General features: G+C 39.1%; 38 protein-coding genes. 6 read left to right on the top strand and 32 right to left on the bottom strand.

Going from position 1 to position 47,365, the window contains the following annotated elements; genetic code table 11:
* Window positions 1–8 precede the first annotated feature (8 nt).
* The 3 genes from HQK88_12870 to HQK88_12860 form a co-directional block, all read right to left on the bottom strand.
* Window positions 9–878 (bottom strand): polysaccharide deacetylase family protein, encoded by an 870-nt coding sequence (locus HQK88_12870; protein MBF0617694.1) that lies wholly within the window; start codon window positions 876–878, stop codon window positions 9–11.
* Between the two features lie 117 nt (window positions 879–995).
* Window positions 996–2,477 (bottom strand): B12-binding domain-containing radical SAM protein, encoded by a 1,482-nt coding sequence (locus HQK88_12865; protein ID MBF0617693.1) that lies wholly within the window; start codon window positions 2,475–2,477, stop codon window positions 996–998.
* A gap of 175 nt (window positions 2,478–2,652) precedes the next feature.
* Window positions 2,653–4,299 carry a radical SAM protein gene (locus HQK88_12860; protein MBF0617692.1) on the bottom strand — a complete coding sequence of 549 codons (1,647 nt, stop codon included), beginning with the start codon at window positions 4,297–4,299 and terminating at the stop codon, window positions 2,653–2,655.
* Window positions 4,300–4,715: 416 nt separating this feature from the next.
* Between HQK88_12860 and HQK88_12855 the strand changes: the two genes are divergently transcribed.
* Both HQK88_12855 and HQK88_12850 read left to right on the top strand, forming a co-directional pair.
* Window positions 4,716–6,938 carry a hypothetical protein gene (locus HQK88_12855; GenBank protein MBF0617691.1) on the top strand — a complete coding sequence of 741 codons (2,223 nt, stop codon included), beginning with the start codon at window positions 4,716–4,718 and terminating at the stop codon, window positions 6,936–6,938.
* Between the two features lie 137 nt (window positions 6,939–7,075).
* Window positions 7,076–8,152, top strand: a complete 1,077-nt coding sequence (locus HQK88_12850) for a hypothetical protein (protein ID MBF0617690.1) — start codon at window positions 7,076–7,078, stop codon at window positions 8,150–8,152.
* 23 nt (window positions 8,153–8,175) lie between these two features.
* On the opposite strand, the gene HQK88_12845 is transcribed toward HQK88_12850, so the two are convergent.
* The 23 genes from HQK88_12845 to HQK88_12735 all read right to left on the bottom strand — a co-directional run bounded on the left by HQK88_12845 (window position 8,176) and on the right by HQK88_12735 (window position 34,615).
* The gene (locus HQK88_12845; protein MBF0617689.1) at window positions 8,176–9,915 is read right to left on the bottom strand and encodes an ABC transporter ATP-binding protein; all 1,740 of its coding nucleotides are present in this window, start codon (window positions 9,913–9,915) and stop codon (window positions 8,176–8,178) included.
* 82 nt (window positions 9,916–9,997) lie between these two features.
* On the bottom strand, window positions 9,998–10,903 hold the full coding sequence (locus HQK88_12840; protein ID MBF0617688.1) for a sulfotransferase domain-containing protein: 906 nt from the start codon (window positions 10,901–10,903) through the stop codon (window positions 9,998–10,000).
* Between the two features lie 135 nt (window positions 10,904–11,038).
* A complete protein-coding gene (locus tag HQK88_12835; protein ID MBF0617687.1) occupies window positions 11,039–12,148 on the bottom strand; it encodes an SPASM domain-containing protein in 1,110 nt (369 codons plus the stop codon).
* A 24-nt stretch (window positions 12,149–12,172) separates the two neighbouring features.
* A complete protein-coding gene (locus tag HQK88_12830; GenBank protein MBF0617686.1) occupies window positions 12,173–13,291 on the bottom strand; it encodes a hypothetical protein in 1,119 nt (372 codons plus the stop codon).
* Window positions 13,291–13,530 (bottom strand): acyl carrier protein, encoded by a 240-nt coding sequence (locus tag HQK88_12825; GenBank protein ID MBF0617685.1) that lies wholly within the window; start codon window positions 13,528–13,530, stop codon window positions 13,291–13,293. The genes HQK88_12830 and HQK88_12825 overlap by 1 nt, the downstream gene beginning before the upstream one ends.
* Window positions 13,514–15,265 (bottom strand): HAD-IIIC family phosphatase, encoded by a 1,752-nt coding sequence (locus HQK88_12820; protein ID MBF0617684.1) that lies wholly within the window; start codon window positions 15,263–15,265, stop codon window positions 13,514–13,516. The genes HQK88_12825 and HQK88_12820 overlap by 17 nt, the downstream gene beginning before the upstream one ends.
* Window positions 15,262–16,446 carry an SDR family oxidoreductase gene (locus HQK88_12815; protein MBF0617683.1) on the bottom strand — a complete coding sequence of 395 codons (1,185 nt, stop codon included), beginning with the start codon at window positions 16,444–16,446 and terminating at the stop codon, window positions 15,262–15,264. Before HQK88_12815 ends, HQK88_12820 begins: the two co-directional genes overlap by 4 nt.
* A gap of 124 nt (window positions 16,447–16,570) precedes the next feature.
* The gene (locus tag HQK88_12810) at window positions 16,571–17,839 is read right to left on the bottom strand and encodes a TIGR04372 family glycosyltransferase (protein MBF0617682.1); all 1,269 of its coding nucleotides are present in this window, start codon (window positions 17,837–17,839) and stop codon (window positions 16,571–16,573) included.
* A gap of 104 nt (window positions 17,840–17,943) precedes the next feature.
* Entirely contained in the window at window positions 17,944–19,050 is a 1,107-nt protein-coding gene (locus HQK88_12805) for an NAD(P)-binding protein (protein MBF0617681.1), read from the bottom strand.
* A complete protein-coding gene (locus HQK88_12800) occupies window positions 19,047–20,126 on the bottom strand; it encodes a radical SAM protein (protein MBF0617680.1) in 1,080 nt (359 codons plus the stop codon). Before HQK88_12800 ends, HQK88_12805 begins: the two co-directional genes overlap by 4 nt.
* A 194-nt stretch (window positions 20,127–20,320) precedes the next feature.
* Window positions 20,321–22,219: an asparagine synthase (glutamine-hydrolyzing) gene (asnB, locus tag HQK88_12795; GenBank protein ID MBF0617679.1), complete on the bottom strand. Its 1,899-nt coding sequence runs from the start codon at window positions 22,217–22,219 to the stop codon at window positions 20,321–20,323.
* Window positions 22,220–22,270: 51 nt separating this feature from the next.
* Window positions 22,271–22,903 (bottom strand): hypothetical protein, encoded by a 633-nt coding sequence (locus HQK88_12790; protein MBF0617678.1) that lies wholly within the window; start codon window positions 22,901–22,903, stop codon window positions 22,271–22,273.
* A 4-nt stretch (window positions 22,904–22,907) separates the two neighbouring features.
* Window positions 22,908–24,371: an AMP-binding protein gene (locus HQK88_12785; protein ID MBF0617677.1), complete on the bottom strand. Its 1,464-nt coding sequence runs from the start codon at window positions 24,369–24,371 to the stop codon at window positions 22,908–22,910.
* Window positions 24,368–24,598 carry an acyl carrier protein gene (locus HQK88_12780; protein MBF0617676.1) on the bottom strand — a complete coding sequence of 77 codons (231 nt, stop codon included), beginning with the start codon at window positions 24,596–24,598 and terminating at the stop codon, window positions 24,368–24,370. The genes HQK88_12785 and HQK88_12780 overlap by 4 nt, the downstream gene beginning before the upstream one ends.
* Before the next feature lie 35 nt (window positions 24,599–24,633).
* The gene (locus HQK88_12775; GenBank protein ID MBF0617675.1) at window positions 24,634–25,374 is read right to left on the bottom strand and encodes a class I SAM-dependent methyltransferase; all 741 of its coding nucleotides are present in this window, start codon (window positions 25,372–25,374) and stop codon (window positions 24,634–24,636) included.
* Between the two features lie 15 nt (window positions 25,375–25,389).
* A complete protein-coding gene (locus HQK88_12770) occupies window positions 25,390–26,142 on the bottom strand; it encodes a hypothetical protein (GenBank protein MBF0617674.1) in 753 nt (250 codons plus the stop codon).
* Window positions 26,143–27,324 (bottom strand): hypothetical protein, encoded by a 1,182-nt coding sequence (locus HQK88_12765; protein ID MBF0617673.1) that lies wholly within the window; start codon window positions 27,322–27,324, stop codon window positions 26,143–26,145.
* Between the two features lie 35 nt (window positions 27,325–27,359).
* Complete coding sequence (locus HQK88_12760; GenBank protein MBF0617672.1) at window positions 27,360–29,189, bottom strand: radical SAM protein; 1,830 nt, start codon at window positions 29,187–29,189, stop codon at window positions 27,360–27,362.
* Window positions 29,190–29,276: 87 nt separating this feature from the next.
* Window positions 29,277–30,293 carry a radical SAM protein gene (locus tag HQK88_12755; protein ID MBF0617671.1) on the bottom strand — a complete coding sequence of 339 codons (1,017 nt, stop codon included), beginning with the start codon at window positions 30,291–30,293 and terminating at the stop codon, window positions 29,277–29,279.
* A gap of 13 nt (window positions 30,294–30,306) precedes the next feature.
* Entirely contained in the window at window positions 30,307–31,215 is a 909-nt protein-coding gene (locus HQK88_12750) for a glycosyltransferase family 2 protein (protein ID MBF0617670.1), read from the bottom strand.
* Window positions 31,216–31,219: 4 nt separating this feature from the next.
* Window positions 31,220–32,344 (bottom strand): DegT/DnrJ/EryC1/StrS aminotransferase family protein, encoded by a 1,125-nt coding sequence (locus HQK88_12745; protein ID MBF0617669.1) that lies wholly within the window; start codon window positions 32,342–32,344, stop codon window positions 31,220–31,222.
* A complete protein-coding gene (locus HQK88_12740; GenBank protein ID MBF0617668.1) occupies window positions 32,341–33,327 on the bottom strand; it encodes an NAD-dependent epimerase/dehydratase family protein in 987 nt (328 codons plus the stop codon). The genes HQK88_12745 and HQK88_12740 overlap by 4 nt, the downstream gene beginning before the upstream one ends.
* Before the next feature lie 184 nt (window positions 33,328–33,511).
* Window positions 33,512–34,615: an NAD(P)/FAD-dependent oxidoreductase gene (locus tag HQK88_12735; protein MBF0617667.1), complete on the bottom strand. Its 1,104-nt coding sequence runs from the start codon at window positions 34,613–34,615 to the stop codon at window positions 33,512–33,514.
* A gap of 194 nt (window positions 34,616–34,809) precedes the next feature.
* On the opposite strand from HQK88_12735, the gene HQK88_12730 reads away from it, so the two are divergent.
* The 3 genes from HQK88_12730 to HQK88_12720 all read left to right on the top strand — a co-directional run bounded on the left by HQK88_12730 (window position 34,810) and on the right by HQK88_12720 (window position 36,851).
* Entirely contained in the window at window positions 34,810–35,727 is a 918-nt protein-coding gene (locus HQK88_12730) for a methionyl-tRNA formyltransferase (protein MBF0617666.1), read from the top strand.
* A gap of 138 nt (window positions 35,728–35,865) precedes the next feature.
* Window positions 35,866–36,510: an AAA family ATPase gene (locus tag HQK88_12725; GenBank protein MBF0617665.1), complete on the top strand. Its 645-nt coding sequence runs from the start codon at window positions 35,866–35,868 to the stop codon at window positions 36,508–36,510.
* A 41-nt stretch (window positions 36,511–36,551) separates the two neighbouring features.
* Window positions 36,552–36,851, top strand: coding sequence for a hypothetical protein (locus HQK88_12720; protein ID MBF0617664.1), 300 nt, complete (start codon window positions 36,552–36,554; stop codon window positions 36,849–36,851).
* 72 nt (window positions 36,852–36,923) lie between these two features.
* On the opposite strand, the gene HQK88_12715 is transcribed toward HQK88_12720, so the two are convergent.
* The gene (locus HQK88_12715; GenBank protein MBF0617663.1) at window positions 36,924–37,868 is read right to left on the bottom strand and encodes an FkbM family methyltransferase; all 945 of its coding nucleotides are present in this window, start codon (window positions 37,866–37,868) and stop codon (window positions 36,924–36,926) included.
* Between the two features lie 228 nt (window positions 37,869–38,096).
* On the opposite strand from HQK88_12715, the gene HQK88_12710 reads away from it, so the two are divergent.
* The gene (locus HQK88_12710; GenBank protein MBF0617662.1) at window positions 38,097–39,593 is read left to right on the top strand and encodes a B12-binding domain-containing radical SAM protein; all 1,497 of its coding nucleotides are present in this window, start codon (window positions 38,097–38,099) and stop codon (window positions 39,591–39,593) included.
* Between the two features lie 150 nt (window positions 39,594–39,743).
* Here the strand turns inward: HQK88_12710 and HQK88_12705 are convergent, their stop codons facing one another.
* The 5 genes from HQK88_12705 to HQK88_12685 form a co-directional block, all read right to left on the bottom strand.
* On the bottom strand, window positions 39,744–40,409 hold the full coding sequence (locus HQK88_12705) for a recombinase family protein (GenBank protein MBF0617661.1): 666 nt from the start codon (window positions 40,407–40,409) through the stop codon (window positions 39,744–39,746).
* A gap of 316 nt (window positions 40,410–40,725) precedes the next feature.
* Window positions 40,726–42,000 carry a replication initiation protein gene (locus HQK88_12700; protein MBF0617660.1) on the bottom strand — a complete coding sequence of 425 codons (1,275 nt, stop codon included), beginning with the start codon at window positions 41,998–42,000 and terminating at the stop codon, window positions 40,726–40,728.
* A gap of 376 nt (window positions 42,001–42,376) precedes the next feature.
* The gene (locus tag HQK88_12695) at window positions 42,377–43,510 is read right to left on the bottom strand and encodes a radical SAM protein (protein ID MBF0617659.1); all 1,134 of its coding nucleotides are present in this window, start codon (window positions 43,508–43,510) and stop codon (window positions 42,377–42,379) included.
* Window positions 43,507–44,778, bottom strand: coding sequence for a DegT/DnrJ/EryC1/StrS aminotransferase family protein (locus tag HQK88_12690; GenBank protein ID MBF0617658.1), 1,272 nt, complete (start codon window positions 44,776–44,778; stop codon window positions 43,507–43,509). The genes HQK88_12695 and HQK88_12690 overlap by 4 nt, the downstream gene beginning before the upstream one ends.
* Before the next feature lie 111 nt (window positions 44,779–44,889).
* Window positions 44,890–46,842, bottom strand: coding sequence for a hypothetical protein (locus HQK88_12685; protein MBF0617657.1), 1,953 nt, complete (start codon window positions 46,840–46,842; stop codon window positions 44,890–44,892).
* Window positions 46,843–47,365 lie beyond the last annotated feature (523 nt).

Below are 47,365 nucleotides of genomic sequence, written 5' to 3'. Positions count from 1 at the left end.
TCAAAGAGTCAAAGGTTTGCTGACAGATGTGTAAAGTAGTTGTTTTTTAAGAATGTTTTTTGGCAGGAAACTTTCCCAATGCCGCCAGGTACCGTGATGGAGTCTATTTCACAGGCAGGTAGGCAGCCGGAGCCTGTTTGCTCAAAAAACTGTTCAAAGGTATAAAAGGTACAGCCTTTTTCCATCAAATGTTTGAGTACGTTTTCAAACATTTCTTTCTCTAAAATCCCCTCGTAGTAACAATGTATTACCCACTGGTTGTAATCGGAGGTAAGGCACTTTTCAAAGATCTTAGGAGTATCCTGTTTTCTGATTCCGGTTTGTATCAGTTCGTGAAGCGCCGGCATGGATATAGGAAACTCCACAGTTTTATAAACTCTGTCTCCGTATTTAGGGGAAAATGGACTGTTTCCACGTGTATTAGATGTATAGCGGGAGCCGTTTTTATCAAGCAGGTGGTAAAGATACTCTGAGGTTCTCCAGTTAGGGGAGCCCCAGAGACGGCAATCCTTTTTAAAAACTTTTCTGTATTCATCTCCTGCCCTTTTTAGCTCCTCTTCAATGTACGTATCTGGCAGATTCGGCCACTGATTAGCCCACTGTGCGTGATTATAGCTGTGAAGTCCAAGCTCGTGTCCTGCACTTATGATTTTTTTTAGTATTTCGGGGTGGCCGCTGCCGACATATTTAAGCGGCAGGAGTTTTCCCCTAAGGAAAAACAATGGGCCAAATCCAGCAAGCATTTTAAGCGGATTCATGGTCATTATTCTTTTTATATACCCTTTTTGGGAAAACTTTTTTGTATGAGATGAAACTGTGTCGGGGCCCATTACAGGGAAAAAGGTTGCCTTAATACCGTATCGCTCGAGCACATCCATGATATAGGGCACTCCCTTTTTCAGGCCGAAAGAAAAGTCAATATCAACACGCAAAAGTACCGGTATCATGGCAGCGTATTATCTGTTTCTGGATTATACAAAGGTATAATTATGTATTTACAGTTGTTCGGGAAGAATTGTGTCTTTATTTGAAACCCCCATATTTTTGAACTCGGACTTAAGCGTTGCTATCATAAAGTGCAGGTAATCTGTCAGGGTGTATCTCATAGGAATAATGTACTTCTTAAATAGATAGTACTTTGTACAATAATGTATGAAAAGAAATATAAAATTATTCGGCATATATATTAAGTATTTTACAAAAAGCTTTTTTAAAAACGGGAGTTTTATCACCAGTGGACCCAAAAAAACAATGTTTTTTTGAATCTTTTTTTCCTTGTCTGTAAATGAACTCAGCATAGAATAGCTTCCTACAGACCTACTGATATCTTCAAAGTTATAATCTTTATCTAAAAGATTGTGTTCGATGCAGTAGTCATGGATTTCTGTGCCTGGGTATGGAAGCAGTATGCTGAATAACCCACATGTAGGTTTACACCGGATGTTCAAATCTAAAGAGTCAAGTTCGTCTTTCAATGTTGCAGTTGGTAATGCCAACATGGAGTTGGAGTAGGTGTGAATGCCTGAGCCGTTGAACAAATCGAAGGATTTTATGATAGTTTCATTGGATAGGTTACGATTTAAAATGAGCCTTCTCAGGTCGGCATTGGCTGCCTCTATACACATACAAACAGAATTGCAGCCAGCGTTTTTTAAAAGAGTTACCATGTCTTTTGTTACAGAGTTGGACCGTACCAGACAATAAAAAGGAATGCCTATTTTACGTTTATATTCTTTTGAAAATTTCTCTAGCCAGTCGTCTGCTGCGTGCGTAAATACATCGTCACTGAAGCGTATATATTGTGTATCATATTTTTTTGTGACAATTTCCAGCTCCTCTATTAAGTTCTCTACCGAGCGTTTTCTGACAACCCGGCCAAGACCTTTGTTAAGTTTATTATAGGCATGGTTAAAACAATATGTGCACCCGTAAGGACAGCCCCTTGATGAGTAAAAAGAACGCATCTTAAATCTTCTGTTAACAGGCGAGGCTTCGTAATAAAGCTCACGGTCAATAAAAGGAAGTTCGTCCAGATTTTCAATTAAAGGACCTCGGGGAGTTTTCTGCGTCTTTGTATGAATATTTGGTATCCCGTCGAAACTTGTTCCAGCTCCGATACGCTTTAATATTTCAGTAAATGCCCTGTCCCCCTCTCCTGTACATATCGCCTCCACGCCGAAGTCTTCAAGAGCTGATGGCGCAAATGTTGGATGAGGTCCACCAACAATTATCGGTATTTTATCGGCATATCTCTTAATCTCTCCAATCAGGGTTTTTATAGATGTGTATTCACCTGATAACATGGAAATTGCTATCGCTGCAGGCTTGTGCTTATTGATTAGCTTTTTATAATCTTGCTTAGAACTACAAAGACATGTATTAAAGCCCTGCATTTTAGCTATGGCGGAAAGCTGCATCACCCCCATAGGTTCACCCTCTATACTGAAACTATCCTTTATAAAAAGTATATGTTCCACTTACCAACCCTCCAGAGTCATTGCACATTTAGCAACGTAAGCGACCAATATCATGTATTGTAACAGAGAAGGGGTGCTTGTCAAGCCAAAGAGCGCACTAGTCTTACACTGTCTAATCATATCAAGGATGCTTCAGCGTCTTAAAATCTGGAACTGGAGCGTCTCTGCATTTGCATTATTCATTTTCAATATCCCGCTGCTCTTCGGCTGGGAGTTTCACTGTTTTTTTTTCTATAAGTTCGAGAACGGATTTTTCATAAGAATCAGGCATAGTATCTTTGGGCAATTTTCGTTCGACATCATGTGGGAGTATTTGGCGGGATCTTATTTTCCGGCCTGAAAAAGACTTTTTTAGATCAAGATGATACCGGATAAAATCCCGTATAATTTTTCGGGTGGTGCTTGGCATTATATCCATTAGCGCTAAACCGGCCCTGAAGCACCACGTCAAAATTGGATTGAGCAGCTTTGGAGCATTTGGGAAAACATATGAAGCCATTGTTGTAGCAACTGCATGATTTCTTAACGCAAAGAGTTTTTTATCCGTAAATTCAGTCAAATTATAAAAAAGCCCCCGCGTATCGTCAATTCTGGAGAGCCTCTCGAAGTAGTTCTCCCAGTCTGTAATATTTTTGGAAAAGCGAAGAAACATTTTAGAATATGGGAAAAGTGTTACAAAAGATGGTGCATATAGAAGCCTGTTTTCCTTGCAAAAAGCAATGGTCTCTTCGATCGTTTCCTTTGTCTCACCAGGATAGCCAATCATAAAATTTAGTATAAAACTAAGCCCAACCTTTCTTGCAGATTGAATCCCTGCAACAACTGCCTCTTTTTTAGCTTTCTTGTCCATCATGTCCATCATCTTCTGAGAACCTGTTTCAACACCAAACAAGATATAATGACAGCCTGACCGCTTCATTGCCGCCAATTTATCATCGGTAGCCCAATCAGCCCGGCCGGAGGTTGACCATGTAATGCCGAGCGACTCAAAAGCGTCACACACCTCCTGCAGTCTTTTCCGGTGCGTTATGAACTCCTCGTCGGTAAAATGAAAATCATTAATTCCGTAAGTGGACTGAATATGTTGTATTTCAGTAATAAGGCTGGGGATGGAACGAAAACGCTGCGCTTTCGAAGGTCCAGCCTTATCGCCGTGTATTTCTCTGGATAAAGCACTGTTATTGAGTATAGAATTAATGCAGAAATCACAACGGAAAGGACACCCGCGCGAGGTCATAAGATGTATAGAACGCCCGTTAGGGATACCGTTATAAGAACGCAGACTGATATAATCTATGTCAAACAAATGGTATGCTGGCCATGGAATCTCATCTAAGTTTTGTGGAATCGGACCTCTGGGTTGATGGATTAACGAATTGTTCACCCTGTAGCTAAAACCTGCTATGTCGTAATAGGGTTTTCCATCAGCGATTGCTTGTAGCAGAGGTGGGAAAGTCAATTCAGCTTCACCGACAGAAACGGCGTCCACTCTGGTATAATTGATGATTATCTCCGGCATAGAGGCAACTCCCACACCTCCGACGATTACCTTACAATTCGGTTGAATTTTCTGGATGATTTGCGTGACAACTTTCATTTCACTCACTTGTAAGGAAAACCCGCCCATTATGCATACTTGATATTCATTATTACGTAATTTGTTTTCCAAAACAGAGTATGGTATTTTTAAATTATGCATGTCCAGCACTTCAACCTCATGCCCATGTTGTTCAGCAACAGCACACATAATGGAAAGCCCTAATGGAATATATACGATAGTTTGATTTGCTCTGTAAATAGGATGTACAGCTAAAATTCTCATACCGTGTTTTTAACTTCCATAGTTAAATGCTCTATCGGAGTCCGTGAATAGAACAATATTAATGAGCCTATCATAGGTTGTTTTACAACAAATATTTGGAGTCTGTCAATGCTTTTTTTGACTAAACTCCTATAGGCAAGGTGCCGTCAGATATTGAGAAAAAGGAGTTTTTCTTGCTATGATATCAAACTGAAGGAGGTGGTTTGTACATTTATAATAAGTTGCACGCATCTTCCGGAAGTGCTGCCTTTACATTGTTGTACCTGCTTTTTATATATTTTTTTAAGACCATTGATGTATGGAACAATTATTACAACACTGAAAGTTACATATATATAATATATAATCTGCTTAGAATATTTTTTTTGTTTTATATCGTTATATTTTTTTTCTATACGGGTAAGTATTTCTGTACAATGGTCGCTAAGAAAACTGAAAAACCAGCTTTGAATATTTTGGATAGTTTTATTATCAACTCTTTTACTGGCGCTGCCCTCATTAATATCATAATGTTTGTTGCAGGGGCCGTCAAGCTTCTTTATCCTTTAACATGTGTACTGATTAGTGCTCCGGTTATTTTTTTCTCATATAACAGCCTGAAAGATGCAGTAAGAGAATATAAAGTGTATCTGCCTTGTTATCTTCAAAAAAGAAATTATAATACATTGGAATATCTTATCGTTTGTATTTTTATGTTTTTTATTGTCTTGTTGTTTTTCACCAGAGGCATTTTGCCTGATATATCAACGCCGGAGGTCTATCAAACTACACTATACTGTGCAGATGTGTTAAATAGCCATGGCATTTTCAGCAATATTTCTGCTAGCAGTTTTACGTTTAGAGGGGCGGGATTAAATAACCTGTATATGTTGCTTACTGATGTACAATCACTGCAAATAGGTTCCTTTTACCTTGTTGTCCTGTCGTCGTTCATTGTTGTTGGTTTCTTAAAGAGACTGACAGACAATCATTCAATAATTCCACTGCTTGGAGGGATTATTTTTGTTTCATCCGATACACTGCTTTTTTTTCTCAGATTTGCACATATACATATGATGATTAGCGCATTTACAATATTTTACTTCTACGTTGCAGTGTTGCTGTATTCCGGACGAAATATGTCTTCTAAGCAAAGCCTGTATTTACTCATAATAAATATGTTGGCAATAGCGGCCTGTTTGATAACAACAGTGTATGTTGGCCCATTGATATTTATGTTTATCACTGCTCAATTACCGTTATTTTTCTATAGAAACAAGATTACAGTATTATTCTCATATTATTTACTTGCAACTGTTATAGTTGCTGTTGTAATTATACTTTTGTTTAACTATTTTGTTTTAGGTATGTTTGATTATCTACCTGCATTTTTATTTAAATACAGAAATGATTATATACTGAAGCACTGGGGAGCAAGTCCCCTGTATTACGGCAATATTTCGTTTGCAGCCTCCGAGTTAGTACTAAGCGGTACTGGACATATACTAAACAACTTAAAAACAATGTTCAGTAAATACGGCAGCTATTTGAATTTCTTTACGTATCCGGCACAATTTGTTTTTCAATTCAGATATTATGCAATTTTTATAGCAATAACATACAGTTACAGTCTGTTGAATATTTTTCTTATCAAAAGTAAAATACAACTCATTGCCGTTGAGTTTATGTTATTCATTGCCGTACTGTTAGTGCATAATATTCTTACATCTGCCTATTGTTCACAAACCGAGTTATTCCCTTTAAGCCATATATTCATAAGGGCTGTTATTTATCTTTATGCTATATATATTTTAACGGATTATATCTCAGGACAACGAGCTGCAGCCCCTTATCTTAAAAATGCAATAACTGTGTTTGTATATTCATTGGTAATGGTTTTAACGTTTATTGCTGTCTATAATTATGACGCTGACGGCATATATTACGATGCAGTTGGTGCCTCCGGAGCATATATGAAGGCTGGTAAGACAATTACCGGCTCTGATAAACCCTTTAACGATAATCTGAAGACTATATCATATTTTTTAATTGGGAAAAATACCTTTGCCTATATTTATAATAAACATTGCAGCAATAGGATTGGACTGGACATACAAAAAGCTGTAGGAAAAAACAGTAAGGTTCTTGTGCTTGGTGCTGAGAGGGTTTTTACAATAATTCCACCAGGGAAGTTCCAGTCCTCTGCCGAGGACAGCGGAATTAGCAGGTATGGAGATTACGAAGCCATAATGTACGGCAGTGAAGAGGAGGCCATAGCCGTATATAAAAAATATGGATTTAATCATTTTCTGATAAATCTAAATTCAAACTTTTGCGTATCTCATTACACACCGTTGTTTACATTGGAAAGTATCATGAGAAAATTCAAGATATTAGCTGTGTATCCACAGAGATACTTTTTACTAACATGGAAAAACAGCAGCATATCTGATGATAGACAACAGCCTGGTTTAAACATATTTGTAGAGCAATATCCCAAAATGCAGCGTTATTACAACGATCTACTTCTGTCAACAAACGGATATGGTTTTTCTGAGATAAATGATTTTGTAAAGGCAATCGTAAATGACGGCGATTTCAGACGGTTGTGCTTGCAGCAACGGTTCCGTCAAATACCGCCTTGCAGTGAGTATAAGTAAAATTATTTGAAATTCCATATTCTTACACTGTCTGCACTCAGCCTCAGGGTATTCTTGACAAAAACTATGGGGTCATATAACATAATATAAGTTTCTGACAGTAAAATATATAGATATTATATAGGGATCAAAGCAAAATGAAGGCAACTGTTTCATCTTACAAGACAGCTCAGAACGAAGCACTAAAACACATCTCAAATATACTTATAGCTGCCTTTAAACCTGTGGTTTTTAATATGGGGAATTTCCCCATAAGTGTGGATGATCATATGGAACTGATAAGATATGTGGATGCAATGCATGTGAGAAAAAATGCACAATATTTTTATCCTCCATATCTGTATACAGAAAATGAAGCAGACATTATGGGCAGGCTTATACAAGATGTTTCACAATTGACAAAACAAGAGTTTAACATATCCAAAAAACCGCTGATGTCTTCTTTGTCAGCAATCAGCCTGTTTAGGGTTATATCGCTTTTGCAGGATTTTTACAAGAAAGATTTTTCCATATTTGAGATAGGTGCAGGATGCGGATACCTGGGCGCATTATTGTTAAAGTCAGGGTTTAATTATGCCTCCATGGACAACACGCAGGCATTTTACTTATGGCAAAGTCTCTTGTATGACTATATTGCCGGTGACCAGTGTGTCGATTTTGCTGCTACAGAATATGACGAAAAATGTTTTACCAGTAGATGCCTACATATTCCATGGTGGGTCTATTGTAATTTCCATAAAATGGATACAATAAAAAGAGACATTATTGTATGTGATCACGCTCTTAGCGAGATTTCCAAAAACGCTTTAAAGTTCATTCTCAACGTATCGAGGAAAATGCTCGATGGTGACGGCATGAAGTTATTTATTTTCGATTCTCCTGGGGCTACTGTAATCAGCAGTCTTTCCGATCTTTTCAACGAATTTTCAAAAGCCGGTTTTGTTCCGATTTTAGTGCCACAGTGCTTCTGTTTTACGCCGAAAGGTTCAGAACTCAGTAAATACGCTTGTGATAATGATTTGATCTTGAAAAATTCACTGCTGCAGAAGGTAAAAAGACGAATAGATAAAAGCAAAGATAATAGTATTTTTGAAATTTTCGATAAAGCCAAATCAATGGGCTCCTTAAATGCCTATGATTTTATGAAATTTACGAAAGAAGAATTACCTCTTGACTATGAGCCACTGTCATTCATTGGATATAAAATTCCGTGATGAATAATTTTAACCCGGAGTTTTTATAATTCAATCATACAGATTGCGTGTTTTATTAAGCTTTTTCTGTGCGATACGGCAAAGATTAGAACGTCTGGAAAATTGTAGCGAATTGCGGTTATAATTTTCTCCTCTGTTTTTTCGTCTATATTGGCGGTCGCCTCATCGAGCAGTAAAATTTTAGGATTTCTCAAAAGTGCACGCGCTATGGAAAGACGCTGTTTTTGGCCTGCCGATATTCCCTCACCGCCTTCATAAAGCATATGGTCTAACTGCTCCGGTAAATGCCTTACAAAATCGCACTCTGCTATATCCATAGCTCTCCAGATTTCCTCCTCACGCAGGGTCATATGGTCAGTGCCAAAGAGAATATTTTCTCTTATCGTTGCATCGAAAAGAAACGGATCAGGCCCTGAGTATGCAAGATACTTACGGAATTTTTTGAAGTCCACATGTTTTATGTCGATTCCGTTTAAGTAAATGGCACCTTCCATGGCCGGTATCAAACCTATTAAAGTCATAAGCAATGTGGTTTTCCCCTTGCCCGAATGCCCTGTTATGTACACAAAACCGCCACGCCCTGAGTTGATATTTATGTCCTTAACTAAAATACTGTCTCTACCTATTGCCAGGTGCTCCACTTTTAATGTCTCCACAGTGCTGACCTCTATGACATCCTCCATCGTTTCATGCGTCTTGTTCACGAGCTGTATTTCCCTGAGAGTTTTCATCAGTTCGGAAAAAAACCTTTTATCGAATTGCATGTTTCCCAGAGCCATTATGAGTTTTCCTGTATTTGCGTTTATTTGTATTAGCAAGTAAATGAACGGTAAAAATATGGAGTTGTCCATAAAATGAAATTTCCGGTTTACTGTAATTATAGATAACACAACAGAGATTACAACTACGCCTGGCAGGTTTGAATTTAACAAAAAGCCAAAATAATATTTAAAACCATAGAGAAACATTGCATAGTTTGCTTCATAGAGTATTTTTTGCTGTTGATACTGCTGGCCTATTATTTTAAGAAAATACAAGTTTTTTAACCCTTTAGTTATCTTTATAGAAAACTCCCTGAATTTCAAAAATCTTTTTGATGAATAATTATTATGTGATTTCCTGGTTATTAACACTGGCAGGCCCAGCAAGACAAGGCTTATAACCGTCACAATGGAAAGCTGCGGGGAAAGGCTAAATAGGCTTATAAGAACAAAAGCACCGAAAAACAAGTACGTTATGATGTTCAACAGGTGATATATAAAATTGGTTGCTTTTCCTATAAGGTTTGTTTGTAAATTGGACAGTTCAGCAACAGATATGCCAGACTCTAAAGCTTCACCACTAAAAATACTATCTACGATTATCCGCCTGACTTTAAAACCGAATCCCTCACTGCTTATGCTGTTTATTAAAAGAGACAGAAAGGACAGTGCTACTCTTAGAATACCGACAATTAAAAAAGCCCATGTAGGAGTTAGGATGTTTTTGATAAAAAACCAATTCGGTAAATTTCCGTACGACATGATATGTAAGCTGCTAAGGAAGTATAAGATTGTAAAACCGAACAAGAGTTCGATGCCTCCGGCGATTATTCCAAGCGGTAATGATATCAAAAATAAAAATAACACTTTACCCATTCCCATGTTTATCATTTCTTTTAGATATAATATCAGCGTGCCGTTGTCTGGTGATAATTGTTCCCGGTAGGGTATGGATTTATCTTTATATCGAAAAAACTCTATTAGTTGATTGACAATATTCATCAGTCTTTTAATCAATTTTCACAGCGACAGGGTTTTCCGGTTTAGCAAAACAGACACTGGTTTTAAAAAACTCTCTACAACCCTACGGTCTGATCAACGTATGCTCATAAATCAAGTCGGGAATCATTTTAGTTGCATACACCCGTTGTTCCGGTGTCATTTCAGTTTCAAAGTTTCTAGCGATTCCTTTATTGAAATGCCTCTTATAAATGGGAGGCATTTTATCCGATTTTATATCATAAAACTCATATATATTCCTGAAGTATGAGTCCGAATCTGCTACAAATTCCTCATACGATGTGAGATGCACTAATTCTTTCATACTGTTACGGGCAGAAATCCAGTCGCTCACCCACTTTACAAATGACTCATAACGATGTTCCAAAATCCAATCAAGAACCCTGTGGTATCCCGACTTAATTATATCCTCGGAAATGGTTACTGGCTGCTGCCCTTCATAAGACATCAGCTCTGTAACAAAGAGCCTGGATTGAATGCCTGCAGAGTTATACTTATTTATGATTAATCGACTTAGTGAAAGGACGGCGTCACGGGGGTCTCTGATGTGGGCTATACATTTTACGTTATAGTACCGGATGGTTTGCAAATTTATATTGCTGGCCGGAAGATGTACATAAATTATAAACCCTCTTCTTGGCCGCTCAACATATGGCCGTACGCTTATTACATTCTGTGTGAAATTGTGCTGAGTGGCTTCAGTTAACTGAACTATTTTTAGAGTATCGGCAAGCGCATAGGCGATGCTTTGGCTTGCAGACCTGGGTAGAGCAAAGAATGATATAGCTGGCACCAAAGAAATGGACGCTGTCAAATTGCGATAGGCTGCTGCTGGAATCCTGGAGAGATCTTTAACGGATAAGTTTTTAATAGTGTAAAAGGACTTAAACAAAATATTATGAGGTTTGTATTTTTGGAAAAAAGACGTATTTTTTATCTTATCCCAGCGTGTTTGCAAATCAGCGCTCATAACTTCATCTCCCCCTTAAATTTATAGACACTTTCCGTATTTAAAACCTAACCATCCCTAGGCGCTAGAGTACAGTAGTCTGCCAGGTTTTGTCAATTTCACCAAATCCACGGAGACACTATAAACTGTTCAATATTACTTTTTGGTAACAGATACATCTTGAAACCTACCAACACCCTGCCTGTCGTGCAAATCTCTGTTCCAGTTATCGAGTCTGTCAAGGACATTATAAAATGTAGTATATGGAGATGGCATCCGGATTAGAAAACCATTTTTAATTTCTTCTTTCATGCTGAAAGTCTCAATCCAGTAGTCACATTGTCTGCAATAGGGGAGCTCATCCCAGCGTCCAGTATTGTGGAGCTTACGAATGTGGTTCATGTGGTCATTGTTCCAAACAGCCTTAACACCACCTTCCTTAAAAATATTGCCTACAATGATACTGGGCTGCTCTGCTGTAATTACACAGGGTGTTACGTCTCCGTTTGCGCGTATCACGATATCTCTGAAAGTCTGTTGACAGGGGATCCGTTTTGGCATATCCTCTCTTTGTATGCCTGGAATCATGGAAACATCCGGAGTTAAATCCTTTATAAACCCGTTAATCCGGATAAAATCAACCCGTTTTTTCCAAAATTCTAAAAAGTCAGGAATTTCATGATAATTATAGTCGGTCTCTACAAATGTTATTCCAACTCTGGGGAAAACACTGTTGCCTCTGACACTTAACAAAATATCGACATTGTCTATGAGTTTATCCAAAGAAGATATACCACGAGCTTTTTTTAAAGTTTCAGCAGTGATTGCGTCTATACTGATAGTGACTGAATCAAAGCAAGTATCAACAAGAAGTGTAGATACATCCTTGTTGAGTAAAATGCCGTTTGTGTTGAATGTACCGGCCAGTCCCAGTTTCTTAACCGTTTTTACGGCAAAGTCAAATGTTTGTGCAATTAACGGTTCATTTGCTACGTTTAAAGTTACTGAGGGTTTATATGGTGCCACTTCGTTAAAGATGTCCTCAACCTGCTTCTCTGACATATGGATGGGAGTTCTGTAGTACGGGGAGTAGTTCTCAGAGGCTCGTTTCTCTTTACTATGGTGGCGGCAGTGCGGACAACTCATATTGCAAGTGTTAGAAAGTTCGATGCGAACAATCTCTGGCATCTCCGCACTACACAAACGCATCTGCTGTGATTGCTCTCTTGCAACTGTTTTTAATATATCCCGGCCTTCTATTGTCATTGTTACTCTCCTTTTATGTTTTTCCTAAGTTAATACAATTAATTGCGATGCCACAGAAACGCTGCTTGGGCTATCATCATCAATATCGGATTTTGTAATGTACATCTGGTTTAGTTGTGGAGCATGGTTGTTCACCTTCGATAAATAGGAGACGTTTGTATTGCGGTGCAAGTGCTGTATGGGCATTAATCTTGAGATAAGAATAGCTCTGTCGTGCGGCTCCAGAGCTCCTCCAAATTTCATAAACATTTCGGCATACTCAGCCTGACAACATTTGAACTCTACATATGCACATTCCCGCTGCCTGCAAAACAATAAAGCTGAAGACAACACAGCGCTGGCCTCTGATATGCCTCTATCGTCTGTGGGGTAAAAAAAATCTACAACCTTGCCCACTGTCACACATGCTTTGCCAAACGATTTCTCAATGCGCAGCACACACATGGCTGGAGTGGTTTTTGATCTTGATTTAAAAAAATAATACTTAAATGAAGGATGTTCCATGTAGCGCCATTGTAAGTACTCAAACGACCGTACGGTTGCGTACTGCATTTCAGGATAGTGTGTCCAGTCCGGGCGGTAGTTGTCGTCGGACAGGTGTGATTCTAAGGAATCTTCACTTGTAGGTAAGTCTGCTTTGAGAGTGTAAGAGTTTAATTGTTCTGGGTCTGTGTCTTCATAAAGGAGCGGTTTGCAGTGTGTCTTATCCATTACGATTATATATCGGGGCAGGTTGGGAAAGTATTTCCATCCCATGGCCTGCAAAATTGGCGAGCCGAATTGGCTTGAATTGAGTGTTAAACACAACGCAAACATCTTTTGTATCCGTTTAAGCATTAAAATGCCTAAGCCTTTTGGGGCCTCTGGGCTTACCATCCAGTGAAGCAGCCATACACCCAGCGTTTGCTTTGTAAGTGAGCCCCAGTGAAGCTCTAATGGCAAATAACCCAGAGTGCCCATTAAATGTTTGCCCTCATAGGCACAGATAATGCTTGCGAAATCCTTATTTTTACGTACCTGAAACTGCCACTCAAAAAACGGCTTAAAACACAAGGCATGATCAGCTCTGTAGCGCTGAGTTATAAACGTTTTAATGATTTCCCAGTCTGATATTGGGAAAGATTCCTTAATTTGATAATCCATCACTCAGGTGGACACGATAAATGGCATGAAATTGTATATTCTATTAACTTCACACTCTGCATCTCAAGAGTCTCTTGTTCAGTAAACGATACACTAAAATGTTCCTCCAGCGCAGCAATGATTTTCATATGATTAAGTGAATCCCACTGCTCAAGTGTCTGTGTGGAGGAAAAATCATCCAACTCGTGCATGGGAACATCCAATACTACAGAAAGGATTTCTTTAATTATCTCTTTCATTGGCATACATCACGTTGTTGGTAGCATTCTTAAAACTATAATTATCTATATGCATCACATATCTTTTCTCAGCGTCACTGTACGAATCCAACAGCTGAAATGAACATTTGTCATAGAAGTGTTTTACCGATACGTTTTTTTGTGTTGGAATATAAACAGCCTCTATCTGGTCAATATTCTTGTCTTTTATACGCCAAATGAGATGATCAACAATGGAAAACTCGATATTTCGCCCGATAATGCGACAGCTCATAGTAAAGGAGTCGATTATAGCCGTAAATGACTGGAGATCGTACTGGAGTATTACCATTGCTGTTATGCCATTGTCGCCAAATTTATCTTTGACCCGATAAGCCAAAACATCGTATTTTGCATCTGTAATGAAGTTCTCTATCTGCCGCTCGGTATAACGCCTTGTGGTTAAGTTGAATTGATTTGTTTTTTGCGACAATTGAGATAGTCTTGTTACAATATTCAGATCATTATCATAACAAAATAGCTGTATATCCAACGATGCGAGGTAGTCGTCCAGCGAGTCAAATTCCCTCTTAGACGATTCCCTGCGAAACTGCTGCCGGTACATTGTCTGCTTTGACAAGTCTTCTGTTGTCTGTGCCGCCGTATAAAACATCCCGCTTATCTCCCTTAAAAGCGCCGGGTAATCATATAAATTGTCCGGCACCTTAAATGAATTCACCTCAGGCAGCAGCCCTCTGACATGTTCGACTTCAAAAGCGGAATCGTCTATAAACACCATACTGTCCAAGCCTATGCTGATTGTTTCTGCTATGAGTTTAATGTTTGTTACCTTATCGTCCCAGTTGATCATCTTTATTACAATATCGTTGTTGGATAAGATAATGCCGGGGTGCTGGGTCAGAATTTTATCTATGTCGTCAGAATTATTTTTTGAACATAACGCTATTAGGATACCACAGTGGGCAAGTTCCTTTATCATACTTCTGACTTCACTAAAAATCGCACCGTTTGCTGTGTCGGCGGATAAGTCAATTCCATCGATACCATTTTCATCCACGATACCGTCCCACAGGGTATTATCACAATCAAGGATAAGCATTTTTTTACTTTGGCCATTTGCAGCCCTTATAGCATTGATTATAGTGTCACAGTAGGTTTTATAAAAACAAAGTGTATATAAAGACTTATTTCTGTAATAATTCCTCCAATCCAAACATAAACCTATTCCATCTTTAAGAAATATTCCTGGCAAATCCACAAAGTAAACATTACGGTAATTACAGGAGTCCATATATTTGTTTAAGTCCGCAGCAAGTTTGTCCAATAATCCTAGTACAGGATTTGCCATCGACATTGCCACGTTTGTAAAACGGTTAAATATTATCAGTGGAGTATTTTTTAGTAAGTCCATAAGCAAATCAATCTGATGAACCATATCTGCCTTTACTGCCTCGTAATCGTTTATAAGAGCCGGCCGTAACCTATGTAACCCCTGCATAAAGTTAATCAGCTCCCAGAAAACAATTATTAGCGAGGACTTTTTCTGGAAACGGTCAGCATCTTGAACAATATTATCATATCCGCCTATCTCTACGATTGCATTAATTGCCGACAATCGGAGAGAATACTCAAGAATATCCTTTAAAAAATGGTTTGTAATATTCGTTAATACGCCCACCGTGTAATCTTCAGAGGCTAATTTATTTTTTAGTTCCCTGTTCTTTTTAATAATCTCTACGTAGCTCATTGTGCTCATATCATGACCTGCCCGCCGTTTACTCTTAGTGTCTCTCCAGTTAAATAATCCGACTCCGGAGATAACAGAAAACCGACGACACCAGCTATGTCTTTAGGCTGTGCTATCCGGCCTATCGGTGTTTGAAGCTCTGTGGTAAGGCGTACCTTTTCAGGGATATCAACAATCAACTCCGTGTCAGTCATGCCAGGTGAAATCAGATTTACCCTTATACCCTTAGGAGCCAGACTTAAAGCCAAACACTTTACGAAGCCGTTTAACGCAGACTTTGCAGTTATGTAATGTATCCAGTCGGCATTTGGTTTTTCCACAGCCATTGATGTTAGTGCAACTATCTTCCCATATTTAAACTTTTGCATAGATGGCACGGCATATTTTTGTATATTAAATAAGCCTTTGACATTGACCTCAAAGTGTTTGAGTATCAGGTCCCATTGTATATCTTTAAGTTTTACATTGGGAATTCTGGCGGAGGCACAATACACAATGGCGCTGACGTTAAGACCGTAGCGCTCAATTTTGTCGAACATTTTTGCGACATCAGCCTCATCCTCGACATCAGCCTGAACGAGCAAAGTTTTACTATTTAACGGTTCCATCCGTTTCATTAATTTTTCGGCTGCTGCCTGATTTTTATGATAATGTGCAATAATGTTCCAACCGTTTGTAAGTAACTTTTCACATACAGCAGCGCCGATACCCCCGCTTGCACCAACAACCAGTGCGGTCTTTTCCACATGTTCAGACACTGTTGCCTGATCGTATTTTTTAATAGTTTCTACAACCTTTACCTGCGCCGTACCGCTTATGATTTTTTCATTATGATGATTATAGACATCCGTTTGTAATTCTATGACCCTGGTTTTGTCTGTTTTCTTTATAACCTCGATAATGACCCTTATGCCGTCGCCAACACTCACTGGTTTGAGAAAATCTAAATTTTGCCTGAACAACAACGCTCCATCGCCAGGTAGTTTGGTTCCGACAACTGTTGAAATAAAAGAGGCAGAAAGCATACCATGAGCTACTTTTTTCTTTAACGGGGTGTTGCTGGCATAGTCGTTATCTATATGTAGTAGATTGTCATCACCTGTGAGAGAGACAAATCTCTGAACGTCCTCTTCTGAGATAACATGAGAAATCTCTGCTTTTTGCCCTATTTGTATTGCCTTGAAATCCATTAAGCCTGAAAATACATAGCACTGTGATAATATGATATCTTCCCAAACACTATATAATATAACAGTTTTTATTTTGGAAAATCTATCGGGACTATTTATGCAGATTTAGAGACAGAGAACCACTTTACTCTGCAAACAAATCATACCATACTGTTGGAATTTTCATATTGTAGTATTTTAAAAAGAGATGGTTTCCAAACGATTTTAAATAAGCCGTGTTGGTCTCGCTCACATGGTTGTTTTTCAGGCTATCCAGCATTTCTTTTATAGAGACAAGCAGTGTCTCAGGTGAGTTATGCAGCACCCTCCAGTTATCTTTTAAATTATAATCAAAAAGAAAATCATTGAACATTCTGCTGTAATGGACAAGGTTGCCGGTTTCGTCATACACTGGCTTTAATAAAATCCACGCATCTTTAAGCCCGCTTCCATAAGGATACATGTCTACAACAAGCATTGGAATCTCTCTGAGTACCGGCATCCAGCTGCCGCCCCCAAGATTCCCTATCCATATATCAGACTCCGAATGCGAAAAAAGAGAAAACAACTGCGGGCAGACATCTAAAAACTCCGCAGATATAATCTTTTTATTAAAACATGCTTCATACTCTTTACTAATACTCATGTCACCTGTAACTAAAACCACAAAATCCTCTTTAACCAGATATGTTATGGCTGGCACAAAGGATTCTAACTCAGCTCCAATACGTAACGTCGAAGTGTTATCGTTTGTAGCTTGTCCCTTGGCTCTCAAATAAATACAGCATAATTTAGGCCTTACCGATAAATTGCAGTACTTAAGTATATGTGAAAGAATGTTTTCTCTTACGTTTTTTGGCAACCTAGGATTTTGAAGCGGCACAGATTCCATAAGATTTAACAAATAGAAAGACTTAAAGCCGGTGCTTACAATGTTTTTTCTGTAAAAACTATCAGCCTCAGTGCCAAACGTCAATCTTTTTATACATTCTCTGGAAAAATCTATGTAATTCATCACCCTGGCAGAGCAATAAAAAGTTAATAAAGCTTTTATGATTTTTACTATTAACTTATAATTACCGTATCGTAATTCAATATAAGATTCATGGGAAAGAAATTTCACTCTTATATATGACTTAAAAAAAAATACATCCACATCGTTCCAAAACAATCCTACATATGGATTATGTACAGGCGTTTGGAAAACGATACAAGTGTTTTTCATATTTACATACATGCGCCTCAACATCTCGGGGTCAATTATTGAGTGTCCGAACCCGCCTTCGGACAATAATATATTATCCGATTTTTTCAGTGCATTTTTAATTTTAAAAAACCATACAAGGACAGACAACACCTTATAAATAAAAAATATTTGATTGACAAAAAAGAGAAGAGCCTTTTTCAATTTCATGGTTTAAAGAACGTGCACCTTAATAATGCTTTTACAACTGTCGCCACAGATAAATATAAGGTCGCAAGAGTCCCTCCGGATTTAGTTCCTTAAAGCTGGCCCAATCATAACCTGTCCTGTAATTTCATGCAGTCCTCAACAACGTCACACATACCGTTGTAATGGTACTTTCCAAGTCGGCCTATGGAGTAAACGTCTTGCGGCAGCGAGTTTAAATATCTTTGTGCTTTCTCTATTTCCGATTTTACCGGATAAGGGTAGAGTTTATTTTTCATAGATGGAAACTCAACTAAAATCAAAGTATCGGAGGATTTGTAGCCGGTTAGAAGTTTATACTCAACTACTCTTAAGAAAGGTTCATCCGATGCATAGTGGATAAAATAATATGGCTCCGGTGTAATTTTTTCAACAGGAAGGATGATTTTTAAAAACTCTTTGCCTACAAACTTTAGTGGTCCGTATCGGTATCCAAACAGTAAATCAACAGGGACAGTGGATACCATAATGTCTCCCTCTATCCATGTGTCGTTGACAAATACCCGTTTTCTTTCTATATCGATTTTTTCTACAAATGTTTTAGGAATAATATTACAACCCTCTGTGCATTTATCGAAATAGGAGTTGTATCCGTCAAGTTCGGTAGGATATGCAAGTACCATTGTTTCCGCAAAACATTCCTTTGAGCCTGTTTTCAGAGGCACGCCTTTGGGAGAAAACGCAAACTCGTCAAGGCTTCTATTGTCGTCTGTTATCCACATTTTCTTGTTATAATCCTTTACAAATTTGTTGTATAGTATCTCCCCTACAGAGTTTATCCAGTAGTCCTCAAGATTCTTTGCACTTGCAACATCTCCTCTGTTTTTTAACTCTTCGTTGATATTGTCTTTATCTGGCATGTCTTCTATCTCATCGACATGTATAGGAAAGGTGTAAAAACGGTTGTCTTGTCCGACAAATGTCATTGTATGGTGGTGAATTTGCCTGAGGGTAAGGAACCGGCTGAAATAATCCCACAGAAACATTTTTTCTTTGTTTATGATAAGATGGCGCGGGCCGTAAGTGTATGGATGTCCGTGGTAAAAAAACGTACGGCAACCGCCGCCTAGATATTCCGTGGCTTCTATTATCGTTACTTCAAATCCCTTTTGCTTCAAAAAATAGCTTATAGTACACCCTGCAAAGCCGCCGCCTAAAACCAGAGCTTTTTTCATTTTTCCGTTAATCCATCCTTTTTATAGCAAAATCTGCATTCATGGGGAATATTTCCCTCCTTATGAGCTGCCCTGAAGTTACGGTAGAGCTCTGAAAACCATATTTCGGAGAAGTGCTCCGCCTGCCCAAAATTGACAGCCTTGGTGTTTGTTATTGTGCAGCACGGACAGATATATTTATCACAAGAAATAAATGCCCTCTCAAATGGCCATGGACAAAGATTGTCTTTTGTATATTTTGTCGTAATATACCAAAAGGTTAAATCGATTTCCGCCCTGTCAGCAAGCTCCAAAAGCCTATCGACGTTATCCTGTGTTATCGTCTTTGAAATATCTTTAGGGCGATTTATCTCTTGTAGTGTTTTGTCCCCAACAAAACCAAGATTTATTGTCAGTGTTAATCTTTTAAAACCAAGCTCTTTGGCAAATGGCACAAAGTTATATAGCTCGTGAAAATTTTCCTTTTGAAGCACTGCCCACATCCTTGTTTTATCTATACCTACCTTATTACAGTAATTGTTAATAAGTTTTGCGTTTTTCACAACTCGTTCAAAATTAGAGTTTACCCTGATTTTTTCGTATGTTTCCTTTGTTGTGCCATCTATGGAAAGCAGCATTTCGCCAATTCCAGCATCCACAATCGCCTTATAGTATTCGTTCTGATCAATAATAACGGCATTTGTCGCAGTACGTGTCCAGATATACTTTTCAGAAGCGAATTGAACCATTTTTATAAAATCTTTATGTAAAAATGTCTCTCCGATGCCTTGTATTTTTATTTCATAAACACCGTATTGATCATCTATGAGGCGTTTAAAGTCCTCTAACATGAGATCATCCGCTGCTTGTTGGCTATCAAGCATTGGGATTAAACACATAGTGCACCGTAAGTTACATCTGTTTATGGGCTCTATGTCCATTTTTATCGGCATATAGTCAAGATTTATACTGCGGGGATTCAATAGATACTTCTTATAATTTTCCTCTCTTTGCGGATACTTTTTGAATCCGGCTTGTATCGTTTTATTATATGCCTCCGTGTCCACTTGCGGTAACGGCATTTTTATTTCACCCACAACGGATCTCCTCTATTTGCTTATGTTTTTCATAGTGTTACGGGGGAAGCTATAGGAATTATTAGCTATCAGCATTTCATGGTACACTAATTATTGTAGCATAAGGTAATTTCAAATTGTCAAGCATTGTCGGGATTAATGTTACAACAAGATGGTTGCAAACAGGCAGCTTTCTATAGTGCGCATTCAGTTATCTAAATCAACAAACCATCTATAAAGATTTGATGCCACAGAGAAAAACACAAAAGAGTAAAGAGTTTGTAGCTGTTATTTTGTTTTCTTTCAAGATGGTTTTCCATGAGTTTTTTGATAAATTTCAGGTCAAAATACTCGGCCATCGTATCCGATAACAAATAACCATCAAGATATTTTGTCATACTCTTATTAAATAAAAAGTTCAGGGGCGATACGAGCCCGTGTTTTTTTCTGTCTAACAAATACTGCGGAAGAATGCCTTTGTAGGCTTCTCTTAAACAGTATTTCGTTTTATGGCCTTTTAGTTTCAGACTGTAGGGGATGGCAAAGGCCAGCTCAACAAAGTTCTTAGTTAGAAACGGCGGCCTAGCCTCAAGAGAAAGTGCCATGCTAAGCTGGTCAACCTCCATGTTGGCATTGTCTATTAAGAACATGTGAAAGTCTGCATACAGTGCCTGCTCTTGAAAGGATAATCCTGCAACATCAAAAAGCTTTCCGTATGTATCATCATACGAGTCTGTGTTTAAACCTGAGTCGGCAACAAGGTCTTTTCTCAGAAGTAATTCCTTTTCCTCATCGGAAAATATCGTTCTCCAAAAATAGTGGCTTTTCTTCTTATGGTACAGCGAACCGGCGGCAAATTTCTGCGCAAGGTAATCAAATGAGTATTTTTCGTCGCTTACGGGAATATACCGGGTGGCTGCAGCAATCATCTTTCTTATCGTGTAAGGCAACATACCGAAGTATTTCCTGTAGTTGTCTGCTATGTATGTATTATAACCGGCAAAAAGCTCATCATTTCCAGAACCCATAAGGGTGACTTTATATCTTTGTGATGTTTCCTTAAAATAGAGATATTCGGGTATTATACATGGATTTGCATTAAGGGCATCCAAATAGTATATTATGTGTTGCAGGACCTCTGCTGCCTCTCCATAGGGCATGATAACAGACGTATGCTTAAATCCCATCTCTGTAGCAAACCGGTTAGCTATCTTGCTCTCATCATACGAAGTCTCTTTAAAGCCTACTGTTATTGTCTCTATATCGTCCCTGCCCAGACGTTTAAGCTCTGAGAGCATTATCGAGGAATCAAGCCCTGAGCTCAGTAAAAGGCTTACCGGAACGTCCGCAACCAGGGAGCTGTCCACAGCTTTTGCCGCCGCATCTCTGATAAGTTCATAAATTTGCTCTGGCTGCTTTGGCAAAGTAAGGTTCTTTGCATTTATTATGCTCCAGTAACTAACGGCTATCGCCTCCCGGCCTGGTTCAAACACCATGTACGTTCCGGCTGCCACTTGTTTAACATCTTTTAATATGGTGTTAGGCCCGGGCACATAAAACATGGAGAGATAATTGGAAAGTGACTGGTAATCTCTTTGTTTGCTGATAAGGCCGCTTGCTAAAATACCTTTTAGCTCTGAGGAAAAAACTATGAATTTACTGTTGCAGGATAAAAATAACGGCTTTACCCCACAACAATCCCTGGCCAGTACTAACTTTTTCTGTTTCTTATCCCACAAGGCTAATGCAAAGAATCCATCCAGTTTGCTAAAGACCTCTGTGCCCCAGTATTCATATCCGTTTAAAACAACCTCTGTGTCGGAATTTGATTTAAATCTGTAACCTTTGGCTTCAAGAATAGATCGCAACTGCTTAAAATTATATATCTCACCATTAAAAACTATCCACAGTTTACCGCTTTCACTACACATGGGTTGTCTGCCAGCATCAGATAAATCCAAAATTGAAAGCCTTCTGTGGCCAAGGCCTGCGTAATCGTCTGTGTATGTGCCCCGGCCATCAGGGCCCCGGTGTGAAAGGATATCCGTCATTTGATCCAGAGTCTCATTGCGGCAAGCCCTGTCAAAAGAAACCACTCCGCATATCCCGCACATGATTGTTATACCTCCAGCCGCCGGACATTGTGCAAGCTGCGGCTATTCTCGTTAAGAGTTTTCAGAAATCTCTTTTATCTGCTTAAAGCTGCGCTCTATACTCCAGTTGTAAAGTGTCCACATATGGCCATACAGGGAGATCTCTTCAACAGGTTGAAAGCTCTCTACCCTTCTAAACACTTCTATCACCGGATTTGTATTAAGCACTCTGCCATGGTAAACCTTGATACCCCTGTCCAGGAAATGCTTATCTATGGCATAGATCAACTTAAAAAACGTCATTCCTTTTTTAATAGCAGGATCTATTGCTATAAATAAACACTCTCCAGAGGGCACTCTATACGCCTTTTCCTGTCTGTGGAGGATTAGCTGCAGAAGCGTTTTCATTTTACTGAATGACTTGATTACTACAGGCAAAAGGGACTTTATTATCTTAAAAAAATCTGCCAAAAGAAGCCTTTTCAATAACCCCCTGCTGTCATAAACCGCTAAAGCAAACCCGACAACCCTGCCCTGCTCCTTTGCAACATAACCAAACCCTGCCTGAGAGCTCATCACTACATCATAAAATGCACTCAAAAATCTCCTGCCAGCGTTCGCCATAAAAGACCACGGAAGCAGGGTTTCATGTAATGTGGAAATTGCCCCATAATCATCTTTGGTTATAGGCTCTATGGTAATCATAGCCTCAAATATCCTCACTTCCTGTATAGAGCAATTTAATCTTTTTCCTGTCTGTTTTACCATTGGCATTTTTAGGAAACTCATTAAGCTGAAATAACTTTTTGGGTACCATATATGGCGGCAAACACTCCTTCAGATATGCTTTCAATCCCTTTTCGTCCAAAATCCCCGACTCAACCGCCGCAACAAGGGTTTCACTGTCAGTTCCGGTGACAAAACACACGGCGTCAGTCACTGCCGGATATCTCCTTATATGGGTTTCTATGTCCATTAGTTCGACCCTGTAGCCGCCTAATTTTAACTGCGAGTCCATGCGCCCTTTACAAAAATATACATCCTCGTAGCGCTGTACTATGTCGCCGGTTTTGTACCATCTTTTTCCATCTATTTCAGCAAAGCGTTCCGTTTCCCTGTTGCCGAGATAACCAGGTGTTACCTGTACACCGCTTATAAGCAGCTGATTATCAGCATCAAGTAAAATATCGTTGCCTTTAAGTGGTCTCCCAATCGGTACAAACCCCTTCATTTCATACTTTTGCAGATCGCTGATGCTGCATTTATGATAGAAATTTTCCACTCCGGTCTCCGTTAGACCATAAAAATTATATACGTGCTTTATCCCCAGATTGTTGTAACAGAACTTAAGCACGTCTAGTTTAAAAGGCTCCCCACACAAAAACATTATTTTTATGGGTGTATCTATTATATCGTCCTTGCGAATCATCTGAATTCTTGTAATAACCGATGGCACAGATGACCACACTGTTACCCTGTTTTCTATTATGTTGTTTAACGGAAAAAACCTTTCCTCATTCTCTATAATAGGGGCAAAGGCACTCTCCGTAAACACAGCGCAAAACAGATAAAATATGGAAATATCAAAAGAAAAACCGTGGTAGTCGGAAAACACCTCGTGTTTTTCAAAGGGCAGTATTTCCAGTGCATTTTCCACAAAATTAATGTAGTTGGCATTTGTCATAGGAACACCTTTAGGGATGCCGGTAGAGCCCGAAGTAAACATAATGTATGCAAGATCATCCGCTAAAAAATCTCCTAAAATGAATTCCTCGCCAGCTTCTTGTTGTATAATCTCTTCTATGTTTTCCACAGGGATGTTACTCTTAGCGGCATAATCGGATACTGCCCCTGGGAAACCGCTGCCATCTGTGAGAATCAGGGCAGGGGTTGTTGTCTCAGCCATGCTTAGATTTCTTGCCGGGGGTGCAAGCTCAGACAATGGCACCCATATGTTTTGAGAAAGGAATATTGAAAAGATGGTGCAGTATGTACTGAAACTCTTTCTGCCATATACAACAATGTTTGCTCTTTTAAAGTGTTTCAACACAGAGTTTATTTTAACCATGTTTGCGTAACAGTCTTTGTAACTATAGGTTTGGCCATAATACGTGTAAAAGGTTGCTGGGGAGGTTTTAAAGATATGGAGCATTTTTTCATAAAAATACTTCACAATCTGACCCCTTTACTTTCTATCGTTTCATATATCTTTTTTACAGACAGGAGTTTTACTATCTCCGGAAACGTAAATCTTATTGAAAAAGCACCCTCAAGCGCTGCAATAAGTTTCATATGATTTAGCGAATCCCATGACTCAATATCGTTAAGCACCGTATCCATAGTAATGCCGGAGACCTCAAATACTTCAAAAAATATTGTCTTTATAGTCTCGTTTAACAAATATGAATCCTTGCATCATACTGCCAGAGGCCGTATCAATTTCCATAGACATAAACGAACACCCCACCAACATCGTGGGTTTCAAGCGGCCCTATTTTCCTTTTCATCAACAACGTAAAGCCAGCATCAGTCATTTCTTTTTCAAACATCGCCTCATGGCGTTTAAAATCACCTATCATTTCCAGGCCGGATTTCAACGCATTTATCTCTATCTGTGCAACCTCAAAAAACCCGTCACGCAACGCCTTGTTAATTATATAGCCGTGATATTTGTAAAGTGCTTCTCTTCTTTCTGCAGAAGTCTCATAGTAGGGCAGTATTTCCCCGCCCATAACATATATGCCTCCTTTAAGCAAATTGTTTCGTATGTTTTTTGCAAAATCCGCTGCCTTGTCATAGCAGATATGATCATGTGCAAAACTTGATACAACTACATCAAAATGGCGGCTTTTACAGTAGTTTACGGCATCCCCGTTTACAATTATGCAATTTTCATGGGTTATGTGTCTCCTTAGTGCATAACAGCAGTCACTGTCAAGCTCTAAAGCATGGACATTGCAAAATGGCAGCCCTAACAGTTCCATGGTCAAAAGCCCCGTCCCAGCACCAAGCTCCAGTATCTCATACTTTTTGTCATCCTTACAGTAGTTGCTTATCTGAGTGATAATCTCTTGCGCCATTTCAATATAAAACGGATGCGTTTTTTCTACCCTGTGGTAAATCTCCAGATCAATATACCTTGACATCTCTTTTTGAGTTCTGTCGTTTTCGCTCATGGCATATCCTCTTCCTTATAGTTTATTTTGATATCTTATTTTGAACAACAAATACTCCTGCTCAAGTGCCCTGCTATAATAAACAATACCGTTAGTAACATCTATTACCGCCGAGGAAATAGTTTTAAAAGGAGCACTGCGCCATATTTCCCTCTGCCTTGCAGGCATAGACGGCTTCATCATTTCAAGTATGCCGGGAGTTGATTGCACCCCGGGAAGATGTTCATTGCCATATCTGAGGCGTCTGAAACTGCTCGGATAATCATCCTCTGCGGCCGGCCCGGCTTTCAATGACTGGAAATGATTTGTTACTGTCAGAGACTGCGTAACATCTCTTACAGAAATGTTGTCACGGTACATCTCCACATGGAACGCATTCTGTGGATCACAGACAAGAATGTTATACCCTCTGGATAATCGATGTGTGTCTGTCAGTGCATCCACCCACTGCCGTACCGTTTTAACCTCTGGCAACGTTTTTGAAACAACCTCCGTAGGAATAAAAAGAGCTCTGTTTTCAGCCTCATACAGACTGGCAGCTTCTCTTAGCTTGTTCTCATATATCAAAGATGTCCACTTAGGGGAGTTTACAGCAGTACTGACAAAGGCACACCCAAACATATTCAATCCCCAGCTATAGTAACTGTCGCCTTTAGTCCTGCAAGCTATAATACCGTTGTCTGTCAGTATCTCCTCATCAGTTTCAGTCTGTTTATCCCTGTTTTTGAACAACACCTTTAAGCCTTTATGATAACCAGTTGTACACATTTATGCGTTTCCTTTTTGTGCCGAAGCACATGAATGAGTTCTTTGCTCTAACTCTTTACGAAAGTCCATTTCTTCTCTTTGTGTGCGGCCCCTTATTATATCCGGCAATAGATAAGCAAACTCAATGTTTGGGGTTATGTTGCCATGATAACGAAGCAGATCCAGAGCCTGCATATCAAGCAATATGTCGGCATCTCTGGGTACCAACACACCGAAAAAGACAAAAGGAATAAACCTTCTGTGCACCTCCGAGTACAGAGAGCTTTTCATCATCTTCTGTGCTATGAGACTTACTCTGTAGATATAAAGCCACCGGAGTGCATCTATCGTACCACTTGAACCCAGCACGGTCAGGCCAGGCATCTGTGGCGACATGCCATCCGCATCAGCCCCTGTAATATGATAGTACGTATAAGGGGTATCGGTATCATAAATAACGACTGCTATGGATGCCGGTTTTATCCGGCTTTGTGTTTTTTCTGTAATCAGTTTTTTTATGTTTTTAGCCATTGCAGCAGCTATGTCGTTACACCTTACGGGGGCTAATATTATATTGTCCTTGAAGCGCTCTATTTTTGGCTTGCTTATGTCTGCCAAAATAAGACTTGACTCCAACTCCTGACGACTGATGTCCAGATCCCCAAAACACTCTATTCTCTCTTTAACCGTGTCAAAGTACTTTACCCTTACATCGTATGGATATGAGGTTATCTCATGGGGATCAACCAAAAAATCATCTACCTTTAACACCACATCTTCGTATCGCACCTTTAAAGAAAACGCCTGTGAAATTACCTTTGAGGCAACAACCACACAATAAAACAGGCCACTATCCAGCCATTTGCCAACATCCTCCATAATGGCTGCCTTTACATGGGGGGCAGTTCTCCAGTGATTTTCTATGTAGCTCTGTGCAATAACCTCCTGAAGTTGCCCAATGTTGTCGAATCTTACCGGCTCCGTAAACACCCCTGGAATAGTCAAAGAAGATATGGACGTCCCCTGAAAAAGACTATCCCCCTCCTGACAGCTATACCAGGCCTTTATCTCCTCCGTACGTATGCGGTTTCTGAACTCCTCATGAATCTCAGCTTTGTCTCCTGCATCAGAAAACAGGGAACAACCTTGCCCTGCTTTATTAAAAAGTCTTTTTAACCATTCCCTTTGAACGGGTTCATGCAAATAGCTCTCCGCTCCGGTTAAATAGGAGGATAGGGTCAAAGCTGGTTAACTCTCCTGCTCTGGTACTCCTTTCTCCTGTTTATAGCATCGGAGATAGACTTAATGTCCTCTTTTGTCCTCAAATGTTCACGTTTCAGAGGCTCTGGCAAAATTGACAGGTCTATCTCCTGACACTCTTCAAATGCACTCACATACCGCTCTGTTGCAAGCAGCAATTCTCTGATGTTGTCCTCTCCAAACCTAGAAAGAAACGTCCGCCCCCAGTCGTTTCCGTGTCTGTTGCACAGAATGCCGCGCACCTGGTCGGGAAACAGGCTTACAAAACCTATATCTGGCCGCTCTCTTATTATTTTTACCAGCAACCGCTGGGCCTCTTTGACCATTTCCTCTTTCCAGTTGCCGCCGTTTACCGTATAAGGCAGCCGAACCTCAAAACCCTCCGGTCTGCTGAACTCCAGGCCATAGGTGTTAGGATATGTCAGATTACCTTGAATTCTCGAGCCCTTTGTCAAGTCAAAAGTGGCAATGGTTAGGACGTGAATATCCTGATTTGCTATAATATAATCCGCAAGAGCGTCCCTTTGCTGCGCTGTCTCACCAGGGAAGCCTATCAGTACGAAAACAAAGTTCATTATTCCGGCCTTTGCCGTGGAGTTAAGAACTTTTGTTGTCTGAACAGGGGTTATCTTCTTATTCATATCTTTAAGAATCACAGGGTCTGTGGTCTCAAGTCCCCACATAAGTTTTCTGCAACCCCCACGGTACAGTTGAGCCATTAGTTCCTCGTCTTCAAACGCTTTTTCGAGGCGCACAAAGGTTTCCCACTGCACGTTGAGTCCCATGATCTCTATTTCTTTTGATAATTTTGTCAAAGTAGCAGGGGCCGAGGTGTCATCCATAAACTTAAAATACAATGCCTCTTTTCCGTATTTTTCGCCCGTATGCTGCCGGATAGCCAAAATGTCCTCAATCAAATGCTCCACTGACCGCTGCCTGAACCCCGCGTTGGAACCAAAAGGAATCGCACAAAACTCACACGTGCCATAACACCCTCTTGCCGTTTGAAGTGGGATCAACATCTCCGGAAACAGGTACTCATTATAATCTATGTCCTCAATATCAGGCCTTTGAAGGCTATCCAGATCAAAACCATATGAGTGTCTGTCTATAACCGCCCCTGATTGGTTCTTTACTATAACGTTGGTCATTTCTGCAGGTTGCTTATCAAGGAGAGTTTTATGAATGTCTGCCAGCGGCAATTCCCCGTCCCACAAAACCAGATAGTCCCAAAATCTGTCAAGCAGGCCACTTTCTGTCATAGTGTCATAACAGCGCGTTATTATTTGCCCGCCAAGGACTATTTTTGTATCTGGAAGCACATCTCTCACTATGTTTGCCAGCGTAAAGGCCGGTATTATCTGATCCTGAAAAATTATACCTATACCAACAATTTTAGGAGATAGCGGTTTTAATTCCTCAGAAACAAACTTCTTATAGTACTCAATGAAAGGGTTGGCCTCTTTGTCGCTTACACTTTTGATGACCTCCTCAAAAACCGTCCTGTTGTAGGCCATACCAACATTCCTAATATCTAAGGAAAAACCCCTGTATTTGGCGCTGCGGTCGTACAGGGCCTTCTCTATTTCGTTGTACAGGGCTAACATCCGGACAGGATTATCCATGTACTCAATGTCTTTTATGTGGCGAAAAGTATCCGACAAAAACCAATTAATGAATTTGATGTTGGTGTCATATACTTTCGTCTTGTATCCGTTTTGCTTTAGGAATCCTTTCAGAAAAATAATATTGCTCTGAGGATGTAACGGACTGCTTAGAGGTACATTGATTAAAACACTGTCAAACATGCTGTCCCTCCTGTTTTTCCGTCTTTTCCGCTAAAGTACGTCTCCACAGTAGTCTAATAAAACACCGTATGAAAAGGCAAGGCCTCTTTATATAAAAGCTCTTGTGTAGCGGGCACTTTTATAACAGAAGTCACACAAAGAGTCAAATGGAGGTGTGCTGTTATGGTTTTTTCTGAGGTCTAAGAAAGATTTAGTATTCCAGAAATTATCATCATATATGGTCTGAGGCATCTTATACGGCGGCACTACAGTGCTGCACGGCGTTATTACTCCCCCCTTTCTCACAAATACAACTGTATAGAAGTCGTAGCAAAACCGCCATCCGGCATTCTTACTTAGTGGAGCCGGAAACAATATATTAAACTCCCGTCCATATTTCGACTTTATCTCCTTCAGATACTGCAATACATCCTCATCCTCCTCGTAAATTGATAGATGGGAATGGGTTTTGTCTTTTGCTACAAAGTTTTGAAAACATATATTTTCCAGACCAAGGCCTTTTGCCATCTTTATAACCTCTTCCATAAATAAATACGACTCCCTTTCTTTCGTCACAATTCTGGATAGAGAGACCTCGATGCCTGGATTTGCTTTTCTTATCAGAGCGGCATTTTTCATCTGTTTTTCAATATAATTGTCATATAAACTTATCTGTATTGTTGTAAGAGAGGTTTTTTTAAACTCATCCAGCCGTTCATTGACAACAAGGCCGTTAGATGGAAACATGGTTAACTTTTGATGCCTTGTACATAATTCGATCATCTTGAACAAATCAGGATGCAAAAGAGGCTCCCCTCCAACAAACGACACTCTGAAGGTATCTATAAGGTTTCTATGGGTTACGATGCTTTCAAACTCCTCCAAAGACATCGTTTCCTGAAGATACTCTTTCTTGTTTATAGCAGTGCTAAAGCAGTGAGGGCATTTAATGTTACACTTATACGTAATATAAAAGCCTACGCTGATAGGATTGTAATTCAAATAGTATGGAAAAGAATTGGTGAAATAATGCGATGAATACTTCATTGCATTGATTATCTGTCCACTTGTAGGTTTCAAATTTAAAAAATGCCTGAACATCTTTATAAAAGATTTTATTGTCATCTGCTAAGTGTCTTCACCTTCGTCTTTTAATTAAGAGATCGGCCAGTATGCCAAAAAAGAAACACTGTAAACCGACAATTAAGGTTGCAAGGGAAAGGTTGTTTACTAAAAGAATTGGAAAATTCATTAAGTATTTTTCAAAAATAGTACTTGCTATAAAATATATAATAGAAAAAATAACCATAACAGAACCAATGGCTGTAAACAACTTCAGTGGACTACCGTAAATCATAATGCGCAAAATATTTATAAACACATAAAAAGGGTATCTTAAACTGACAAACGATCTGCCAGTTTTCCTTTCATAAAACACAACCGGAACCTCCGCATACTTCATAAACTTATTGCTAGCATCTATCAGTAGCTGCTGAGGCGGGTTGTAGCTTCCAAAGAGCTCAAACACTGCCAAATAACGTTTGCCGTAAGCCATAAGCCCAGTCTGTGCATCCGAAATACCATAAGGAGTCAGCTGATTCATAAGCCATGTAAAAAACATGTTTCCTAACCGTCTGATTATCGGCATCTTATAGTGAATTTTGCCGGCAAATCTCGATCCCCAGCATATATCGGCCTTACCAAACAGGATGGGCATAACTACTTTCTCTATATCAGCAGGGTCGTGCTGCAGATCTGCGTCGAGTTTAACTGCAACATCAGCCCCCATCTCATAAGCTGTCATCATAGCTATTCGAGTTGCCGCACCAAGTCCCATATTTGTGGGATGGGAAACCACCCTTACTCCTTTTGATTCTGCTATTTCCTCTGTTTTGTCAACAGAGCCATCGTTTACAACCAATATTTCAACAAAATAATTTTTCTCTGCAGTTACACTTTCAGGATACAGCTCACATACTTTATCTATGGCAAAGGCTATCGTTTCCTCCTCGTTATAAGCAGGAATAAAAACAACAACCTTATTCAAAGACTTATCCACCACTAAAATAGTCCTTTATCGCTCCAGCGATTGTATCAAGCTCTGCAACAGTCAACTGTGGAAACATGGGCAGGGTTACTATGCTTGAAGAGACAGCCTCAGTTACCGGAAGTTTGGCTTTACACATGTCTTTATATGCACTATGGAGATGTGCTGGAGGGTCAAAGTGCACTGAGGCTTCTATCTCCCGCTCTTTCAAATACCGCACAAGCCTATCCCTCATACCTATTCTTTTCACCTTTATAGTAAACATCTGATACACGTGCAGACGACCCGGTTTTTCCACAGGAAGGGATATCTCAGAAACGTCCTTTAATTTTTCCATAAGATATGCGCTGTGCTGCCTTCTTAAGGCGTTCATCCTGTCCAGTTTTTTCATCTGTTCCACGCCAAGAGCCGCCAAAATATTGCTTAACCTGAAATTATACCCGGGATAGCTGGCCTCCCTGTACCAAGCCCTGCCCTCTGAGACCCGCTCTGCAGTGGTTTTCTTTATCCCATGTCCAATGAGAGCCCGGACATGCTCAGCCAGTACATCATCATTTGTGGTAAACATCCCACCCTCGCCTGTTGTTATATTTTTTGTGGGAAAAAAGGAAAAACAGCCGATACCCCAGCTGCCACTCATTTTGCCCTCATAAGTGCCACCTATTGTTTCTGCCGAATCCTCTATCAGAACCAATTTATGCTTTTTGACAAATTCCGAAATTGTCTTCATATCACAGCACTGGCCGGCATAATGTACAACCATTAGTGCCTCTGTTTGCGGAGTAAGCGCATTTTCCAGCAAATACGGGTCAATGTTGCAGTCGTCATAGGAGATATCCACAAAAATAGGCCTTGCGCCTGCTGTGACCACGGCATTTGCCGAGGCAACAAAGGTAAAGGAGGGAAGCAGAACATCTCCCTTTATGTTATTTGCCGCTATGGCCAAAAACAGTGCCGATGTGCAGGAGTTCATTGCAATGGCGTGTTTTACACCTAAGTATGAAGCAAACAGAGTTTCAAATTCGGTGTTTTTAGGGCCATGAGTGAGCCACCCGCTTTTTAATACAGCCTCCACCGCCCGCAGCTCCTCATCCTCGATAAGCGCCCTGCAAAGCGAAATATGGCTCACTTACAATCCTCAAGCTCTCTCATAAAATCTATATAGTGATCCAGTCCATCCTCAAGACAATACATGGGAGAGTAACCGGTTAACTCCTGCGCTTTTTTTATAGAAAGAGCTCCCCTCTTAGGCCTGTAAACTATAAACGGCTTCGTTTGTATCTCAAGCTTCGGAAAATATTTTCTTAGAAGCTCGGCATACTCTAACAGGGAACGACCTTGCCCTCTGGTTATATTAAAGATTTGATTTTCTCCGCCCGGTGAAAATGTGGCCTTAACTATCCCCTGGGCAATGTCCTCGACATACGTGAAATCCAAAATGTTTTCCCCTCCGCCGTGAACGATGAGTTTTTCGCCTTTCATAGCGTTTTCGATAAACACCTGGCTTACCCGCCGGTTAACATCCGTGGGGCCATAGACAGCAGATGGCCTTATTATCGTGTATTTTATACCAAAGCGGCGGCTGTAGGTCTCTGTCAGAATTTCGCCGGCAAGTTTTGTCCCGCCATAGATATCTTTTGGGCTCTTAGGATGGTCCTCAGGGGCAGGAATCTCCTTAAAATCCCCATATACCATGCTTGACGATATATAGACAAATCTTTTAACAAAGTTATGCTCATTTATAGTGTCCAGAATGTTGACGGTAGCGTTTATTATGCTGCTTATTGCCTCCTGGGGATGGGTGTAGCTAAGGTCGGCTATCGGAAGTGCCGCCAGATGTATTATATACTGCGGCTTATAGAGGGACATTAACCTTCTTACGTCGTTTTTATCCCTGGTATCGCCGCGCTCAAATATTATCCTGCTTTTAGTGTCCTTAAACCTGTATTCAAGATACTTCTGATAGCTGCTTTCAAACGGGGAGATGTACTGTATGAAGGCATCCAGCACCACCGGCTGGTAGCCAAGCCCCAGGATCAACTTACACACGTAAGAGCCAATAAAACCAGCCCCTCCGGTTATTAAAACATTATTACACCCTTTATCATCCATTTTCTTGGTTGCTTTAATGAGCAAAATAATTATATTGCAATTTTATCTGTGAAGTCAAGGAGTTTTCACTTATTATATGTCGCACAAAAGATGTTTGATTGAATTTTTAAGGATTCAGCCGCTGATTTTCACAGATTGGTTTTTTTCATCTGCGTTTATATGGGCAATCTGCTGAAAAACACTCTTATACGTCCCTCACCATGGCGCTTACCATGCGGGCAATGGAGATACAGGCGGTAAGACCCGGGGACTCTATTCCTATCAAATTTATAAAACCCTCAAGTCCACGCAGATGTTCGTGGGTAATAATAAAATCTCCGCCCTTTAGTTTAGGGCGAACTCCTGCCATATCGGCAGCAAGAGCATCTCGCTTAAGGTTTTTAATGTATTTGCTTGCGCTTTCAAAAAACATCTGTCCCTTTCCTGCATCCACCCTGTAGTCAATTTCATCAACATCCTCGGTGTCGGGACCAAAGCGCAGTCTGCCAGCCATATCCACCGTTGCATGAATTCCCAATCCCTTAAGCTGTCTTTCAGGCAGCGGATATACCAGCATTCTACACGGCGGGGGGGTTCCAGAGTATGTAAAATACGAGCCTTTACAATAACTTAATCTGTACCCTGCCTCATCTACGTCAATGCCGGCCATGGAGGCCACACGATCTGAACTTAGCCCTGAGGCATTTATCACAATGTGCGAGAAAAACCTATAATCGCTGTCCTTTACACCTAAGATGTAGCCGCCGGGAGTTTTTTTTTCAATAAAATTGATTTCCGTATTAAATGAAAAAACAACACCTTTTGCGGCAGCCTCAGTGCTTAGACGACTCATCAGAGAGTGGGAATCAACAATGCCGGTGTCGGGGGAATGTATGGCGGCGGCAGCCTTAATGCATGGATCAATTTTAGCGGCTTCTGCTGCATCAATAAGCCGAAGGTTTTTAACACCGTTTTCATCTGTACCGTGTTTAAACAGCGACTCTAAGTCCTCTCGTTCCTCTTTAGTTACTGCCACTATCAGTTTCCCTGTCTTTAAGTGAGCCACGGAGTTTTTTTCACAGTACTCATACAAAAGCGCAGCCCCTTCAACACAGAGTTTAGCCTTAAGAGAGTTATTTTTGTAGTATATGCCACTATGGATAACCTCGCTGCTACGGCTGCTTGTCTCCTGCCCCTGCTTTCCGTGCCTTTCCACAAGCAAGATATCTGCGTGGTATTTAGACAACTCCGCAGCAATAGACAACCCTATGACCCCGCTGCCTATTATTGTTATCTTAACGCTGTCCATCGTTATTGTGCCTTAGGGTTATGTACTAAACAACACGTCATCGTACATCAATTTCATTATCATACCCAATCATTTTAATTTGTGCAAGGTGTTTATTTTTACTAAAGCACTATATAGGAGTTAAAGTGTATGATACTCTCCTTTTATCTGCAGTGTTTATATAACATTTACATTTGAGTTAAGATAAGATAGAGATGAATATTGCGTATTTCGGTAATGGCCTGCGTGGTGTTAAGTGCTTGTTGAGCCTGTGTGAGGCCGGTTTTAAGCCCGCAGCCGTGGTGGTTGAACCAAATAAAATGGGAAATGACTCCGTCTTTAGCACAGCTCAACAGTTGGGCATATCCACCTACGTACCACAGAACGTAAATAGTATAGAATTTATAAGCGATATGAGGTCATTGTCCTTAGATCTAATGATACTTTCCGGATACACAAAAATCCTCAAAAAAGATATCCTGGCAATTCCAACACGCGGGACAATAAACCTTCACGGTGGAAAGCTGCCGGAGTACCGCGGCGGTTCCCCAATAAACTGGCAAGTGATAAACGGTGAACTCTCAGGCGGTTGTGCCGTACTCTATGTTGATGAAGGAATAGACACGGGGGATATAATCGAGCAAAGACTGTATCCAATAGCTCCTGATGAAACAGCTGGAGAGATAATAAACAAAACGCTGGATATATTCCAGGAAATCCTCGTTAATGCCGTAACACAGATTGCCTCCAACACGGTTAGAGCACTAAAACAAGACCCGCAAGAGGGTACATACTACTGTAAACGCTACCCTGATGACGGCAGAATACTCTGGGACAGAATGAGCGCCTCAGATGTTCACAACCTTGTAAGGGGACTTAATGGAAAGGGCTTACCGGGAGCATTTACTTTCCTTAACGGCACAAAAATAGTCCTCTGGAAAACTGTATTATTGGAAAGAAAGATAGTCAGCGTCCCAGGAAACATCACGTTAAAACACTCAAACGGAGTTGTTGTTATGTGTAAAGACAGGTGTATCCTTATTACCGAAATAAAAAAAGACGGCTTTGACGATGTATTAAAAACATCTGAAATGCCTTTCAGTTTCTTTGCAAGGAAAACCTTTGACTCATAAAAAACTCCTCTGCATTTCCTGCGCTGGCCACAGCTCCACGCCAATAGTGTTTAAATATTATCTGTATCTCACCATGTTGACGCAATATATTATTATGATATATTATATATATCTAATAAATATCTTACGGATATACAGATGATAGTAACTATTGGCGGAATAAAGGGCGGTAGCGGTAAAACAACTGTCGCAACTAATTTAGCCATTATGCGCGCAACACATGGGCATGATGTGCTTTTAGTGGATGCTGATGATCAGGAGACTGCAACCGATTTTACCACCTTAAGGAATGAGAGACGGGATGGGGGTGCAGGATACACTTGCATTAAACTAACCGGAATTGCTGTGCGCAACGAGATTAAACGCTTACTTCATAAATATAACGACATTGTCATTGACACTGGAGGAAGGGACACCACAAGCCAAAGAGCTGCTCTAACTGTTGCAGATGTTTTACTTGTTCCTTTTGTCCCTCGATCTTTTGACGTTTGGACACTCGAAAAAGTTAGCGATTTGGTAGATGAAATCCGCTCTGTCAACTCAACTTTGAGAGCCTTTGCTTTTCTTAATCGTGCTGATTCACGAGGACAGGATAATAACGAGGCAAGAAGTGTATTACAAGAAAGTAACTCATTGCAATTTCTTGACACTCCACTTATGGCAAGAAAGGCGTTTAGTAATGCTGCCGCTCTTGGCCTTGCTGTTCCTGAGCTCCATCCTTCAGATGACAAAGCCATTGATGAAATTACGATATTGTTTAGATATCTTTATGATATAAAATAGATATAAAAATAAAATGTATATAATATTGTTTAGATATCTTTATGATATCATATATACAGAAAGGACTTGATATGGCCGTAACAAGTAAACCAAAACCAAAGCCATCTCTCAATGATGCAGCCGTAGAAAAGCTAATTGTAAAGGGTGGCACTGTACCAAATGACCATATAACAGATGGTGAAAAGTCTGTATCCGTACTTATACGTTTACCTGCCTCCATGTTATCTAATGTAGATGCATTAGTAAAAAATCGTAAGCCTATCAGAATAACAAGACAAACATGGTTACTTGAGGCTATCCATGAAAAAATTTTGCGAGAACAGAAAAAGACTCATAATTAATTTGCTGCTAAATGTCATATAACAATACTGCAGAATAGTACGGAATAGACATAGAAAAGAACTCCTCCGTCATTATTGCTGATAAAATGAGAATTTCATACCCTTATAGAATATTTTAGCGAAGATTGCATCCAATTCTTTTCTCTCGAAATACGGCAGGCGTACAAGATAATAAAACAATTTCTCGACTTGTTTCATTAAGTGTAAGAATATCGGATCCTCCATATATTTCTCAAAAGTCAACCCCAGCGAATCCACCGTATGTATAAGAATATCTAAAGCACAATCGGTAGCGTTGTTGAGCATATAAAAAATAGCGGTTCTTATGGTATTTGCCCGTATCTCATCGTCCGAATATAAAGAAGTATCCAGCAACAGTGATTTTTTCTTAGTCCAAACGGCATCGAAACCACCAACAATACCATACTTGTCGGGCAGAGTAAATTTACTTTTTTTAATTCCTCTACCTTCATAACCGATGTTTATTAATTCAAAACCAAACGTTAGCAGCAGATGGTTAATGTCCCAGACAAAGGCCTGCCCTTTGTAAAAAGGACGAATGCGGGTCTCCGCTCTGATTCCGATTATATCCTTTTTAAGATGCCCTGTAGCGCCTTTTAAAATCTCAAGTTCCGTTCCTTCAGTATCGAGTTTCATAAAATGAATGTCATTAGTTAAAAACTCGTCCAGGGCAACGCATTCTATCTCTGTAACTGAAACTACGGACGATTCCTCCTTCATATAGTCCAGAGAGTCAACTACAGCTTTATCAACATCGAGGAAACTTGTTAAACCAGGATGCCGCGTCATGTTCATTTTATTAATCGAGTTGCTGCTGTAAAGACCGAGGTTATAGACATTAATATTTTTGAACCGTTTATATTTTTCCGATAATCTTTGAGCTTCCGGCTTATCAATTTCAAACAGATAAAAGTCAGCACAATCCTTAAGTTCATCGAGGCTTGGATGTATTCCGTATCTTGCCCCGGCATCTACGATATTTAAACTAATCCCCATTCATGCGTCCTTTGTAATCGTCTTTATTTATAGCGCTCCACAGAGTCGGTATAGTGTCTGCTTTACCTGCTATTGCCAGTATAGCAACTGCAAAGTCTCTACGTCAACTTGTTTGTTACTTACAGTACAATGAAGTATTGCTGATTTGCAGTTGAAATATTATTTTAAATTGTTGCCTTTTTGTTGTATAATCAAGCCTGTGGAGCAGAGTTTGATTAAGAGGCGTAAATGAAGAAAGTACTTCTGATCTATCCCGAGCTTGGCTTTGTAGGCTCCTATGTTATCAACGTACCCATAAGTCTCGTATATGTAGCCTCGAAGGTCTCTGAAATGCCGGATATAGAGATAGAGATTTTGGACTGCAGGATAGAACATAACTGGAAGGAAATACTTTTAAAGAAAATCGAGTTTGAGGACATTTTCCTTGTAGGTATTTCCGTAATGAGTGGAATACCTGTTGCTGGGGCTTATGCAATATCGAAAATAGTAAAAGGTGTTAAAAATATACAAGTTGTATGGGGGGGGCCTTATCCCACTGTCCTGCCCGAGGAGACATTAAAACTTGATGTAGTTGACTTCTGTATTCGTGGTTTTGGCTCTGAGTCGTTTGCAAAACTGGTTGAGACGCTCATTGCAGGCTCAGACAATCTACATAGCATAGATGGCCTGTGTTTCAAAAAAAACAACGAATTAGTTATAGGGCAGATAAACAATACGTTTGAGTTCATGGACTATAAAAAACTACCTTATAAATTGGTAGAGCCGTTTCTGGAGGAGTATTTTAAGAGCAATAAGAAACGAGTGTTTCCAATTTATACCAGTTGCGGATGTCCGTACAACTGCGCCTTTTGCATCTCCCCTGTGTGGTACAAAGACAACAAACAGAAATGGGTTCCTTATTCCGCCACCGATGTTGTAAACCACATCGAGCACCTTGTTAAAAATTATAAGGTTAACTTCATATATTTCTACGATGATGATACCTTTGTGGATGTAAGCCATTTTTCCTCTATAGCAAAAGAGATGCTTAAGAGAAAGCTTAAAGTGGAAATAGGCGTAAGAGGTATAAGGGTAAATGAGGTAAAAAAGATGTCGGATGTTGATTTTAAATTACTTGAGGAGGTAGGGGTACGTTACATTCATATCGGAGTTGAAAGCGGTTCACAAAAGATACTAAATCTTATGAAAAAAGGAATTACTGTTGAACAATCTCTGGAAATCAACAGAATGCTTGCAAAATATCCACGGCTGACTCCTATGTATAACATCCTATGCGGCATCCCTACTGAAACGATAGATGACCTGAAAGAAACCGCTCTTTTTATGAAGCGCCTTTCCGAGGAAAATCCTAATTGTGTTATCTTCAGTCCTGGCAGGTTTATTCCTTATCCAGGCTCAAAACTATACGATCTGGCCATAGAGCACGGGTTTAAACCGCCCTCGACACCCGCACAGTGGAGTAACCTTGACCAGGAGTCAAGGATATTTATGCCGTGGTACACAGAAGATTATGACAATTATATTAGTATGCTTTCTATGGCCGCATATACAATAAGTAACTGGGAATCATACTTAGAAAATTACAGCCTAAAAATCAGATTCATTTATAAAGTAACAAAATCACTTTATAAGCCTGTTATTTCTTTTAGAATTAACAGACAGTTTCCAGGTTTTCTTCTTGAGTACCACATTTTTAATCTACTAAAAAAATTTATTGCCGTATAGGGTAAATCTGTCATATGTTTTAGAGCACAGATCCTTGAATTCAGTACGGTTACGGGCATTTTTAACATCCGAGATTATTGTACTTTTAGAAGCCCTAAAGCTGGAGGCGGAAAACAGCTGTAAACCCTGATTAATAAATGGAGTAGGCAACTAACCTGGCCTTAATGGGATTTTATGCTTTTTCATCCATTTATAAAGGTTATTAAGAGAAGTTTTGTATCTTTTAGCGATAAATGATTTAGTGCTCCCATTGTTTAACAAAGCTTCGATTTCAGGCTTAAACCCATCGAGCCTAGACGTACCAGTTCCTTTAGGGCGTCCTATCAACCTTCCTTTCTCTCTTGCAGCATAAAGCCCTTGTTTTGTCCTTTCAGATATTAAATCCCTTTCAATTTCAGCAAACAAGGCGAACATCGTAATCATAGTCTTCGTCTGAATGTCCTGTTTGCCATTTATTTGGATGGATTCCTTAACAGCAAGAAACTTGACGTTTGTCTTAATAAGTGCATCAATGATTTGAATTATTTGCCCAACACTCCGTCCCAACCGTGATAATTCTGTGACTATCAGAAAATCTCCTTCTTGTAAATACTCAAGGAGTTTGTCAATTTTTCTATCTTTAGTTGATTTGCGAGAAGACACTTCAACTTCAAAGAATTCATCAATCTTGAAGTTGTGTTTGTGGGCATATTCATGAAGTTCCAATTTTTGATTATTGAGGTCTTGCTGGCCTGTAGATACTCGCAGGTACGCAACTGTTTTATTTCTAAATTGTGGTTGAGTTCCTTTATCGTTTTTGCTTTGACTATCTTCCATTATAGTAGTTATTCCTAAAAAGCCAATATAGTATTTATAGTGTACACAATATTATAGTATAAGTCAATCTGTTTCGGTTAAAACAAGTTCAACCTATAAACGAGCAAATTCAGGATAAATATCTTTATGAGCAGCCATATCAAAATATTCGCCATAAGGAGGCCCATGCTTTCGATAATCCTCATGGTGGGATGCCCCTGTTCTGAGAAATAGAACCAGCACTTAAGAAACCGGAGCCAAACTGTATCTCAGCTTAAGGTGATTTCAGACTTGACACTGTTTATTGAATATTTCCTTTCCCTCTGATTTCCTAAGCTCATTCGTGTATTAATTTTTCTCTCATAAAATGATATAAATCTATTTTTATTCTTGTCTTTATTATGTCATAGCTCATGTCCGGTTGATATTTATTATTATAATTATAGGGATTATTTATTTTTAGCCATTTTGGAAATTCCTCCTCTATTTCTGATTTATCTTCTGGTGTAAGATTTTCAATAGCTTCGTAAATTTGTTCTTTGATGCGGATTTCTTTATCGTGTTTTTCTTTTTCTTTACGTTTGGTCTCTGCTTGTCTTTTCAGTTCTGCATGTTCTTTCTCTTTACTTTCAATGTCAAATAAGCTCTGTTGTGGTTGCCATCCTTCTTGTAAGGCTTTCCATGTGATTGCTCCTAAGTGGACATTAATATTTTCCTTTTTCTTTTTTTCATAGTAACCAGAACAGTAATTTAGCAATCCCTCTATATACTCTTTATCCATTTGTGGCAAAATACGTATTACGACATCATGAGCTTGCTCACGAGATAATTGGTAATATTTCTGCAATTTATCAAAAAGATTTTTCTCATAATATTCTAATTTGAATATGGTCTTTTCTATAGGATCGGCAGACACTTGCTTACCATTTCTGATCACCTTTTCATTTTTGATAATTAAAAACTCTATTTCAGTTACTTTCCGGGCAAGTTTAATCTCTCTAAACTCAAAACTAATGTCAGTTTGGACTTTAAGCTCTTTTTGAGCAACAGTTATAACCCTTTCCTTAAAGTGACTATATAACGGATATTCATTGCCCAACCCTAACATTTTTTTAAATTCGGATATTTTGAAAATCCGTGTACCAATTTTTTCATATTGCTTTAACAACTCGTAAATTCTAATAGAATATGAGCTTTTTAATTGAATGACATTTTGTAGCCGGTAACTTAAAAATCGTTCCTTCAGTCCTAAGAGATACGGTTTTAATTTTGGTGAAAATTCCAGTTCAACATAACCTTTCCCATCAAAATACTGTGCCGATGAAAACCACGCTATCTGCAATAATCCAGCCGGTTCTTTTATTTGTAAAACTTTTTCCATGAGCCTATAGGTTATTTCTTGCACCTCAGCATAAGTTCCCTTATGTTCAATCCCCAACATGTCCATAAATTCAGTTATCTTTAACGTATAAATTTTAAAGTCCTCATCGTCTGGCTCTATCTTAGATATTAGCCACAGAATTAATTTTTGTTCATTCACTGTTAATTTATAGCGGGCTTCAACAAGTCTGTTAGATTTTGTTATAAGGTTCTTATCATAGCTCTCGGACATAATAAATTATATACTACTATCCCTATGCAATGTCAAGAGGGATAATTAGGTACGGATATGGGATAGTTAGGTACGGATATGGGATAGTTAGGTACGGATATGGGATAGTTAGGTACGGATATGGGATAGTTAGGTACGGATATGGGATAGTTCAACCACTTAAACCTTGTATCCATGCAGGTTTACATCAACCGAAAACATTTAAAACAATAAAAACACTTAAAACAATAAAAACCAATGAGAACAATTATTATTTTTTTGTAAAGTACAAAGATTAAAAACTAAATTTAAAGATACGTGTTTGTTGTAGAAAAACCCATACTATTCATAATGCCCATCTGTCAATTTTATCCGAGGTTCTGATAACCGGCTTACTCTACTTGTGTTTTTTAAAGACCGGAATTCTGTTAAATAGAGGGATGTTATGTATAAGTTGATTGAAAGAGGCGTCCTGGGTCCAACAGATACAGTTGTTTTTATGTAAACGTATTTCCTCGCGTTGTCTGAACATTTCTCTGCTGTTCCATATTTCCATAATTGTGGAATCTTTAATATTACCGATTGGGGGGTACTTTGGGTTAGCAAGGCAGTGAACTACATCGCCGTTTGGCATAATCATCATCCTGAAAAACGGAGACCAGCATTGAATTTCAAGAAGCCTTTCACGGTCGAAGTAATATGTTGGAATTTGCCTGAAATAATAACTGTTAAAATCAGGATGGTTTTTTATTAGTTCATTTATATAATGTTGAAGTTGCGGCCTGTCTTCAGGTTGAAACATGAAAGAGGTTATCCCTTCTTCTGCTTTGCTGTGAGGGCTGTTTTCATGGTAACCGGTTACTATAGGTTGGAGTGACTGAGTGTCTGTGAAGGCTTTTAGATCATCGAGGATAACATTTATTTTAGGAATATTTTTTTTATTTAATATCGTTGTGGCTTTTATTAATGGAACAGAGTTTTCCCGTTTACTTCTGATGTATTGTATACCATCCAGCAATTTTTCATAGAGGCCGGGAAAACCCCTGAAATTATCATGTTCCTCTGCAGTGCTGCTATCGATGCTGACAACAACAAGCTCTACCTTGCTTTGTAGTATCTCGTCAGCTTTTTCTCTGAGAAGCAAGCCGTTTGTAACAATATAGGTCTTGACGCCATAGGAATGTAACACTTTGATTACATCAAAGAGATAGTGGCACATCAACACCTCACCGCCGCTGAAGCCTACGACAAATGTACCTGCTTTGCCTATTTCATGGGCTGTTTTAATTAACTTCTCGTATGGGACAGATTCCTGACAACTATGTTTTACCTTATGGGTGGCACAAAATTTACAATAGGCATTGCAATCAAACGTTGTAATCCATGTCAGTAAGGGTGGGGCCTTTGGAGAGGCAATATTGAAAAGCCTTGTATAAAGAACATTAATAAAAGATGCAAAACCAAACCTAACAGCCGTTATATCTATATCGAAGGGGAAAACTTTTTTTAAAAAATCCTGCCCTTTTCTCATCTGTTATCGTTATTGGAGCCGTTTATTGCCTGATATTTTTTTATTGCCTGAGCTATTCTTTCTGTCTGTGCCTTTGAAAGGACGCTGTACATCGGGACGAAAACAGTTTTTTGTTTTAATTCCCTTGCATTATCGCTGTTGAATTTGAAGTGTGAAAATACCTTTTCCTCACAAAGAAGGCTAAGGAGAAACTTTGAACTGTCTATTGCAGTCTTAGCTAGAAACGCTCTGAATTCATTGGGAGAGTTAACGATAACTGGAAACAACCAGAATGAATTCTCGCTGTCTTTTACCAGTGCAGGGACGGCAACGTTACGGTCCGAAACTATATTATCATATAAATATAGGGCATTTTCTTTTCTTTTCCTCTCCCTTTTATCAAGAGTTTTCAACTGGCTTAAACCAGTTATTGCCTGCTGCCATGTGTATTGGACAAGAAATTCATCCGGTATTTTATCTCTTAAGAACACCTGTTTATTTGATTTCTGATATTTTGAAAAATAATCAGCCACGGGCAGTGTCCACCTCATAAGGGGAAATACCACGGCACTGAACAATGGATTGCTGATCACTATTTTTAATACAACGTTTTTAATTGCTTCATTAACTAAAAGTTGTTTCGGAGGCGGTTTCAGTGATTTTACATCTTGTCGTATGTCCGATAGTAGTGTTTCATTGCGGCTGATAAGCATTCCTCCAAATAAAGTGGTTACGGATTTAAATAAGCTTAAGCTAAAAATAGCCGCCACCCCGAATGTTCCTAGCCTCTGTCCTTTATAGTAAGAATCCAACGCCTGTGAGCAATCCTCAATAAACGGCAGTTTGTACTTTTGTGATATTTCCACGATTCTTTCCATATCGGGCACATATCCCGATAAGTATGTCATCAGAAAGAGCACACTGTTTTTTGTAATCTTTCTTTCCAAATCGTCGCAGTCCACGTTATATGAGTTATGCGCAAGGTCAACCACCACCGGTTTGAAACCGGCAAGCGCAATTATATTTATAAAGTCGGCAACATGGATTGCAGAAATCAATACCTCACCGTTTGGTTTAAGCCCCATGTTTTTCAATAAATAATATAACGCCATCCTTGCCCTGCTTGTGGCAACACCTCTGGGCAAACCGTAGCGCTCTGCAAATTTAGTTTCAAATCCAGACACTATTTTTTGGGCGTCTTCCTCCGGAATGTCCCTCGATAGATTCCTGAATATATTAAAGAGATCTGCTGCCGGAAGCGTTGGCATTATTCTTGGAATAGCTTTCAATCCTGCCCCCTGTGTTTTTGTCGTAGCACTTTGTCTATATTATATCATTTTTCGGTTTTAATTCAACCATGGCATGTGGTGGCTATATGAAAATGACACGGTTTACTATAATTACCTTTTTTTAAAAATCTCTTCTCTTATCTTATTGTAGTAGAGCCATCTTATGTATTTAGGAGTCTTTTTACTCTCAAGTATGGAGGCATACACTTTTGCAAAGCCATCGGTATTAGCGATATCTTCAGGGGCTTTTAACTTAAGTAAAAATAGTTGGTCACGATTAGCTACAATTGTGAAATTTTCACGTATGCTCTCGGCGCTAAAAACTGGAGCGAAGCCGGAGAGCAAAATGAGAGGATTATGTAAATTAACAAGGATATAGTTAATGCCAAGGGTTTTAAGTATTTTGACAGCACTCCCTGTGCTGCCGAACAATACTGTATCATGGTATTTATATTGATTGAAGGTATAGACATATTCACCGAAAATAAAATTATTTCGCGGAGATACATAAATTCCCATCATATTAGCAGTTAATACCAGTATCTTGTTGCCTGAACCTATTTTATTATACACCCATGATTCGACGTTAGGTATATTGTTTTCATATTTATAGCTTAATTCAAAAACTCTGTTGTAAAAGTCTTCATAGCTGAGTTTACCAATGCAGTATAGTATTCCATACTTAAAAGGATATTGGAAAATGTAAATAATAGGGGATGAATATAATAATAGAATCATTGCTATAAAAAGTGACAACATTGTTTGCTTAATTTTTTCGGTGCTTTTTAACACATACATGCTGAGGTGGTATATAGAGTAAAATATCCATATTTGAATTACGGCTCTTGTAAATATTAAAGATATGAAGAGAAATCTTTCTATTGAATCCTCCAGCGGATGTGACACCTTGATTGCAAAAAGTGCAAAAAGGAGCAGTAAGTTTGAATATATTATGACTTGCTTGTAAGGTTCTGTTTGTTTTCTTTTTGCGGAAAATAAATAAATGCTTATAACCAGGAGCAAAAGGTATAAATAGAACGGAATTTTCGATGTCTCGTAAATAATATATTTTATAAAAGACAGTATTTTGTTTGCATATAAAAATTCTTTGAGCATTTTCGTGTGGGCCGGCGTATTAGGAGTATCATCGGATGGTGTTGTGACAGTATAATCGGTAGCTGCCATTGACAGAATTGACGGGCTTATCCATGTCTTGATTTTCTCATCATTTCTAAGTATAGAATATAAAATCCTTGGATTAAAATCCGTAACTCCCGATGTAATATTATTATACGCAAGTACTGCTGCATAGCAAAAACATATCATCATTATAGAAAACAATATATATTTAATTTGAAGATATTTTTTGAAAAATACCGATAACATTAGCTGAATTCCAATAATAAAAACCACTAACGGAAATGACATGGGTAACATAATAACAACGGCTAAACCACTAATGGTATAAACGAAAAAAAACTTCTTTAAGTCGTGTAACGATACTGTGTACATAAACGTTGAGATGTACATAATAAACATGAAATAGGCATTTACCATAATGTGAGGTTTTTGGGAATCGTAGTCGTTGCTTATCCAGTAGGAGGACAGGAAAATTATCAGTCCAAGCAGCGTCCATAAAATATAGTCTTTTCCTATAAAACGTTTAATTAAGAGAAATAGCATTAACAGAGTCATTATGTAGAAATAGAAGGTTATTAATGGAATAGTTTGAATATCAGCCAAAATGGCTATTAAATAAATTAGTCCTGTTCCCTTGGCATTAAAAAACATTGTAAAATAATTATTTAAAACTATGCCGTGATTATTTATGACACTGAGAAAATATCTAAGATAAAGATTGACCGGACCAGGGTCGTAAGATGGTTGAATCCCAAAGGCAAAAAATAGGTATATAAGTCTGTAAGATATAAGAGCAAGCAATAAATAAGACAATATCCGGCTTTGTGGCATTATTTCCAAACGGATGTGGGTAACTACACGCTTTAATAATCCAGATGTGGAATTCCTGAAATTTCCGTAAGAGATAAAATAGACGGGTGTCATTAATACTAAAAGTATAGATATGTAATATAGTTTTAAAATCCCTAAAATAAACATTATAATTGATAAAACAGAAGCTCCTGTAATAGATGCTATAACAAAAGTATTAAGGTAGCCAAGCTTCAGCTTGTCAGATAAACAGCTTTTTCCTGTGAAGTAAAAAAACCAACCTATATATAATATGAATAGGACCCGTAAGAAACAAAACAATGTATATATAAAACCAGCTTTGTCATAATAGTTATTAAATAAGTCAACATATTTAAAAGTTGCTGTTATCAACAAAAAAATCCCCGTAAAAACGGCGCTTTGTGTTTTCTCTGTGTTTTTTATGAAAGTATTGAACTTTGAAAGGCCTTTATGAAACATTGCGTAGTATATAAAATTTTTGTTTTTCTGTCAAAGAGTCAAAGGTTTGCTGACAGATGTGTAAAGTAGTTGTTTTTTAAGAATGTTTTTTGGCAGGAAACTTTCCCAATGCCGCCAGGTACCGTGATGGAGTCTATTTCACAGGCAGGTAGGCAGC

The organism is Nitrospirota bacterium, from assembly GCA_015233895.1.
In the GTDB taxonomy this organism is placed as follows: domain Bacteria; phylum Nitrospirota; class Thermodesulfovibrionia; order Thermodesulfovibrionales; family Magnetobacteriaceae; genus Magnetomonas.
This window is presented reverse-complemented; position numbering and strand designations above follow the sequence as displayed.

Coding starts and splice junctions, on each gene's coding strand:
- HQK88_12870 (MBF0617694.1), bottom strand. CDS start 878: ATGGATGTGCTCGAGCGATACGGTATTAAGGCAACCTTTTTCCCTGTA.
- HQK88_12860 (MBF0617692.1), bottom strand. CDS start 4,299: ATGAGAATTTTAGCTGTACATCCTATTTACAGAGCAAATCAAACTATC.
- HQK88_12855 (MBF0617691.1), top strand. CDS start 4,716: ATGGTCGCTAAGAAAACTGAAAAACCAGCTTTGAATATTTTGGATAGT.
- HQK88_12850 (MBF0617690.1), top strand. CDS start 7,076: ATGAAGGCAACTGTTTCATCTTACAAGACAGCTCAGAACGAAGCACTA.
- HQK88_12845 (MBF0617689.1), bottom strand. CDS start 9,915: ATGAATATTGTCAATCAACTAATAGAGTTTTTTCGATATAAAGATAAA.
- HQK88_12840 (MBF0617688.1), bottom strand. CDS start 10,903: ATGAGCGCTGATTTGCAAACACGCTGGGATAAGATAAAAAATACGTCT.
- HQK88_12835 (MBF0617687.1), bottom strand. CDS start 12,148: ATGACAATAGAAGGCCGGGATATATTAAAAACAGTTGCAAGAGAGCAA.
- HQK88_12830 (MBF0617686.1), bottom strand. CDS start 13,291: ATGGATTATCAAATTAAGGAATCTTTCCCAATATCAGACTGGGAAATC.
- HQK88_12825 (MBF0617685.1), bottom strand. CDS start 13,530: ATGAAAGAGATAATTAAAGAAATCCTTTCTGTAGTATTGGATGTTCCC.
- HQK88_12820 (MBF0617684.1), bottom strand. CDS start 15,265: ATGAGCACAATGAGCTACGTAGAGATTATTAAAAAGAACAGGGAACTA.
- HQK88_12815 (MBF0617683.1), bottom strand. CDS start 16,446: ATGGATTTCAAGGCAATACAAATAGGGCAAAAAGCAGAGATTTCTCAT.
- HQK88_12810 (MBF0617682.1), bottom strand. CDS start 17,839: ATGAAATTGAAAAAGGCTCTTCTCTTTTTTGTCAATCAAATATTTTTT.
- HQK88_12805 (MBF0617681.1), bottom strand. CDS start 19,050: ATGAAAAAAGCTCTGGTTTTAGGCGGCGGCTTTGCAGGGTGTACTATA.
- asnB (MBF0617679.1), bottom strand. CDS start 22,219: ATGTGCGGGATATGCGGAGTGGTTTCTTTTGACAGGGCTTGCCGCAAT.
- HQK88_12790 (MBF0617678.1), bottom strand. CDS start 22,903: ATGATTACCATAGAGCCTATAACCAAAGATGATTATGGGGCAATTTCC.
- HQK88_12775 (MBF0617675.1), bottom strand. CDS start 25,374: ATGAGCGAAAACGACAGAACTCAAAAAGAGATGTCAAGGTATATTGAT.
- HQK88_12770 (MBF0617674.1), bottom strand. CDS start 26,142: ATGTGTACAACTGGTTATCATAAAGGCTTAAAGGTGTTGTTCAAAAAC.
- HQK88_12760 (MBF0617672.1), bottom strand. CDS start 29,189: ATGTTTGACAGTGTTTTAATCAATGTACCTCTAAGCAGTCCGTTACAT.
- HQK88_12755 (MBF0617671.1), bottom strand. CDS start 30,293: ATGACAATAAAATCTTTTATAAAGATGTTCAGGCATTTTTTAAATTTG.
- HQK88_12740 (MBF0617668.1), bottom strand. CDS start 33,327: ATGGATGATAAAGGGTGTAATAATGTTTTAATAACCGGAGGGGCTGGT.
- HQK88_12735 (MBF0617667.1), bottom strand. CDS start 34,615: ATGGACAGCGTTAAGATAACAATAATAGGCAGCGGGGTCATAGGGTTG.
- HQK88_12730 (MBF0617666.1), top strand. CDS start 34,810: ATGAATATTGCGTATTTCGGTAATGGCCTGCGTGGTGTTAAGTGCTTG.
- HQK88_12725 (MBF0617665.1), top strand. CDS start 35,866: ATGATAGTAACTATTGGCGGAATAAAGGGCGGTAGCGGTAAAACAACT.
- HQK88_12720 (MBF0617664.1), top strand. CDS start 36,552: ATGATATCATATATACAGAAAGGACTTGATATGGCCGTAACAAGTAAA.
- HQK88_12715 (MBF0617663.1), bottom strand. CDS start 37,868: ATGGGGATTAGTTTAAATATCGTAGATGCCGGGGCAAGATACGGAATA.
- HQK88_12710 (MBF0617662.1), top strand. CDS start 38,097: ATGAAGAAAGTACTTCTGATCTATCCCGAGCTTGGCTTTGTAGGCTCC.
- HQK88_12705 (MBF0617661.1), bottom strand. CDS start 40,409: ATGGAAGATAGTCAAAGCAAAAACGATAAAGGAACTCAACCACAATTT.
- HQK88_12700 (MBF0617660.1), bottom strand. CDS start 42,000: ATGTCCGAGAGCTATGATAAGAACCTTATAACAAAATCTAACAGACTT.
- HQK88_12695 (MBF0617659.1), bottom strand. CDS start 43,510: ATGAGAAAAGGGCAGGATTTTTTAAAAAAAGTTTTCCCCTTCGATATA.
- HQK88_12685 (MBF0617657.1), bottom strand. CDS start 46,842: ATGACACCCGTCTATTTTATCTCTTACGGAAATTTCAGGAATTCCACA.